Raw genomic sequence first — 57671 nt, forward strand, 5'->3', positions numbered from 1 at the left:
AGTCTGGGCTTTGCGCATAAAAAAAGGCTGTGTCAGCGTTTTGACACAACCTCATTATTTATATCCCTGAATATGTAAATCTCCGGACTTCCGGTTGGCAATTCGGATGGCTCATTACCAAAACATAGGTACCCTGTTGAGGGATTTCCATAGTCAATAAAGGCAAAGCAAATTTATGTTTGCCTTTTAATTCTCCCTGTGAATCGTAAAGGAATACCATTGTACCTGCCAACAAACCTGTCAGGCATAATGTCCCTTTTTCATTGTCCAAACGGACGTTTACTTCTTTATTTGTTATTGTCTCCATACCCTACATCAAAAACCATCTGCTCCCCTAGAAGGCTATTAAAAATAAAAAGCGTGGGAACTTACTACAATTATCCCCCCTTGACGCTTTAGACATCTACTAGCTAAATCATGCAAAACAACTAATGTTCAACCACATATTTACATACATGGCAGAACACGAGCGTTTAAACATTATTCCTAAGTAGTTCAATATTGTCCAGATCTCAAGTCTTGAATAATATCTTTATAACGCTTTTGTTCTCTATTGTTATTCACCGTTCACTACTGCTATTCCCAAGAATAGTGAACAGCGACAAAGATACATAAAAAAGCATCATTATTTACAATATAAGTAGAAGATATTTATTTTAGTAAAAGATTACCCAAATAATACTAATTTTTTTCTGAACATACAAGTGTTTATACGAAAAAACATGATAAGCATTTAAAATGCTTATCATGTTCTCTATTTTTGATTAAATAAACGGTACAGATTATTCTGCAGCTGCTTCTTCCTTAACTTCACCTTCCGGTTTAAATTCTGTGATTCCATTAGAAATCAAAATGTTATACCAAGCTACCAATTTCTTGATATCTGCTACATATACGCGTTCACGATCAAAGTTTGGTAATACTTCAGCCAAGTATTCACGCAATTGTTCAGGAGTAGCCTTTTTCGGGTCGATAGAAGCCTGCGCTGATTTCTCTTTCTCTTTTATAGCTTCCAGCACATCATACAAAGGCACTTCTGCATCGTCCGTATACATTGCTATATCGGCCAAAGAAATAATTTTTTCATTACCATAAGCGGGGAAACGTTTCTTCTCAGCATTGACTGATTCAACAATCAACATATTTTTTCCTTGCGAAATAAGTTTGTATAATCCCGGTTTACCTGAGATAGACAAGATAGTCTTCAACATAGTATATATCCTTTTATTTATTAATTATTTTTTGCGGAGCAAAGGTAATGATTATTTTTAGATAGCAAAGAAATAAGCTCCAAAACCTGCGGAATTAACGATGTTTCATCATCATTGACTATCACGAAATCAGCATGACTTCTCTTAACTTCATCACTCATTTGTGCCTCAATACGCTTCATCACCTGTTCTCTCGATGAACAATCCCGTTTTATGGCGCGCTCCACTCTCACTTCCAGCGGCGCATACACCATAACCAGAAAATCAACTTCACTCCTAAAACCGGCTTCCACAAGTATGGCAGACTCCATACCTACCAATTGTTCACCACCAAACCGGGCAGCCCACCGACGAAAATCTTCTTTCACCTGTGGATGAATAATTTCATTCACTTTCTGCACACGATTCGGATGACCGAACATATAGGATGCCAGCAAAGAACGATTCAACACACCATTTTGAAACACATCCTGACCGACCAGCGCACAAAGTTCCTGACAAATCACCGGATCTGTCTGCGTGATACGCTTTGCTTCTATATCTGAAATATAAACAGGAATTCCCATTATTCCAAATAATCTGGAAACCACACTTTTCCCGCTACCGATACCACCGGTTATACCAATCTTAATCGACATTAGAAGTAATTTGTTCTATCAAGAAGTCTACTTGCTCAGGAACAATACGGATTTGATTGATTCCACTTGGGAACGACTTCAATTTAACCGTATATTTATCAGAACCCAGCTTCAACAACTCTTCATAAGAAATATTGATGATAAAATCGCTTGCTTTTATGCTGCGAAACCGCTTCAACCCCACCTGAAAAGTAATCTGAACTTTGGAAGGGAAGGTACGCAATGCCTTATCGGCTGGGAAATTAACTCCGTGTAATGGCACCTCTACTGTTTTCTCCGTATAAATATCTACCGGAAATATCATTTCTACCGAAGCCGGAACAAACTTCACTCCTCTTTCAGAATTCAGCGGAATTCGTCGCCGGGTTGTATCTGAAATATTCTCCAGATTTATCTTTTGAGTATATGCGGTGGTGATAGTATCCAGAATTCCTTCCGGAGCATAAACTAATACAGAATCCGGATTACAAATCGTATCTGATACATAATATTGAAGTCCGGCTGTCACTTTCCCCTGAAAGCGGACAGGTACTAACTTAGACTTTCCTTCAGAATAGATATACTCTAATGTATCCGGCTTGATTGAAAGAATTTTGGAAGACACATTCAATTGACTCAATATCTTTTTCTCAAAATCAGATGCGTAAATCTTCACATGATTATCTTTTCCTTTATAATCAAGAAAACCTAGATTTACCGGGAAAAAACTTTTCCCCAGCATATAATTGAGCAGCACCGTACCTTTATCTTTCACTCTGACGCGAAGTTCGGAAGGCGGTTCCGAAGTCAGCACTACATTATTGGGAACATCTTTTATTCGTACCGGAATGGAGAACTCGGCTTCATAGTCACTATTCAGAGTCTGAAGCAGCCAAAATCCACCGGCTATCAAGAAGAAAAATAAAAAAATTAAGAACTCTCTGCTCTTATCACTGAGCAGAAAATCCTTAATTTTCTTTGATAGTTTTAAATATGTATATTCTATTTTCCTACGATCAAACATAGGCACTTATTTATCAACTATTATTTAGATTGATTGCTAGCAGCTGAAGCATCAGCGAAAATAGAATTCTTGTCTATTTTAATCTTTACATTAGAAGCAATCTCAAGTACTATGTAATCGTCAGTAATTTCCTTGATTGTTCCGTGGATACCACCTGCAGTAATCACATTCTGATTTACCTGAAGAGATTTACGGAAATTTGCTATTTCTTTTTGCTTCTTATTCTGAGGACGGATCATAAAGAAATACATGATAACAAACATAGCTATCAGCATGATCCACATCATACTTCCACCTCCGGCAGCACCGGCAGGAGCTTGCAATAATACAGTCAATACGTTCATAAATAATCTGTTTTAGTTTCTACTATATGGACAAAGGTATCAGTTTTTAGTCAACTTACCTTCTTTTTTTAATTGATTAACTATTCCATCCAGCGTACCGTTGATAAAGCTACCGCTTTTAGCTGTGCTATACAACTTCGCTATCTCTACATATTCATTTAACGAAACACTGACCGGAATGTTCGGGAAACTAAGAATTTCTGCTAATGCAGTCTGCATAATGATAACATCCATAAATGCAATACGGTCCAGATCCCAATTTTTTGTATTCTCACTAACCAAATGACGGTAATAGTCGGAATTCAAAATAGTACGACGGAACAGACGACGTGCAAACTCTTGATCTTCGTCATCCTTAAATTCCGGAAGCAGTTCCTGGTTGGCACCCTTCTTTTCATCAAAACGTTTGATCGTTTTCAGGACGAATGTATCTACAATTTCTTTGTCATCATTCCAATACAGACTCTGATCTTCCAATACCTGATCGAGAGAATCATTATTAAAGATGTATGTTTTATAGAGTTTTCTCCATAATTCACGATCGGCCTCGTATGAGTGGTCGTCAGAAGCCATATAATCTTTATAGATATCGGTTTCTACAATTTTCTCATAAAGTTCCTTGATGAAGTCCTGGTCGTTTGCCCAGGTTCTTTTTTGATTGGCTATAAACTCTACCAATTGCTTATTGACTTCCAATTGAGCAATAAACTTGTTATCTACGAACTTCCTGTTGGGATACAACTCCTCTTTCGTAGGTGCCAATTTAGCTTTTGCCGCATCAATACGTTTTTGTGCATACTCTGTCAATGCTATCATCAGCATTAGCAAATAATTATAAAGGTCATACGCCTTTGAAAGACTAAAGAATAACTCTTTCTCCGCTGAGTCTAGATTTTTGCTGCCATTTTGATAATAGGCATATACTATCTGTATAATCTTAAGACGAATAAGAACTCTGTTGATCATAATTCAAATTAATACTGTTGTTATCGAACTGCAAAAGTAGATATTTTTAATGAGTTTCCACTAATAAATCACATTTTTTAATGCAGTATTTGATTCTCTGCGCTTTTTCTTTTGACAGTTTAAAAAAAATATCCAATTTTGAGGCCGATTATAAACGGACCGAAAGATATGGAAGATTTAAAAAAGAAAATGAGCGCAGACATGAATGATAAGGAGATTGTATTCTCCAAGTCCATTAAAGCAGGTAAACGCATCTATTACCTTGACGTAAAGAAGAATCGTAAAGATGAAATGTTCCTGGCTATTACAGAGAGTAAGAAAGTGATAACGGGAGAAGGTGACGATTCTCAGGTTAGTTTCGAAAAACACAAAATCTTCCTATATAGGGAGGACTTTCAGAAGTTTATGGCAGGACTCGAAGAAGCAGTCAACTTCATTGAGTGCAGTGATGCGAACGAATACATCGCCCGCCTGAACACCGAAGCGGATGAAGAAAGTGAACAGAAAGCAATCGAAGAAGCCCGGGAAAACAAGTTAGAGAGCGAAATTAAGATCGATATTGACTTTTAAGAAAGTAACTCTTTGATATTTCAAAAAAAAGACGTACTTTTGCACCGCTTTTTTGCAACATCGTGTGATAATCCACATCGTGTGATGGTGAATTAAGCAAGCTAACTTAATTTAGAGTAACACAAATTTTTAAAGAAATGAAATCAATTGAAGTAAAAGGAACTGCAAGAACAATTGCAGAACGCTCTTCTGAACAAGCTAGAGCTTTGAAAGAAATTCGTAGGAACGGTGGTGTACCTTGTGTACTTTACGGAGGTAATGAAGTAGTTCACTTCACAGTGACTAACGAAGGACTTCGTAACTTAGTTTATACTCCGCACATCTACGTTGTAGACTTGGTTATCGATGGCAAAAAAGTAAACGCTATCCTGAAAGATATTCAGTTCCATCCGGTAAAAGATACTATCCTGCACGTTGACTTCTATCAGATTGACGAAGCTAAACCTATCGTAATGGAAGTACCTGTACAGTTGGAAGGTCTTGCAGAAGGTGTGAAAGCCGGTGGTAAACTTGCACTGCAGATGCGTAAGATCAAAGTGAAAGCTTTGTACAATGTAATTCCTGAGAAACTGATCGTTAACGTTTCTCACCTGGGATTGGGCAAGACTGTTAAAGTTGGCGAATTGAGCTTCGAAGGCCTTGAACTGATTAGTGCTAAAGAAGCCGTTGTATGTGCTGTTAAGTTGACTCGTGCAGCAAGAGGTGCAGCAGCAGCCGCTGGCAAGTAATTGAGATTATCCCTGTAAAGAGATATACTTCAAACGCAGATTAATGCAGATTAAAGCAGATGTTCAGTCTGCATTAATTTGTATTAATCTGCGTTTCTCTTTCTATATTAATGAACTGTTTTACGGAAAAACGATGATAAAATATTTAGTTGTCGGACTGGGAAACATTGGTCCCGAGTATCATGAAACCCGACATAATATCGGATTCATGACAGTAGAAGCATTGGCCAGAATTAACAATGCTCCTCCTTTTATGGATGGACGCTATGGATTCACCACCAGCTTTTCCATCAAAGGACGTCAGTTGATCCTGCTCAAGCCATCGACTTTTATGAACCTGAGTGGATTGGCCGTTCGCTATTGGATGCAGAAAGAAAATATTCCATTGGAAAATGTGCTGATCGTAGTAGATGACCTGGCTCTTCCTTTCGGAACGTTACGCCTAAAAGGAAAAGGAAGTGATGCAGGCCATAACGGATTGAAGCATATTGCCGCCATTCTGGGCACTCAAAACTATGCCCGTCTGCGTTTTGGAATCGGGAGTGATTTTCCACGTGGCGGACAAATCGATTACGTACTCGGTCACTTCACTGATGAAGACTGGAAGACAATGGATGAAAGACTGGAGATGGCAGGGGAAATTATCAAAAGTTTCTGTCTTGCCGGCATCGACATCACAATGAACCAGTTCAACAAGAAATGATGAACCTGTTCTATAAAAAATAAAGATAGCAATGAACGGTTAGCGATCAATGATAACGTCCACTAACCGACTAATTATTTATCACTAAATAACTAACTAAAATGGCTGAAGCAAGAATAGATAAATGGATGTGGGCTGTCCGCATCTTCAAGACACGTACGATTGCAGCAGAAGCCTGCAAAAAAGGACGTATTACCATCAACGGTTCGCTGGTCAAAGCTGCCCGTATGATAAAACCGGGTGATGTTATTCAAGTGAAGAAACCACCTATCACATACTCATTCAAAGTATTACAACCGATTGAGAAACGTGTAGGAGCCAAACTGGTATCGGAAATGATGGAAAATGTAACGACTCCCGATCAATATGAATTACTTGAAATGAGCAAAATCAGCGGATTCGTAGACCGGGCACGTGGAACCGGACGCCCGACCAAGAAAGATCGCCGGGAACTGGAAGAATTTACAACTCCAGAGTTTATGGATGATTTTGACTTTGATTTCGATTTTGAAGAATAGGATAAATAGAAAAACGATGAATCGTAAACAATGAACGGTGAACAGACTGCGTTATATCCACAGGCTTGCTCACCGTTCATTGTTTACGATTTGTATAGCTTACCACTTATAGAGTTGCAGTTCGCCCTTTCTTTTTACAGATTCGCTTTAACAGCATCAATCAGTTCCTGATATTCTGCGTCAGTCAGATAAACCTTTCCCGGGTTCATTTGGAATATACCTCCATAATCAGGTCCATCCACATATTTAGGTGCTAAATGAAAATGCAAATGAGACAATTTATCCGAGTAAGCACCATAATTAATCTTTTCCGGCTGGAAAGCTTTTTGCATGGCACGAGTGACACGCGCTACATCTGCCATAAAAGCATTACGGTCTTCATCACTCAATTCATTCAAATCGTTCACATGGTCTTTATAAGAAACAAGACAACGTCCACGGTAGGTTTGTTCCTTAAACAAAAACACACGTGACACACTCAATTGCGCAATCTCAATCATCAGATTATGCAGCGTTTCATTGTTCTGGCAATACAGACATTCTTTCGGATCACTCTTCATGATATTATTATTTTAAGTTTTTATCGTTGCAAAAATAAGTATTCCATTCTTATCCGGCTTGTACTTTTTCGTTTTTTTGATCGACTAATTGGTACACATCCTCTTTTTCGCCTACCACCCAAACAACATCGCCTTCTTCGAGCGGAGCATTTACATCAGGAACCATCAGTGTACCGTCTTCACTTTCAACACCGGCTATCATACAATGATATTTGTCGCGGATACCCGATTCACGAATCGTTTTACCCAGAAAAACAGAATCACTGTCAATGATAAACTGCTTCAAAGCCATCTCGCTCTTTTCATAAACCTCCCAGTCTATCTTCGCTCCGTTTTGCATCGCCTCATTAAACACACTTAATTGTTCATCCGTCCCTATCACCTGTATCTTATCCATTGGAAACAGACGAACAGAACCACCGGGGATATTAATCCTCCTCTTTCCACGAAGAATAGAAGCAACATGAACTCCAAACTTCTTCCCCAAGTTCAGCTCCATCAATGTCTTTCCCGCCCAACTGGATTCACCCGGAATTTCCATATCGGCAAGATGCAAATCATGCGACAACAAACGACCGGCATACTCCGGCTTTTTCTCTCCCAGATACTCTGCACGTACATCTCTGGAACGGAGATTCTGGAAGAAACGACGTTCAATCAATATCGATTGCTTTTTCAAACGGCGAGACCATACCATCAACAATACAATAAGTACAGCCACTCCAATAATCAATCCGATAGACGCCTTAAATAATCCGGAAATAACAAAGATGACAAAAAGTGCCGCTATCATAATACGAATCACGATTGTCGATACCAGCGGCGCGCGGTTGGCACGGCTATCATGCCATAAGGTCATAAACTCAACCGAATGATTTTTCTTCACCATAATGGCACGCAAGAAAGGAGCAATACACAGAATCATAAATACCGCTCCCAACAACGATGCCCAGAAATGAGGCAGATTCTCTTTAAAGAATGGCACAACAAAACGAAAAGAAAGTGCAATAATCGACATACTGACAATTGAATAAACAACTGTTATACGTACCATTGACAAGATTAACTTCTTCCACAAATTCTCGTGATTCAGAGCTGTTTGCGAACCGGAAGAATAACGCATCATTATTTTTTTCCATGATTCCGGAAGATGAGCATCCACAAAAGTAGAAGCCGGCTCGGCAAAACGAATCATATAAGGAGTCAGGAAAGTAGTAATCACAGAAACCGCTACCACTATCGGATACAGAAAATCACTCGTTACATGCAAAGAGACTCCCAAAGAAGCAATAATAAACGCAAATTCGCCGATCTGCGTTAAACTAAAGCCGCATTGCATAGCCGTCTTTAAAGGCTTTCCGGAGAGAATAACACCGAATGTACCAAAAACGGCCTGTCCCAAGATAACAGCCAAAGTAATAACTATAATAGGTACGGCATATTCTACAATCATTGCAGGATCCACCATCATACCGACCGATACGAAAAAGATAGCTCCAAAAAGATCCTTTACCGGTTTCACCAGCCGGTCTATGGATTCCGCCTCGATTGTTTCCGCCAGAATAGATCCCATTATAAATGCACCAAATGCAGCAGAAAATCCTGTATGAGCCGCCATCACTACCATACCGAAACAAAGTGCCAACGACACAATAAGCAGAGTCTCCTCTCCCATCAATTTCCGGCAGCGTTTCAAGAATTCAGGAATCAGATAGATACCGACAACAAACCACAGAATAAGGAAAAACAATAATTTCCCGATACTCTCCAACATCTCGGTACCTTCAAAATGTTGGCTTACCGCCATAGTGGAAAGCATCACCATTAATACAATAGCCAAAATATCTTCCAAAATCAAGATACTCAACACAAGTCCGGTGAACTGCTTCTTCCTTAATCCTAAATCATCAAAAGCTTTATAAATAATAGTAGTAGACGACATCGCAATCATACCGCCCAAGAACAGACTGTCCATCCTGTGCCAGCCGAAACCCATGCCGACTCCTATTCCCAACAAAATCATACAAAAGATGATGGTACAGGCAGCAATGATGGCAGAACCACCCACCTTGACAATCTTCTTAAAACTAAATTCCAAACCAAGAGCAAACAGCAAGAAAATAACACCAATATCCGCCCAAGTCTTAATATTGGCAGTATCCATCACTGAAGGAGTATACGGCATATGCGGACTTGCCAGAAATCCGGCAACTACATATCCCAAGACCAGAGGTTGTTTCAACTTCTTAAACAACAAAGTCATAACACCGGCACAAATCAATATAAGTGCGAGGTCAGCTATAAGAGTAGGTAATTGAGACATTATTTTATCGTATTTGATGACAAAATTATATTATTTCTATGGGATAAACAACATATTTACGAATATGTTTTGCAATAACCATCATAAAATAAGTTAGCCCCGGATAGAGTCGTAACTTATCCGGGGCTATACACAATAACAAGCTTATTTTTTACTTTCTAAAAGGCGGTTTCACTACCACAGCTTTCAATTTCCGACCACGCATATCGATACAGATTTCCGTACCCACCTTACTATATTCCGGTTTCACATATCCCATACCGATACCAATCTTACGGGTAGGCGACATCGTACCGGAGGTCACCACTCCCACTTTCTCGCCTTCATCATTCACCAGTTCATAGCCATGACGGGGAATTCCGCGATCAACCATTTCAAAGCCAACCAGTTTACGGGTAACACCTTCCGCTTTCTGTTTTTCCAGCATCGGACGGTTGACAAAATCCTTGCCCTCCACAAACTTAGTGATCCATCCCAATCCGGCTTCTATCGGAGAAGTCGTATCATCCAGATCATTGCCATACAGACAGAAGCCCATTTCCAACCGGAGCGTATCACGGGCACCCAAACCGATAGGTTTAATGCCATACTCTTCACCAGCTTCAAAAATAGCCTTCCATATAGAATCAGCCGCAGACGGATAGAAATAAAGCTCAAAACCTCCCGCACCGGTATAACCCGTATTGGAGATAATCACATTCTCTTCACTTGCAAACGTTCCAACCTTAAATGTATAATAAGGAATAGTAGCAAGATCAATATCCGTCAACTTTTGCAGAACCGAAATAGCCTTCGGACCCTGTATAGCAAGTTGAGCTATGTTATCCGACGAATTTTCCAACTCGGCTCCCTCCGTATTGTGAGAAACACACCAGTTCCAGTCTTTTTCCATATTGGAAGCATTCACCACCAACATGTATTTTTCCGGTTCATACTGATAAACCAGCAAATCATCTACAATCCCCCCATCCTCATTCGGAAAACAAGTATATTGTATTTTACCCGGAGCCAGTGCCGCCACATTGTTAGATGTTATTTTCTGCAGAAAGGCCAACGCTTGCGGTCCTTTCACCCAAAATTCTCCCATGTGCGATACATCAAATACACCGACACCTTGACAAACAGTTATGTGTTCATCAATGATACCGGAGTATTCAATAGGCATATTATAACCTGCAAACTCGTGCATTTTAGCACCAAGTGCTATATGTTTCTCTGTAAACGGAGTGGTTTTCATTATTTTAAAGTATTAAGTTTTAAGTATCAGGTATTAAGTATTACCGGAGCTTACCGTCTTTTTATTTGGAAGCCACCAGTTCTGCTATTTTTACGATCACTTTCATTGCTTTCTCCATATTCTGGATAGGCACAAATTCGTAACGACCGTGGAAATTCAGACCACCGGCAAAGATATTCGGACAAGGCAATCCCTTAAAAGAAAGCTGCGCACCATCCGTACCTCCACGAATCGGTTTTACATTCGGTTTCACACCCACGGCTTCCATAGCTGCAAAAGCAGTATCGATGATGTGCATTACCGGTTCTATTTTCTCACGCATATTATAATACTGGTCGCGCAGTTCGAGTGTCGCAGTACCAGCTCCATATTCAGCGTTCATTTGAGCTACCAGACGTTCTATCTCTTTTTTACGGTTCTCAAATTTTGCACGGTCATGATCGCGGATGATATAAGACACAGTGCTTTGCTCCACATCCCCCTGAATACCAATCAAATGATAGAATCCTTCATAGCCGGTCGTATGTTCCGGTCTTTCCTGTGAGGGAAGCATCGTAATAAACTGATTGGCAAGATAGATAGAGTTAATCATCTTATCCTTGGCATATCCCGGATGCACATTACGTCCTTTAAAGGTTATTTTTGCGGCAGCAGCATTAAAGTTCTCAAACTCCAACTCCCCTACTTCACCTCCATCCATCGTATATCCCCATTCACAACCGAATTTCTCTACATCGAATTTATGAGCACCTTCACCGATTTCTTCGTCAGGATTGAAGCCGATACGGATTTTACCGTGTTTGATTTCGGGATGTTCCTTCAGATAAACCATCGCTGATACAATTTCCGCGATACCGGCTTTGTCGTCGGCACCGAGCAACGTTTTTCCGTTGGTTACAATCAAGTCTTCTCCCTTATGATCCAGCAATTCCGGGAATTGTGATGGAGAAAGGACTACATTCTCTTCAGCACAAAGCACAATATCCGAACCGTCATACTTTTCCACAATGCGCGGAGTGACATCTTTACCCGTCATATCAGGACTTGTATCCATGTGGGCAATAAACCCGATAGTGGGTACTTCTTTATTTATATTGGCAGGAAGTGTAGCAAAAAGATAGCCATGCTCATCCAAAGTAATATCTTCCAATCCCAAAGATTCCAACTCTTTTTTCAAGTATTCAGCAAAAATCATCTGCTTCGGAGTACTTGGAGTAAGCCCTGTCGATTCATCAGATTGTGTATCGAAGCTTACATACTTTAAAAATCTGTCTACTAAAGTCATATTGTTTTAATTACAAGTTACTAATTACAATTTACAAATTGATAGTTTATAGTGCCGTAAAGGTAAAAAAAGAGCCGTGAATTACAAAGCAATTCACGGCTCTTTTTATTGTATACTTTTATCCGGATACTTAAATATCCTATTTGACTACTTTAAAAATGGCTGCTACCATCAAAGCAATGTGTACAAACCTTGCATTTAGGTAATCCGATAGCCTCAATCAGCGTTTCCAGTGTATTAAACTTCAATGAACTGAGACCGAAACGCTCTGCAATAATACTAACCATCTTATCGTATTCCGGAGAACCGGTAGTAGCATATTTCTCCAGGTTCTTATTCTCATCCCCTTCCAGTTCCTTGATAATACGACGGGTAATCAACTCCAATGCATTTTTAGAAGCCGAAAAACCAACAAACGGACAAGCATAAATCAATGGCGGACAAGCGATACGCATGTGCACCTCCTTTGCTCCGTAATCATACAGAATCTTCACATTGTCACGTAATTGAGTTCCCCGCACGATTGAATCGTCACAGAACAACAAACGTTTATTTTGCAGCATGGCACGGTTGGGAATCAACTTCATCTTAGCAACAAGCGAACGCATCTCCTGATTGCTCGGAGTGAAGCTACGAGGCCATGTCGGTGTATATTTTGAAATAGCACGATGGTAAGGAACCCCCTTTCCTTCGGCATATCCTAAAGCCATACCCACTCCCGAATCAGGAATACCGCAAGCACAATCCACTTCCGATTCATCTGTCTGTCCCATTTTCAATCCGCTGGTGAAACGCACTTCCTCTACATTCTTTCCTTCATAACAAGAAGTCGGGAAACCGTAGTACACCCACAAAAACGAGCAAATCTGCATATCCTCATTGGGCTTGCGAAGCTGGTCAACATGATCGTCATACATACGGACAATCTCACCGGGACCTAAATATCTCTCAATCTCATAATCCAGATTCGGAAAACTGGACGATTCGCTCGTTGCAGCATAAGCACCGTCTTTCCTTCCAATCACCACCGGAGTACGTCCCCATCGGTCACGGGCAGCGATGATACTACCATCTTCCGTCAGAAGCAACATCGAACAAGAGCCCTTAATGTGCTTAAACACATTTTCGATACCTTCCACAAAAGTTCTGCCTTGTATAATAAGTAATGCGATAAGTTCCGTCTGGTTGGTGTTGCTCGAACTAAGTTCGGCGAAGTGCATGTTTTGACTGAGAAGTTCTTCTTCCAATTCCTGGATATTGACTATTTTAGCGACTGTGACAATGGCGAAGCGCCCGAGGTGAGAATTGATGATGATAGGTTGTGCGTCTGTGTCGCTAATGATGCCGATGCCGGCGTTTCCTTTGAATTTGTCCAGTTCTCCTTCAAACTTGGTTCGGAAATAAGTACTTTCCAAATTGTGAATGGAGCGTATAAAACCTTTTTCCTCACTGTATGTTGCGAGTCCTCCTCGCTTGGTACCCAGATGTGAGTTATAATCTGTGCCGTAGAATAAATCAGTCACGCAGCTAGTTTTCGAGACTGTTCCGAAAAAACCTCCCATGTTGTTCTCTTTATTGATGATGTTTTAAAAAAGATGGCGCAAAAGTACAAAAAAGAATTCGTCCTATAAAAAAAGCGCTCCGCAAAGTTTTAGTTTTCTTTGCGAAGCACAACTAATATTTATTAAAAAGCGGGGAATCCGGAAACAATCTTTTTACCGGAATCTTATTTCCATTTCTTGATCGTTTTCAAGTCAGCGGGAGTTGCTTCAATCAAACTTACTGCAAATCCTCCGCTACGTGCCAGCTTCACAGACATCTTATTCTTGTTTGTAACAAGTCCTTTTTTTATCTGGTAAGAAGTAGGATTCTTTTCAAAATCCGCCTCCTTTCCGTCAGCATAAAGAGTAGCTACATATTGTTTTCCCGGTTCGAGAAAATCAAGTGTAAAAGCAGAAGTACGGGGATTCTCATCGGTGATACCACCTACAAACCAGTTATCAGTACCTTTTGCCTTACGTGCTACGGTAATATAATCTCCCGGTTCCGCTTCCAGATACTTGCTGTCATCCCAATCAACGGCTACATCCTTGATAAATTGAAATGCATCCATGTGACGTTCGTAACTCTCCGGAAGGTCGGCTGCCATTTGCAAAGGACTGTACATCGTTACATAAAGTGCCAACTGTTTTGCCAAAGTTGTACGTACAAAACTGTGGTCGCCTGACAGGAAAGAAAGTTTTGTATCAAAGATACCCGGTGTATAATCCATCGGTCCACCAATCTGACGGGTGAAAGGAAGCAAGGTGGTATGGAACGGTTTGTTGCCTGCAAAAGCTTCATATTCCGTGCCACGAGCCGATTCATTACCGATCAGATTCGGATATGTGCGACATAATCCTGTCGGACGGGTTGCTTCGTGAGCATTTACACAGATCTTATATTCGGCCGCTTTTTCCACCGCATATAAATAATGATTGTTCATCCACTGTCCGTAATGATGTTCTCCACGCGGAATAATATTACCTACATACCCGCTCTTCACAGCATTGTATCCGTTATCTATCATAAACTGATAGGCTTTATCAAGATGACGCTCGTAGTTACGTACAGAAGCGGAAGTCTCGTGATGCATCATCAGCTTCACTCCTTTTTCCTTTGCATACGCATTGAGCATCTTCACGTCAAAATCAGGATACGGAGTTACGAAATCAAAGACATAATCCTTCGAATTTCCGAACCAGTCTTCCCAGCCTTCATTCCAGCCTTCCACTAAGATCTGGTCGAATCCATGTTCCGAAGCAAAGTCAATGTAACGCTTCACTTTGTCATTATTGGCCGCATGACGTCCGCTCGGTTTTGTTTGGGAATAATCCGTCTGTCCCAGTTTCACAGAATAAACATCATCCGTGTACGACCAGGAACTTTTTCCGGTAATCATTTCCCACCACACACCGATGTATTTCACCGGCTTAATCCAGGAAACATCTTCGTAGGCACAAGGTTCATTCAAGTTCAAAGTCAATTTGGAAGCCAGAATATCACGAGCATCATCACTGACAATCACCGTGCGCCAGGGTGAACGGCAAGGCGTTTGCATATAACCTTTATCCCCTTTTGCATCAGGAGTCAGCCATGATTCAAAAATCAGGTTCTGATCGTCAAGGTTCAGATGCATACAAGAATAATCAACCAAAGCCGCTTCATGCAGATTGATATACAACCCGTCGGCTGTCTTCATTTGCAAAGATGTCTGCACACCTGTTGGTGAAAAAGGAGTTTGAGAAGCATTTGGAGTAATTGCCCCTTGCAACAATCCGCGAATCTCTGAAAGCTTGGATTCGGTATAGTCATATTCCTGCGTATCATAATCGCCTGGAATCCAGAATGCCGTATGATCGCCGGCCATAGCAAACTGCGAATGTTCTTCTTTTATAACGAAGTAATTCAGATTCTTTTGCTGCGGGAACTCATAGCGGAACCCCAAGCCATCATTATAAAGACGAAAACAAATAATCAGATTACGATCTTGCGCCTTTTGATTCAGGGTAACAGCCATTTCATTATAATGGTTGCGGATCGATTTCACCTCTCCCCACACCGGTTCCCATGTTTCATCAAAAGCAGAAGTTTTAATATCGGCCAGAGTGAATCCATTCATCAGTCCGGGATCATTTTTCAATTCCAGTCCCAGTTTCGAAGGTTTAATCACCTCTTTTCCTTTATAAGAGAGTTCATACACCGGTTCTCCTTGCATGTTGACAGAGAAATTAAGTTTTAATTGTCCGTCTGGAGAAGTGATACTTTCGGCCTTTGCTGATGTGCCGAAGAAAAAAGAGAGCAACAGGCAGACCCATATTGCAGTTCCTATTTTCATGTTCTTCATGATATAAATGAGTTAGTTAATAATCGTATGGCAAAGATAGACAGGAAACAATAGAGGTGTTTTTCTTTATAAAGAAAATATAGAAGGATATAGAAGTTGAAACGGGATAAACATTTAAATATAAAGCAGATAACAAATCCAGAAGCTAGAAAAAATATAGTGTCTATGGTGAAGAAATTAAAAGGATTAAAGACGCATATTACATAATCTTTCTATATTTGCAACGTATTATCCCAACTATATCAATAAACACTTTACTATTTAGAATATGGCACAGCACCTTAAATTGATCGCTCTATTGATTTTCACATTGTCCGCCAGCTGCACTTCCGCGCAGTCTTTACGTAAACTGCTGGAACGTCCATACGGTATCATCGAGTCAAAATGGGAAAAAGATGCTCAGGGAGCTACCGAACTCAATTACTACAATGAAGACTATTGCGACTATTATCTGTATCGTGCCAACGACCGTTCCTACAATTTAAGTAACGGAAAAAACACTATATTTAAAATAGAAAAGAACGCACAAGTAGACAATCCGTTTAAAAGTGCCTCTTCTTATGCGTTCTACCGGGGCAAATTTCCTAAAGATTTCAATATTCAGACTCCTTATGCCTTACCCGTAAAGAACAATCAAAAGACAGCCTGGAAAACCGATCCGCGTGAACCATTCAAGACCTTGAATTTTCACATCAAACAAGGTGATACAATCTACGCCACCCGCAGCGGAATAGCCTGTAAAACCACCAACCCGCAACAGCTGCTCATCTATCATCCCGATCAGACTTTTGCAGCCTATCTGGTGATGAACGAGAATTTTATCGAACCGGGCGAAGAAGTACAAGTTGGACAAGCCATAGGAAAGGCAGGCCCCACAGGTGCTGCCATCTCTTTCTTTTTTCTGGATGAAAATAAGTTCAAAGGAGGATTATCATCCGGATACCCTTACTCCCACTTTATTCCTGTATTCCGCACAACTGAAGGAGATGTGAAACCGGAAGAGAAAACCATCTATCAGGCTGTGACCGACCATGACCTTATCATGCAGGACATGAGTAAACGTGATAAAAAGAAATATATGAAGCTACACAACCTGAAATAATAGATGTATCATGCGCATATTTTTACTTTTCTTCCCGGTATTCTTTTTCTGCGGTTTGCTTCATGCCCAAACCGTAAAAGTGGAATATGGCGGTGACCCGCTTCCCGACAAAGACCGGAAGAAGATAGAACAGTTTCTTCAACATGAGGTTGATTTCTATTCACAATTCGGACTGCCCGATACGCTGAGCCTCCAACTATATGTATTTGAAAATAGAAGAGAAGCAATCGATTACTTAGAAAGTATCAATGTGTCTCTGCCTATCAAGGCAAGTGGTGCATACTCACCTAAGCTACAAAAGGCAGTCATCTTAGGACGGGAGAGAAGTCTTGCCATTATCTATCACGAACTGAGTCATCATTTCGTTTCGCAGATTCTCGGCAAGCGTCCTCCAAGCTGGCTTAACGAAGGACTGTCGGAGTACTTCGAACATTGCACCATTCACAAAAAAGCAGTCCGCCACACATTTACCGAATACGAACAAGGGAGAGTTCGGACGATGTATATGCTGGGAGAAGTAAACCTTCCTACATTTTTAAATAGCAGCCAGGGCAAATTTATGAAACAGCAAATGACGGACGAGCAATACTCTTATATCCTTTCGCATGCGCTTGTCACTTTCTGGATAGAGAGCGTTCCCCGCGAGATATTCAAAAAGTTCATATCCGTTCTGCAAAACAAAAATGATCCGTCAACCGTTTCAAAACAAATCAATCTTGTTTATCCCGGAGGCTTCCAGCAATTCGAAAAAGATTTTGAAGCCGCCTACAAATAATATCAATCTTTCAATCAAATGAGTAAAGAAGTTATCTATATCTTTATCGGTGGAGGAACCGGTAGTGCACTGCGTTATTTCATCCAGTTGTTAATGCACGAACGAATCGTCCCTTATCATTTTCCATGGGCCACTTTCACGGTCAATCTTCTCGGCAGTTTTCTCATCGGCCTGTTCTATGCCCTTTCAGAGCGATTCCACCTTCCGTTCGAGTTCCGTTTGTTTCTGACAACGGGTTTATGTGGAGGTTTCACAACGTTCTCTACTTTCTCCAGTGACGGCGTAGGTCTGCTGAAAGGAGAATTTTACGGAGCATTTGTTCTATATACATTATTAAGTATAGGAATAGGATTAGCCGCAACGTTAGCCGGCGGATATGTGGGAAAACAGATTTAATAATTCGAATATAAATCCTACCTTTACGCCATGATTAAAAGAAGCCCAACCAAACCCGTCCGCGTTGTTCCTCCCATGATGGAAGAACAGGAAGTCAGTACTATTACCCTACAGAAATGGCTCGACAGAGAAGAAACCGTCTCTCATCTTTTATTCTGCAAAGGAAAAGAAGAAGGCATCGACAAATCTTATAAAAGTTTCAAAAACTGCACCTTTCAGCATCAGACATTCAGCGAATGTAAATTCCGTTCCTCCCAACTGACCGATGTCAGGTTCGAGAACTGCGACTTATCCAACATTTCTTTCGCTGAAAGTTCGCTCTACCGGGTAGAATTCATTTCCTGCAAGCTATTGGGTACCAATTTATCGGAAACAACAATGAATCACGTCTTGCTGCATGACTGCAACGCAGGTTATATCAATCTGGCTATGAGTAAAATGAACCAGGTACGTTTTGCACACAGCCAGCTCCGCAACGGAAGTCTGAACGACTGCCGTTTTTCATCCGTCGCATTTGAGAGTTGCGATCTCGTAGAAGCCGATTTTTCACACGCTCCGCTTCGCGGAATAGATTTGCGCACTTCCCGTATCAGCGGAATCACGCTTAACATCAGCGATCTGAAAGGGGCTGTCATCACTTCCCTGCAAGCAATGGATTTGCTTCCACTGTTAGGGGTTATTATCGAAGATTAAAATCCTGCAAATTCACCCCGCCGCACTCAAACAAAAAGCATCGTCCCGTTGTTATAGTATAAGGTCGGACTAACGACATATAGGGAATAGGCACAAAAAGAATACCTATTTATAGTGATTTCTCACTCCCCGTCAAGTCCGTACTTTTGCAGAAATCTTATTCAAAAACAATAGAAACGATGAAAATTGAAAAAATTGTAGCTCGAGAAATTCTCGATTCAAGAGGTAACCCCACAGTAGAAGTTGACGTAGTATTGGAATCCGGCATTATGGGACGTGCATCTGTGCCGTCAGGTGCTTCCACAGGTGAACACGAAGCATTGGAACTTCGCGATGGTGACAAACAGCGCTATGGTGGAAAAGGAGTACAAAAAGCGGTTGATAATGTAAATAAAATCATCGCTCCGAAACTGATTGGTATGTCTTCACTCAATCAGAGAGGTATCGACTACACAATGCTGGCATTGGACGGCACTAAGACTAAATCGAATTTAGGTGCTAACGCTATTCTCGGTGTATCTCTTGCCGTAGCTAAAGCTGCTGCCAACTATCTGGATCTTCCTCTATACCGCTATATCGGTGGAACAAATACGTATGTAATGCCTGTACCGATGATGAACATCATCAACGGTGGTTCACATAGCGATGCTCCGATCGCATTCCAGGAATTTATGATCCGTCCCGTAGGTGCTCCTTCTTTCAGAGAAGGTCTGCGCATGGGTGCTGAAGTATTCCACGCTTTAAAGAAAGTTTTGAAAGACCGTGGCCTTAGCACTGCTGTAGGTGATGAAGGTGGTTTCGCACCTAACCTCGAGGGTACGGAAGATGCTTTGAACTCTATTCTGGCCGCTATCAAAGCTGCAGGATACGAACCGGGCAAAGACGTTATGATCGGTATGGACTGTGCTTCTTCCGAATTCTACCACGATGGTATTTACGATTATACCAAGTTTGAAGGTGAAAAAGGTAAGAAACGCACTTCCGCAGAACAAGTTGACTACCTGGAAGAACTAATCAACAAATTCCCTATCGACTCTATCGAAGACGGTATGAACGAAAACGACTGGGAAGGCTGGAAAAAGCTGACCGAACGCATCGGCAACCGTTGCCAGTTGGTAGGTGACGACCTGTTCGTAACCAACGTAGATTTCCTTGCAATGGGTATCGAAAAAGGCTGTGCCAACTCTATCCTGATTAAAGTAAACCAAATCGGTTCGCTGACAGAAACACTGAACGCTATCGAAATGGCTCACCGTCATGGATACACTACTGTTACTTCTCACCGTTCGGGTGAAACAGAAGATGCTACTATCGCCGATATCGCAGTAGCTACTAACAGCGGACAGATCAAGACAGGTTCTTTAAGCCGCTCAGACCGTATGGCTAAATACAATCAGTTACTCCGCATTGAAGAGGAACTGGGAGATTTGGCTGTATATGGTTACAAGAGAATTAAATAATTCAATATTCTCTTACTTGAATAATTCATCCCCGGACAATTAGATTATCCGGGGATTTTTACATATTAACCATTCACTAAATCTTTTTGCATTGTAAGAAAACTAGCTTCACTAAGCATCAATAAATATCTCCAATATTTTGCGAATTGAATTAATAAGGCTACATTTGCAACGTCTAACATATTAACAGACGGTGGGGAAACCTGCCTACTATCGCAGCGAGCATTTTTATGTTCGTATGTGAACTCTTATATGGGCGGTTTCGTACCCCCATAGAGAGTGTTAATGCACCTCTAAACCTGCCGTCGGTATGTTAGACAATGGGACAGGCGAAACCGCTTTTTTATTAGCACTTCTTCCTCTCCCATCAATCTATTATTCATCTTTTAAATTCTAATGATTATGGAAAACAGTCAATTAAAAGACTTACAGGAAGAGGTTTCAGAAGCTACGAAACAGTATATCCTGACTACATTCAATTCTGAAAATGGAATGAAAACGTATTATTTGCAGATGTCAAACATAATACGCTCTGCGCACATTAATCCTCCCATTGACACCGAATACAACAGTTTAAAAAAGCTAAGCAAAAAGCTCAAGCAATATTGTACTTTCATTCAAACACTTGGCGAACATGAATGGGACAAGGGAATAGCCGATATTCAGAAAGCATTAGGCATTTATCTAATGCAAAATAACATCGAAAGTAAAGAACGCAAACAAACGAACCAAGAAATTGCCTCTCAACTGCAATTCATCGTTTTTCTCTCCGGGAATATAAATATCATCAAGCAACTTCATGGAATATTGCAACGCCATTTATCCAATGTGATGCTTTTACTCAGATCCTATCCTGAGCATAATATACAAGAATGAATAACAATGATGAATCAAAAAGAAACTGTAAATCTTTGCTTTTCTTAAAAATGGAATATTACAACAATTAGGGAACTGTGCATTCCGATAATATGCGAATATATATAAAAAAGCATCCAGACTAATACCTGAATGCTTTTTTCTTGGATTTGTTATATATCCTTTTTTGAGCCTCTTGTCGGATTCGAACCAACGACCCCGAGATTACAAATCACGTGCTCTGGCCAACTGAGCTAAAGAGGCGGGTGGGTAAGCTATCTATATCGCGCCGCTACAACCAACTACCTTTGCTGCGATCAAGCCCTGGAGGATTCGAAGGGAGCTGGCCGTATAGGACTTACCCGTTTTGCGGTTGCAAAGGTAGACATTTTTATGTATTCTGCAATAGCTGCAGACAACTTTTTTACTAACAAAAGACTAACAGGCTACATTTCAGGCAATTAAAATTGCAAAAAAATATTCAGACAGCAACTTCCTCTGCTTTATTAACTTTAACAACCAGATTTCCCCTACCAACCGATATTATTTGTACCTTTGTGCGCAATTTATAAATGAAGATGACAGAGAACAGAAGCTATTTACAAAAATATGCCATGCATTTTGGCACGTATATGGGAATCTACTGGATATTGAAGTTCATATTATTTCCGCTGGGATTCCACATACCTTTCCTTTCGCTCTTATTTGTAATCCTGACATTATCCGTACCTTTCATCGGATATCACTATGCGAAAATGTACCGGGATAAGATTTGCGGAGGAAGTATCCAATTTTCACATGCCATGCTCTTTACCATATTTATGTATATGTTTGCTTCTCTGCTGGTAGCTGTGGCTCACTACGCCTATTTCCAATTCATCGATCATGGATTTATCATCAACTCTTACATCCAGTTGTGGGACGAACTGATGACCAACACCCCGGCTCTGATAGAAAACAAAGAAGTTATAAAAGAAACGATAGATACCGCCCGTTCACTTACTTCCATCAATATCACCATGCAACTATTGTCATGGGATGTATTTTGGGGAAGTATCCTGGCCATTCCCACCGCATTGATGGTAATGAAAAAGGCCAAACCGGAAAATGACGGAGTGTCTCAATCGTAATTTGTAATTCGTAAGTAATTAGTAATTAAAAAATGGATATATCAGTTGTAATCCCATTATTCAATGAAGAAGAGTCACTACCCGAACTCTATGCTTGGATAGAACGGGTAATGCAAGCCAACGGATTCTCATTCGAAGTGATTTTCGTTAACGATGGAAGTACCGACCATTCATGGGAAGTGATCGAAAAGCTTAAAGCTCAATCGGAACATGTAAAAGGTATCAAATTCCGCCGTAACTACGGTAAATCACCTGCACTCTACTGTGGATTCGCTGAAGCGGAAGGAAACGTAGTCATAACGATGGATGCGGACCTACAAGATAGCCCAGACGAAATCCCCGAACTTTACCGGATGATTACAAAGGATGGCTACGACCTGGTATCCGGCTGGAAGCAAAAGAGATATGATCCTATTTCAAAAACACTGCCCACCAAGTTGTTTAATGCTACTGCCCGCAAAGTATCAGGCATCAAAAACCTGCACGACTTCAACTGCGGATTGAAAGCCTATCGCAAAGAGGTCGTAAAACATATCGAAGTGTACGGTGAGATGCATCGTTATATACCTTATCTGGCAAAGAACGCCGGATTCAAGAAAATCGGTGAAAAGGTGGTACACCACCAGGCGCGTAAATACGGCACAACAAAATTCGGACTAAACCGTTTCGTGAACGGGTATCTGGATTTACTCTCTCTTTGGTTCCTTTCCAGATTCGGCATCAAGCCGATGCATTTCTTCGGACTGTTGGGATCATTGATGTTTCTGATAGGAATGATTTCTGTCATCATCGTAGGTGCCAGCAAACTATATGCCATGTACAACGGTCTCCCCTACCGACTGGTGACCGACTCTCCCTATTTCTATTTGTCACTTACGGCAATGATTATAGGTACGCAATTATTCTTAGCCGGATTCCTTGGCGAACTCATCTCGCGCAATGCACCGGAACGGAATAACTATCAGATAGAAAAGAAAATTTGATTCACATTCAATAAACTGACTATGAAGAATTTAATTCGTATCTTTCTCATATTGACTATCATTGGCGGTGCAGTCAGCTTACACAGTGCCTGCTCGGATGAGAACGATTGCTCATTGGCAGGACGTCCGATGATGTACTGCACAATATATACCATTAATCCGGATAACCCTACTATTGCATTAAAAGACACGCTTGATTCATTAACAATCACAGCATTGGGCACCGACTCTATCATCCTGAACAATGAAAAGAATGTGCATACCCTGATGTTGCCACTACGATACACAAGTGACACTACTGTGTTCATATTCAGATACGATCCCAAACGTAGAGAAAAAGATGTTGACACATTATACATTGTACAACAGAATACCCCTTATTTCCAGTCCATGGAATGTGGTTATATGATGAAACAAAATATAATCAGCGCTAAATTTGGAAAACCGGGAAGACCGGGTAATCCTCCTCCCTATGGCAACGGGCAGCCGGATCAGATAGATTCTCTTCATATAAAAAATAAAGAAGCCAATACAAATGAAATCGAGAACTTGCAGATATTCTATAATTATCGGCCAGAACGCACACCTGATGAAACGACTAATTAGTCTGCTTCTGCTCTTTTGCATTGGGCTTCCGTTGCTGGCACAACAGCAACGTCCGGCGCAAACGCCCAAAAGAGATCAGAAGAAAAAAGAGGTTGCCGAGATAGATACCATTCCGCTCTACAATGGTACGTATGTCGGTGTGGATTTATATGGCATTGGAAGCAAGCTGCTGGGAGGCGACTTTATGAGTTCTGAAGTCAGCGTAGCCGTTAACCTCAAGAATAAATTCATCCCTACCATTGAGTTTGGTATGGGAGGAACAGATACCTGGAGTGAAACAGGCATACACTATAAGAGCAAAATGGCCCCATTCTTCCGAATCGGTGTGGACTACAACACCATGGCAAAGAAGAAAGAGAAGAACAGCTACTTGTATGCAGGACTTCGCTATGCATTCAGTTCATTTAAATATGACGTTTCCACAATGCCGGCAGATGATCCTATCTGGGGAGATGTAATAGGTAACCCCAGTTTGGAAGACGGTTATTGGGGAGGAAGTGTGCCATTCAGCCATCTGGGTATGAAAGGATCGGTGCAATGGCTGGAAATCGTTTTAGGCGTCAAAGTACGTATTTACAAAAACTTCAACATGGGGTGGTCAGTACGTATGAAATACAAAACCAAAGCATCTACCGGAGAATATGGAGACCCATGGTACGTGCCCGGTTACGGAAAGTTTAAATCAAATAACATGGGAATCACTTATTCCCTTATTTATAAATTGCCTCTTTAGAATACAATGACAGGACTAGAGATTTGGCTGCTTGCAATAGGTCTGGCGATGGATTGTTTCGCTGTCTCAATTGCAAGCGGTATTATTTTGAAACGTACCCGTTGGAAACCCATGCTAGTCATGGCTTTTGCTTTCGGCTTTTTTCAGGCAATCATGCCATTTATCGGATGGATGTGTGCAAAGACATTCAGTCATCTTATAGAAAGTGTAGACCATTGGATTGCTTTCGCGATCCTTGCCTTCTTAGGCGGACGAATGATTTTAGAATCTTTCAAAGAAGAAGAATGTTGTAAACTGTTCAATCCGGCAAATCCGAAAGTGGTATTAACCATGGCAATAGCCACGAGTATTGATGCATTGGCAATCGGCATTTCCTTTGCCTTTCTGGGAGTTCAGGATTATACCGAAATCCTCCCTCCTATCAGCATTATCGGATTTGTTTCATTTGTCATGTCACTCATCGGTCTGATCTTTGGTATCCAATGTGGCTGCGGCATCGCCCGGAAACTGAAAGCTGAGTTATGGGGAGGTATCATTCTAGTCATTATCGGACTAAAGATATTAATTGAACATTTATTTCTTCAATAAAACGAGTTTTCTCATCAAATAGAAGAGCGTATGAAAACAAAAAAAAGTTTCCTTTGGCTGGCTTTCCTGATTTTGGCAACTATCTGGATATTAGTCAGACATAATCAACAAGTTGGCTATTACAGTGTCAAAGGTTTGGTGTTTGGGACAGTATATAAAATTACTTATCAGCATGACGGTGACTTAAAACCGGAAATAGAAGCTGAGCTAAAACGCTTCGACCAATCTCTATCTCCATTCAATGACAGTTCTGTTATCAGTCGCGTCAACCGCAATGAAGAGCTGGTGACTGATAGTTTTTTCCAGAAATGCTTCCATCGCTCGATGGAAATTTCCCGCGAGACAAAGGGTGCTTTCGACATTACAGTAGCCCCTCTTGCCAATGCTTGGGGATTCGGTTTCAAAAAAGGTGCTTTTCCTAATTCATTAATGATAGACAGTCTGTTACAAATCACCGGATATGAAAAAGTGAAAATGGATAACGGCAAAGTTATCAAACAGGATCCTCGTACCATGTTAAGTTGTAGTGCCGTTGCCAAAGGGTATTCCGTAGACGTAATTGCACAACTGCTCGACCGTAAGGGAATAAAAAACTATATGGTAGATATAGGAGGCGAGGTGGTAGTGAAAGGGAAAAATCCTTCCAAAGGCTTATGGCGCATTGGAATCAATAAGCCCGTCGACGATTCACTGGCTGTAAACCAAGACTTACAGACAATTCTTGAGATAACAGATTTAGGCTTGGCAACTTCCGGAAACTATCGTAATTATTATTATAAGGATGGGAAGAAATACGCCCATACGATTGACCCTAGAACTGGCTATCCGGTACAACACAACATCTTGTCCTCTACGGTAATCGCCAAAGACTGTATGACTGCCGATGCCCTTGCCACCGCCTTCATGGTAATGGGACTGGAAGAAGCGGAAGCTTTCTGCAAAGCGGATACAACGATTGACGCCTACTTTATCTATAGCGGAGAAGACGGAGAATTCAAGACTTATTATACGGAGGGAATGAAAAAATACATAACTACTCCGTAATATATATATATATTATACAAACAGAGGTTCTACTTGAGTAAAACAGAACCTCTATTCAATTGGCAAATATCTATTTCATAAACACGAAATACACTGCTGCAATCAGACAGACAAATGCAGCCAGATGATTCCAATGTAAAGCCTCACCTTTAAAGAAGATTGTAGTAAACACTGTAAAAATGACAAGAGTAATCACTTCCTGAATGACCTTTAACTGCATCAATGAAAACGGGCCACCATTACCTGCAAATCCGATACGATTGGCGGGTATCTGGCAAGAATATTCAAAAAAAGCAATAGCCCAACTGAATGCAATAACACCTATCAATGGAAGAGCAGCAAACCAACTGTATTCCTGTTTCATCTTCAGATGCCCATACCAGGCAAATGTCATAAAGACATTGGATACAATCAATAACAAAATGGTATAGAATCCTTTCATAACAATCAATTCAAATTAATCTATTTTATCCGGTAATAAATCTTCCTGTATATTGGTCATACTTCCCCAAAGACTGTAACGCGCCTCCGGGTTCATCGCTTCCAGTTGCCTCAAAATACCTTTCATATCACTCCGGCTGGACTGCGATTCATAAGGACAATTCTTCACTTGCTTCTGATAATGACGCAAAGCTGCCAATTCTACCAAATCGGCTTCATGAACCAGACACATCGGACGAATAATTGTCATATCAAACTTCTTCATCACCAACCGGGGCGGCATTGTACTGAAAGCTCCCTGATAAGTGATATTCATCAATAAAGTTTCCAAAATATCATCCATATGGTGACCGAGAGCGATTTTATTGCATCCGTGTTCCTTAGCAACTGTGAACAGGGCTTTCCGACGGTTCCATGAACAGAGGAAGCAGGGAGATTTACGTGTGTCGGTAGCAGGATCAAAGGCAGTCTCATACTGCACAAAGGGAACTCCATACGCCTCACAGTGCGCTTTCAAATATTCAGTATCACTCTGATAAGGAATATTCTTCATCACTACATGGACGGCAACGACAGAAAAGCGAGGTTTATAGATACGTGCGCGTCTCCCCAACAGTTCCACAAGCGCCAACGAATCCTTTCCTCCCGACAGTCCGATAAGGATTTTGTCTCCTTCTTCTATCAATCCATATTGCACCACTCCTTTATTAAACCGCCGTTCAATGCGGCGAATGGTTTTCTCTTCTTCCGTAAATTGTGTCATATCTTTGAAAATCGGCTGCAAAAGTAAGCGAAAAGAATGATTTAAAGAAGAATTAACATAATAGAATCACTGAAAAAGGGTTTATTTCTAATAAATTTGTACTTTTGAACAATTGATAAATGGACCGGTGCCCGAAAGCAGCGATGTTTTCAATCTACCCGTCACTCATAAACGCTCAAAACGATGAAAGGAAAATATATTCTATTTTTAATTTGCAGCCTCTTCCTTTGCGAAGTCTCTGCACAAACGTTGGAACAGGCACGCACCTTATTTACCAAAGGTGAGTACGAACAAGCCAAACCAGTTTTTAAGAAGTATACTAAATCACAACCGTCGAACGGGAATTATAATTATTGGTATGGCGTATGTTGCCTGAAAACCGGAGAGGCAGAAGAGGCGGTGAAACCTCTTGAAATAGCGGTAAAGAAACGTATCACCGGTGGACAACTCTATTTGGGACAAGCATATAATGAGACGTACCGCTTTGAAGACGCAGTGAACTGCTTTGAAGAATACATCGCAGACTTAAGTAAACGCAAGAAACCGACGGAAGAAGCTGAGAAACTTCTGGAGAAAAGCAAATCTGACCTTCGTATGTTGAAGGGGGTTGAGGAAGTATGTATCATCGACAGTTTCGTTGTGGACAAAGCAACTTTCCTGAACGCTTACAAGATCAGCGAAGAATCGGGCAAACTGTTTACTTTCAATGAATTCTTCAAGACAGAAGGAGATCATCCGGGAACTGTTTATGAAACAGAAATCGGAAATAAAATTTATTATAGCGAAAAGGGCGAGAAAGGTAATCTTGATATCTTTTCAAAGAACAAGTTGTTGAATGAATGGAGTGACGGACGTCCGTTACCGGGTAGTATCAATGCTTCCGGGAATGCGAATTATCCGTTTGTTCTATCGGATGGAGTCACCGTTTATTACGCCAGCGATGGCGAGGGATTGGGTGGCTATGATATTTTTGTCACTCGCTACAACACGAATACCGACACTTATCTTGTTCCGGAAAATGTGGGTATGCCGTTCAACTCGCCGTACAACGATTATATGTACGTCATCGATGAATACAACAACCTCGGATGGTTTGCTTCCGACCGTTTCCAACCGGAAGGAAAGATATGTATTTATGTATTCATCCCTAACACTTCCAAACAGACTTATAATTATGAAGCAATGGAGCAGCAAGAGATCATTCGTCTGGCACAGATTCATTCGCTGAAAGAAACCTGGAAGGATAAACAAGCGGTTACCGAAGCACTGCAACGATTGAAAGCTGCTATCAGTCATAAGCCCAAAGAACGCCGTGCCATGGACTTTGAGTTTGTCATTGACGACCATACGACTTACTATCTGATGAGCGACTTTAAATCCGCAAAAGCCAAGACACTTTTCCAACGCTATCAGCAGATGGAAAAAGACTATTATCAACAAGAAGAAAAGCTGAACGGCCTTCGTCAACAATATGCCGGTGCCAACCAACAGGGAAAAGCCAAAATGGCTCCTGCCATTCTCGACCTCGAAAAGCGGATACTGCAAATGTCCGAAGAACTCGATGCTCTCGAAGTGAATGTACGTAATGCAGAAAAAACAAAATAAATAATAACTCTGAACTATGGATATACTCATTATCGCCGTTCTCATTATTGCCGCAGTCATACTGTTTCTGGTAGAACTGTTCGTCATCCCGGGCATTAGTCTGGCCGGAATTTCTGCATTGGTTTGCATCCTGTATGCCAACTACTATGCATTCACCAATTTAGGTATGGCAGGAGGATTTGTCACTCTTGGCATATCAGCGGTTGCCTGTATCGGATCACTGATTTGGTTTATGCGATCGAAAATGCTGGACAAACTGGCGTTGAAAAAAGATATCGATTCAAAAGTAGACCGTAGCGCAGAAGATAGCGTCAAAGTGGGTGATATAGGAATCAGTACTACCCGCCTGGCACAAATCGGTTATGCCGAGATTAACGGAAAAATTGTAGAGGTAAAGTCAATAGACGGGTTCCTCAATGAGAAGACTCCGATAATCGTAAGCCGGATCACCGACGGTACAATCATGGTTGAGAAACACAAAGAATAATATTCACTTAATAAAAACATCAATGGAATCATCTTTCTACTTGCCTATCTTTCTGATAGCCGGAGGTATTATCTTCTTGATAATATTTTTCCATTACGTGCCGTTCTTCCTTTGGTTGTCGGCTAAAGTTTCGGGAGTTAACATCTCGCTGATACAACTATTCTTAATGCGTATACGTAACGTTCCGCCGTATATCATCGTTCCGGGAATGATCGAAGCCCACAAAGCCGGTCTGAAAAATATCACCCGCGACGAACTGGAAGCCCATTATCTGGCTGGCGGACACGTAGAAAAGGTAGTTCACGCCTTAGTATCGGCATCGAAAGCCAACATCGAATTGCCTTTCCAGATGGCTACTGCTATCGACCTGGCAGGACGTGACGTATTCGAAGCTGTACAGATGTCTGTAAACCCGAAAGTGATTGATACTCCTCCTGTAACGGCTGTTGCGAAAGACGGTATCCAGTTGATAGCTAAGGCTCGTGTTACAGTACGTGCCAATATCCGCCAGCTGGTCGGTGGTGCAGGTGAAGATACGATCCTTGCCCGTGTAGGTGAAGGTATCGTTTCGTCTATCGGTTCTTCTGAAAACCATAAATCGGTATTGGAGAATCCGGATTCTATCTCTAAACTTGTACTTCGTAAAGGTCTGGACGCAGGAACTGCTTTCGAGATTCTGTCTATTGATATTGCGGACATCGACATAGGTAAGAACATCGGTGCGGCTCTGCAAATCGATCAGGCTAATGCAGATAAGAATATTGCACAGGCAAAAGCTGAAGAGCGCCGTGCTATGGCAGTAGCTTCCGAACAGGAAATGAAAGCAAAAGCACAGGAAGCTCGTGCCAAAGTGATCGAAGCAGAAGCTGAAGTTCCTAAAGCAATGGCTGAAGCTTTCCGCAGTGGAAACTTAGGCATCATGGATTATTATCGCATGAAGAATATCGAAGCTGATACTTCCATGCGTGAGAATATCGCCAAGCCGACAACAGGCAATGCTGGCAATCAGCCATTGAGCAAATAATCGTTCACAAACGCTGGAATCCGATTTCATTTCAGTCGCAAGACGTTCTCTCCTTTTCTATGGAAAAAGAAAGAGACTTCTTCTGAACTTAAATCCGGTTCCGGCGTTTCTATTTATAGATACAATCCTATTATAAAACTAAAACCTTTCAATGACATGAAAAAGTACTTTCCATCCTCTGAATTGATAATCAATGAAGACGGTTCAGTATTCCATCTTCACGTAAAACCCGAATGGTTGGCAGATAAAGTAATCCTAGTAGGTGACCCCGGACGTGTAGCACTCGTAGCTTCTCATTTCGAAAACAAAGAATGTGAAGTGGAAAGCCGCGAATTCAAAACCATCACGGGTACTTACAAAGGTAAACGGATTACGGTAGTCTCTACAGGAATCGGTTGCGATAACATCGACATCGTAATGAATGAATTAGATGCACTCGCCAATATCGACTTTGTCACCCGTGAAGAAAAGGATCAGTTCCGCCAACTGGAATTAGTGCGTATCGGCACATGTGGCGGCCTACAACCCAATACGCCTGTCGGAACTTTTGTATGTTCGCAAAAGTCCATCGGTTTCGACGGGTTACTGAATTTCTATGCCGGACGTAATGCCGTATGCGATTTGCCTTTCGAACGTGCTTTCCTCAATCACATGGGTTGGTCGGGAAATATGTGCGCTCCTGCTCCTTACGTCATTGATGCCAATGAAGAATTGATTGACCGGATCGCCAAAGACGACATGGTACGTGGAGTGACAATCGCTGCCGGAGGTTTCTTCGGTCCTCAAGGACGTGAACTTCGTATCCCGTTAGCAGACCCGAAACAGAATGATAAGATTGAAGCGTTCGAATATAAAGGTTACAAAATTACCAACTTCGAAATGGAAAGTTCGGCTTTGGCAGGACTTAGCCGGTTGATGGGACACAAGGCAATGACCGTCTGCATGGTGATAGCCAACCGACTTATCAAAGAGGCCAACACCGGATATAAGAATACAATCGATACGCTAATTAAGACAGTACTTGACAGGATATAAATCTATATTCAGGAGGATTAAATTGTAATCGAAAGAATAAAATTGCAATTAAAAGAATGTATAATGGCTTGAATCTTTCACTGATAATATGTGTGGATTCAAGCCATTGTTTTTTTATTAATAACCAATCGTAAATCTCTCCTGGTGGTGTTTCGGATATTCCAGTTCATCAATCATGGCGGCGGCATAATCTTCAACAGAGATATGGCTGTTTCCTACAATATCTACAATCATATCATCTTTTCCCAACCGATAACGTCCTGTACGTACTCCCGGACGCATATCCGCTGCCGGAGAGAAAAATACCCAGTCTATTTCCTTTTCTTTCTTTAAAAAGTTCAGATAAAACTCTCCTAGAGCTTTCACTCCCGGCAATATATTTTCGGGTACCTCACCGGAATCCATCAGACGCAAGCCCGGAGCGATAAACAAAGAACCGGCACCGCCCACCATCAAAAAGCGATTAACACCCGCTTTCTTCACTCCATCAATAATGGTCAGATAAACTTTGATTGTTTCATCGTATATATCAGGATTATTCCATCCCGGATTGAATGCACTAATAACCGCATCTGCACCTTTACAAACGGCAGTCACTTCATCAAGCGCGGAGACATCGGCTTTCACCACTTTCAGATTTTCATTCTCTATCTTTATCTTTTCCGGATGACGAACTACTGCCGTAACCTCGAGATCACGATTCAATGCTTCATTCAGAAGGGCAGATCCCACAAAGCCGCTTGCCCCGATAAGGACTATCTTTTTTACTTTCTCCATATTCTAATATATTATAATGTTACTACTATATAATAAATAACACTACAACATTCAGAATGTTAGTTCTCTTTTAGAAAATTAATTATCCGATATAAGATTCTATTGTCTCTTTCAACCTTTCCAAAGAATAGGGCTTTGAGATAACAGCGTTGCATCCTGCCTGAATAGCCTGTTGCTGTTCAGTATAGAAAGCATACGCGGTCACTGCAATAATAGGCACAGTCAGAGAAATAGTACGGATCTTTTCAGTGGCTTGAATACCGTCCATGATCGGCATACGAATATCCATCAGAATCAAATCCGGCTTTTCGCGGATAAAACTATTGATGGCTTCCTGTCCGTTGCGTACCCATGAAATAATATATTCCTTATTCAGAAGAATATTAAGTTGGACAAAGTTCGACTCAATGTCTTCTACCACCAATATCTTTTTACGTTTATCCTCATCGACGTTCTTCTTATGTGAGAGGCTTCTTTCAGCAACTTCTTTCGGTACTTCCTGATAAGGCAAATAGAGTGCAAACGTACTCCCCTGCCCCAATTCTGAAGTTACCTCGATACGGCCGCCCAGTCGTTCTACAATGCTTTTACAAATTGAAAGCCCTAATCCGGTGCCTTGCACAAAATCATTCAGTTTCTCAAACCGGGTGAAAATTTGAGGGAGTTTCTCTTTGGATATACCGCAACCCGTATCGCTGACATACAGTTTCAGCCAGGGTCCTTCATGTTTCAAGCCTAAAGTTATACTTCCCTTTTCCGTATTTTTAATCGCGTTCGACAAGAAATTGAACAATACCTGCATCACACGGTTACGATCAGTAGAAGTCCAGTATTCTCCTTCGGGACGAATCACTTTCAATTCTACATTCGACTTCATCTTCAGCTGGTGCACTTTTTCCACTTCTTCCACTAGTCCTGCAATCTCAACCTGCTGGAAATGCATTTCCGATTTGCCGGATTCAATACGGGAAAGGTCTAAAATATCATTGATTAACTGTAATAACAAGTTACTGTTTTTCTGAATAATTTCCAGATACTCCATTTTCTCTTCTTCACTTTCTGTCACTGCGATAATCTCCGAAAAACCAACAATAGCATTCAACGGAGTACGAATTTCATGGCTCATATTAGCTAAAAAGACCGACTTCATTTTATCAGCATCTTCCGCACGACGTTTAGCTTCGATCAATTCCTGCGAACGCTGAATCCGGTCTCCGATGTCATGTATCAAGGCAAGTACCCTGTTTCCTTCAAAGGGGGCGATACGTGCCTGAAAATAATGCAGACTTCCATCCACTTCAAGCGGATATTCTATTTCCTTCAACTTACCATCACGCAAACATTCCCTAATGTTACAAATAAACAAGTCGCTAACCTCCGGTGAATAAATAGATCGTCCATCTGCTCCGCGTAGCACTTCCACAGGGTGAAGCAATATCGTTCCCGGTGCCATCAGGACATCGGTAATAAAGAAATTATCATCAAAAATAAAAATGAATTCCGGCAATGCTTCAATTATTTTGCGATTATACTCTTCCAGATATTTGATATGTTGCTCCTTTTCGCATTGTGAAGTGACGTTCACCGTATATGCCAGCAGTTTACCCGGATGACTTTCGCAACTCTCTTTGTAAGACAGAAAATGATCTTCCAGCCAAATTACTTTCCCTTGTTCACTTATACAACGAACTCTAATTTGTGAGGTCTTAGAGTCTGATGAAAGCATTTCTGCAAAGGCTTGTTTATAGAATTCAATATCTTCCGGATGAATAAACCGATAGAAATCATCTATATCTTCAAAAATGATCCCGGCATCCTTTAATCCCAGTGTAAAAAAATAATCGTTTGAAAAGGAGCATTTGCCCGTAATGATATCATATTCCCACAAAGCTATTTGATGAGCTGCAAGGACAGAAAGTATTTCTTGTGAGTTCTCCCGTATGAGTTCACTCTTTTCATTGGAAGAATATAAATTAATCGCTGGTTCCATAAGCATTATTGTTTTATTTTGTTTGGTGTACCACTGCACGGCAGCAAATATAAACAAATAAAGCACAAGTTGTGCTCAATTTTCTGTTTTTTACTTAGAAACAATTATCTTTGCTCATCCAAAAAGAAAAAACAATGATTCAAGATACTATCTGTGCCATCGCTACCGCTCAAGGCGGTGCTATCGGAAGCATCCGCGTTTCCGGTCCGGAAGCTATTTCTATTACCGGCAGCATCTTCAAGCCAGCCAAAGCTGGCAAATTATTGAGCGAACAAAAACCATATACTTTGACATTCGGGCGTATTTATGACGAAGACGAGATGATTGATGAAGTGCTCGTCAGCCTTTTCCGTGCTCCTCATTCATATACGGGAGAAGACAGCACGGAAATCACGTGTCATGGTTCCACTTATATTCTTCAACAGGTGATGCAGTTGCTTATTAAAAACGGTTGCCGCATGGCCCAGCCGGGAGAATATACACAACGTGCTTTCCTCAATGGAAAGATGGATTTAAGTCAGGCAGAAGCTGTGGCGGACTTGATTGCTTCTTCATCTGCTGCCACTCACCGATTGGCAATGAGCCAGATGCGGGGTGGATTCAGTAAAGAGCTGACAGATCTACGCAACAAGTTGTTGAATTTCACTTCCATGATTGAATTGGAGTTGGATTTCAGCGAAGAGGATGTGGAATTTGCCGATCGTTCGGCATTAAGGAAACTGGCAGATGAAATTGAACAGGTCATTTCGCGGTTGGCTCATTCATTTAGTGTCGGCAACGCCATTAAGAATGGTGTTCCCGTAGCTATCATCGGTGAAACAAATGCCGGAAAATCGACTTTACTGAATGTATTATTGAATGAGGATAAAGCCATTGTCAGTGATATTCACGGGACAACACGTGATGTAATCGAAGATACTGTCAATATCGGAGGAATCACTTTCCGGTTCATTGATACCGCCGGAATCCGGGAAACCAATGACACGATTGAAAGTTTGGGTATTGAACGTACTTTTCAGAAGTTGGATCAGGCGGAGATTGTTCTTTGGATGGTAGATGCTGTGAATGCCGCTTCTCAAATTGAACAGTTATCGGAGAAAATAATTCCACGTTGTGAAGGAAAACATTTGATTGTTGTATTCAATAAGACTGATTTGATTGAAGATAAACAGAAAGAGAATGTATTATCTTTATTAAAAGACTTCCCCAAAGAATCTACGGAATCTATTTTCATCTCGGCCAAACAACGGAAGAATACAAGTGAGCTACAAAAAATGCTTATTGATGCTGCACACTTGCCTACAGTGACACAGAATGATATTATTGTGACAAACGTAAGACATTACGAAGCTTTAAACAAAGCTTTGGAAGCTATTCATAGAGTACAAAACGGACTTGATTCGCAGATTTCCGGGGATTTTCTTTCGCAAGACATACGAGAGTGTATCTTCTTTATTTCGGACATAGCGGGGGAGGTTACGAATGATATGGTGCTTCAAAATATCTTTCAACATTTTTGCATCGGCAAGTGATGGCTTGGAAACAGCCGTAACTAACCATAATCATTCAGAACAAAGTCGCTGTATATCAGCGACTTTTCTGTTTTAACACTTTCCAGTCCGTATTTGGAAGTAACGGTTTTTATCCATATTTTTCTATCATATTTCTACCGCGACGGAAATTCACGGTTAGCCCGAATGTCACAGTAACGCATTAGTTGACGTGTGTTGACAATGGTTTACATGTGTAGACAAAAAGGGAAATTAAAAAACAGAGAAAATGATATAGAAAATATGGAAGTAAAGAGAATTTGTCAATGGTGCGGCAAACCGTTCATTGCACAGAAAACAACGACCTGTTATTGTAGCCCTCAATGCTCGAAGCGAGGTTACAAACATCGTATCAAGGAGCGCAAAATGGAACTGCGCCACATTCAGGAAATGCAGGAGCTGCGCTCCAGTTTGGAGAAGCAAGAATATTTCACTTTCTCGCAGGCTGCTCGATTGATGGGCGTGAGCCGTCAGTACATTTATAAATTAGTCAAAGAGGATAAACTTAGAGCATCCCGAATTAGCGGAAGAATGGCTTTGGTAAGGCGTGCAGACATAGAGTTAATGCTCAAAAGCAAACCTTACGAACGACTGGTTGCAAAAAACGACTTCGACATCACCGAGTATTACACTGCTGAAGAAATTGCAGAGAAATATAAGGTCAACGCCAAATGGGTGTGGACTTACACACGGCAACATAAAGTGCCGAAAGTGAGAATCCGCCAGTTCAACTATTACAGCAAGAAACATATCAATGCCGCCTTTGCCAAATACGAGGTGGATTCCGACCTTACTGAATGGTACACACCGGAAGAGATTCAAGAGAAGTACGGCATGACACGTGTCGCCATCCGTTCGCAGGTGTATCGGAACAACATTCCATCCAAGAAGGAGCATGGGCAGATATTCTACTCCAAGCTCCACTTCGACCTCTCGAAGAGTTCCGAACAGGAGAGCAAGGCGGAATACTATACCGTCAAGGAGGCAATGGAGAAATTCAAGCTCTCTCGTGATTCGGTTTACGGTATTCTGCAATTCCATCAGATCAACCGTGAGAAGAACGGACGGTTCGTCAGATTCCTGAAAGTGGAGTTTGACCGGGTAATGGGTGTCCGCAAATAGTCTAATTTATGACTATCCGTAAATTATTCAAAAATTAATCCCTGCTGTAGGTAATCTGCATGATTACATTATAGAGTTTCGCCGACGAATTAATAATAACCATAAAAATATAACATTATGCATGAATGCAAGACCGTGACATTAAGGACACGTCCGCTAAAAGGCAGGATGATGTCTTTCTATCTGGATTATTATCCGGGGTATCGAGACAAAGAGACAATGAAAGTTATCCGTCATGAATCGCTTGGTATTTATATCTATGCCAATCCGAGAAACAAACGTGAACAGAATTTCAACGAGGTAATGACCGAGAAAGCCGAAGCCATCCGTTGCCGCAGGTTCGAGTCGGTAGTCAATGAACGGTATGACTTCTTTGACAAGTACAAACTCAAGGCAGACTTTCTGGAGTATTATCGCAAGCAGCTCCGTAAGCATGACCAGAAATGGGAGTTTGTCTATCTGCATTTCAGTAACTTCGTACATGGTAAATGCACCTTTGAAGAGATTGACATCGACCTCTGTAACAAGTTTCGGGAATATCTGCTCACGGCCAAGAAACTGAGACGTAACGGCCCTATCACACGGAACTCCGCATCGGGATATTGGTCGACTTTCAGGGGCTTCCTGAAAATCCTCTACCGCAATGGAATGATAAAGACCAACGTCAATGATTTCTTGGATAAGATTGAAACGGAAGATGTGGTCAAAGAGTATCTGTCTGTAGAAGAACTGTATAAACTGGCTGAAACACCGTGCAAGAAACCCATTCTGAAAATAGCATCGCTGTTTTCATGTATGACCAGTTTACGTATCAGTGATATTCTTGCCTTATGTTGGGAAGATATTGTAGACTATTCAGCCGGAGGGAAATGCGTACACATCATTACACAAAAGAACAAAGCGGAAGACATCATTCCCATCAGCGAGGAGGCATTGGGATTGATAGGCTATAGTTCTGAAAAGAAAGGTTTGGTATTCAAGGGACTTATGCGCAGTTGGACACAAGCACCCATGAAAGAGTGGATTCGCTCTGCCGAAATTACTAAAAACATAACTTTCCACTCGTATCGGAGAACATTCGCCACGCTGCAAGCTGCGGCAGGAACGGACATCCGCACCATACAAAGCATAATGGCTCACAAGAGTATAACCACTACGCAAAGGTATATCAAAGTCGTGGATGCCAACAAACGTGAAGCCAGCAAAAAGATTACTTTGACAAGGAAAGACTGACAGCCGTTTCGTCCTCGATTTCTGCGGTCAGAGTATGATTTTAGGTGAAAAATCATACTCTGACCGTGATATTTAGGATGATACCTGGTAACTATCAGTCTCTTTATTGCAACTATCTGGAATATCGATTATATCTTTAGCGCAAAACGATTCCAAATACTTGCAGACCATGACGAATAAAAAACAAATTCAGACTAAAAAGATAAGTTTTATCCTCGCACTGTCCGTTATCATTTATGCGGCCATAGATACTTATCTTTTCCTTTGCCATGACATCAATATCATGCGTATAACGACTCCTGTCATCCTTGGACTGGTAATAGCTATCATATTGTGCGGGCTCCTGCACAAATTTTTCTATAAATGGCTGACAAAAAATCCTATCAACTTCTCTTTGGGCGAACCATATACCCCTATTGTAAAATCAGAGAACGCCATAGAACCTACGGATGCTACTGAAACACTGCCCATCGAGCAACCGATGGATTTGCTTGAACAGAAATGTCCTCCGTCCCAACAGTCGAATCAAGATACTGTAAACTCTGATTGTCCGCAAGATTCTCATTTGAATAAATATGATTCCATATTGGTGGAACTCAAAAAGAAAGAGATTGAAAGGCAAGCGGAAATCATGGATGTGATTCGGGAATATGTAACCGTCAAGACTGCCCCCTATCTCTCCAAAGAGGATATTGCCACCCTCATTTCCAATATAGAGCATATGGCTTACGATCAATCTGAGTCATATAAACCGATTCGTTCCAATATAGACAATCCGCTGAGGTCGCCGGGACTTCGCCATTTGGCATGGAATGTCGGTGAACGCTTGGGAGTGCCCTTAGCGAAAAGAGCAGTTTTTATCAAGAAATCATTTCCATACGAACTTGTAAATGCGACCCTTGAATATCTCAGGCTCAATTTACGGGATAATGTTCCAAGCCAGATTCCTATTGATGTACCCGATAAAGGCGATTATCGCTTCCATTTAGATGCAGATAATGATGACTCGCAATAAAAAAAGTATGCAGACGAAATAATTAATCCGGTCTGTATTGTTCTGCAAGGTTTCATTGAGTTGGTTCGCAGCATGTTAAATGATTAAAATAGTCATAATATGGAAAAAGACCAACTGACATTCAACGACCTGCCGACTGTGGTAGGCGAACTATGCGACAGAATCGCAAGTATGGAAAACCTGCTTACGGAGAAACTTTCAAAGCAGTACGAAACCAAAGAGAACACACACGTCCCCATGACCGTACAGGAGGCTTGCAACTATCTTAAAATGCCGTTGTCGACCTTTTATTACAAGGTCAAGAAGGACGATATTCCGGTTATAAAACAAGGAAAGCATCTCTACATCTATCGTGACGAACTGGATAGATGGCTGGAATCTTCCCGGAAGAATCCGGCTCCGCAAAGTTTCGAGGACGAGAATGAGTCCTTGCTCGCCTCCCATCGCCGTAAACCGAACCCTAAAAACTGGTAGCGATGGAAAAGACAGACACTATTATTCTTTCTCCGGAAGAATTGGCCGCTTACATGGCGGAGTCTACAATAAGCGTAACAAGTACATACGAACACTCCCCGATGGTTCTGATGGTGGACGATACCATTATCGGAACATTGGGAAACTTCAGTGCTTCCATCGGAAAAGCCAAAAGCAAGAAAACTTTCAACGTTTCAGCCATTGTCGCATCGGCATTGAGTGGCAGCACCGTACTTCATTACCGGTCTATGTTCCCTGAGAACAAGCGGAAGATTCTATACATAGACACAGAGCAGGGGCGGTATCATTGCCAACAAGTATTGAAACGCATATTACGTTTGGCCGACTTGCCGGAATACAAGAATCCGGATAATCTGATTATGCTGGCTCTGCGCAAGTTTTCCCCTAAACTACGTCTAGCGATAGTTGAACAGGCCATTGGCACAATACCGGATTTGGGATTGGTCATCATAGATGGCATTCGTGATTTCCTTTACGACATCAACTCCTCCAGCGAATCCACCGACATCATCTCCAAATTCATGCAGTGGACGGATGACAGGCAAATCCATATCCATACCGTCTTGCATCAGAACAAGAATGATGAACATGCCCGTGGTCACATCGGCACGGAACTAAACAATAAAGCGGAAACCATCATGCAGGTCGAAGTGGACAAAGAGGACAAAGCTGTAAGCGTGGTCGAAGCCGTCCATATCCGTGACCGTGAGTTTGAGCCTTTCGCCTTCCGCATAAACGAGGAAGCCATGCCCGAACCGGTAGAGTCCTATCTGCCCAAAGAGAAGAAGACCGGACGACCAACCAAAGGACCGTTCGATCCAGACAAGGAGATTCCAAAGAATGTACATCGTCCAGCATTGGATACCGTTTTTGCCAATGGCAACATCAGCAATTACGATGATTATATAGAACGCTTGAAAGAGGGTTACGGATTGCAGGGTATAAAACTCGGTTATAACAAGGCGGTAAAGGTCGCAACATTGCTAAGCGACAAACAAATGGTTATAAAAGAAGGGAAAGATTATGCCTTCAATCCAGAATACCATTATTGAGTTCAACTTTACTTTATTGTCGGGGCGTATACATAAGAATAAAGTAAAGTCGGCAGGAAGACATCATGTGAGATATTCATATTCTCCCCTCTTTTAGAGGCTCATTTCATTCTATGTTTCCTATCCGAGTGCCAGTTCACTATACGCATCCGATATGGCTTGCCGTGAAGCATCAACAGGTAACTGTTGCGAGATATGCCAAGGTATAACCTCACTGCGTTACGGTTGTACATTGGCGCTCTCGCCTGCTCAGTTCCCTTGCTGGTGCGGTACTCGCAAGCTCGCACCTATTCAACCATTATAAAATGATTCAGATGAAAGAAGATATTGAAAATACATCGGACTCCTCGAAAGAAACCAGAAGTGTCTTCATCGGAGCAAAAGTCACTCCTACTCAGAAGGAGCATATAAAATCACTGGCCGGACAATGCGGCATGACTGTAAGTGACTACATATTATCACGTGCGTATAACTTCAAGCCAAAAGCAAGGCTCACGAAAGAAGAAGCGGTACTGTTACAGAATCTGGACGATTGTCGGTCAGACCTCGTAAAATACACCTCCGCCCTACACGGAATGTCCACAAAGCAGCGCATGGCAATGTTCAATCAGGTTCCGTTTATGGTGGGCTGGCTGAAAGAATTAGGTAATGTGGCTGAAAATATCTGCCAGTTCCTGAATGCTGTAAAAGAGAAGAACAAAATTCCGTCCACCCCTAAATCCGAAGAAGAATGATTGCGAAAGCCAAAGCCATATCGCACGGCATAAACGACCTCCGTTACATTACCGGCGAATCACAGCATAAGAAGCATCCGGAGAAAATCTATCGGGTATTGGACAATCTGTTGTCCTCAGAACCGGATGCTATGGGGATATGGAACTCCATGCAGTTGACCCTATCCCAGCATCGACCGATAAAGAACTCCGTTATCAGAATCGAGCTGAGTCCATCACCCGAACATACCCGATTCTATGACATCGAGGACTGGCAAAAACTCTGGCACGACTTCGCAGAGGAGTTCGACAAACAAGTGATTACCGGTAAGAACGGAAAAGTCCGTTCTTGCCAAACCAATTTGGCTAATAGCAAATACTCGGTTTGGTTGCATACGGAATCCAAAGGTGAAGTCCCCCACCTCCATGCTGCGGTTTGCCGTTTGGATGAAGATGGAAATATCAACAATGACCACAATATTCATCTCCGGGCGCAACGTGCAGCAGAGCGAGTGGCAAAGAAACGTGGCTGGACGACTGCGGCACAAATCCGAAATCGCAACATCCCACAGGTGAACAAGGACTGTATGGAGGTGTTGAGAGCGATGCCGTCATGGTCATGGGATGAGTATAAGAATGCCCTTGCACAGAAAGGCTATACCGTGCATGAACGAGAGGACAAGCAAGGTATTCTCCGTGGTTATGCACTCGTGCATGGGAATACCAAATACAAGGCTTCAGAATTGGGAGTCGGCAGAAATCTTATGATCTCGAAACTTCCTACAACATGGAAGAAACTGCACCACCAGCCGACCACAACCATTAAGAACAATACTCCCCAAGTCGTCCAACAACCAGCAGAACATAAGGCTGTCCTTATTGACTACACCCAATATCGCGCAGACCGTTCAGACATGATTCCCTATACCCTTAACCATGAAGGCAAGGAATACCGATTCTATATTCCGGGAAAAGTGCTTGACTGTTTCAATGACGAGTTCGATTACAGGTTTGTTGCCAACTGTCAAGAGCTTACTGATATAGCGGTAGCTATTTTTGTTGGGCTACTTGATACGCAGAATGTTGTAACTGGAGGTGGTGGCGGAGGTTCGCAAAGCGACCTTCCGTGGAGAGACAAGGACGAAGACGATTTGCAATGGGCTCGCAGATGCGCTCGTGTTGCCAACCGTTCGTTAGGAAAGAAAACGAAAACAGGATTAAAACGATAAGCCTATGAAGCCGAACATGAAAAAGAAATTCGATTTTTCCGCTGAAATGAATGAAGCGGAATCCATAAAAGCCACTCCAAAGAATGAATATCTGGAGGAAGAGAAACGGCTACTCAAAGAGAACATCAAGGAACTTGCCAGCCTGAATGACAACGTGCATTATATAATTACAAATCTGGACAATCTGCTCGAATTTCTACGAGAGTACAAAGTGGCTATTGCACAAGGGACGCAGGAACAGGCGGAAAAATTCGGGCAAACTGTCCTTGATAAGTTCCTTCACCAAATTCAAGACAAATGTAATGAAACTGAGCGAAAAATCCGTAAGGTTGACAGCCATATTTTCATACCATACACGATATTCTATATCTTGATTATCATACTGGTTGTCCTATTTTCTTTTTTCGCTAGCATCATAGTGGTCAATACGGAGATTTTGCACTCGGCATTGATTTGGAAGGCTGTTTTATGGTGTACAGTATCAGCTGTGATTGGAATGGTAATAACGATTCTGCTATCGAAAATCCTGAAAAGATTAATTGATAGATAGGAATTTACATGAGTAAGAATACAATTGAAGATAATTCTTTATCTTTGTCGAGTACATCTAACATGACATGAAATGAAATTATACAACAAGAAATATCTATCCTTCTTATTATTTATAGGATTACTACTAATAATCCCTATTATTTTGTTCTTCAAATACCTTCTCACTTCCCGATTATTGGCGATTCGCAGACATGGCTTTCCTTTTGGGCTTCTTACATCGGAGCCATTGCATCATTCGCTATGATTGCTGTAACATTTTTAACTCTAAAACAAAATCAAGCCCAACTAAATGAAATCAAACGCCAGTGGGAGGAGGAACATCGACCTCATCTCGTCTGCCGAATCATTGTAAATAAAAAAGCCTTTATTCTGCAAATATCCAATCCGAGCCAATTTGACGCATCTAACGTGATAACAAGCTTTGGAGATGACCTAATCAACAATCTTGATGATAAATTCCGCAACATGTACACCAATACTTCACAGAACCCTGTATATATCTCTTCTGGCAAATCTTGGAACTGCCTTATTGGATGGTGTGAAGATATTAATCAAAAATGGAAAGATAAGGATTTCAATATAATTACGGAAGTTAGCTATAATGACAAATATCGTTTAAACTCCATCATTCCCATCAAAACTTTTGTCAACCGCATTAACATACTCGTACAAAGTCCATTGGAAGATGCAGCTCAAGATTTGGTCGCAGGTCTTGTCAAACCCCATTCTGTCTCTCCACACAAAACAGTTCAAGTTTCTCTTGAAGAAATATCGAAAACCTTGAGTAAAATATCAACTAAACTTGACACTGTAGATGAAACAGATTAAGTAAAATGTGATAATTAAATAGAGCGAAGAAATTGCGATACTAAATTTCCTCGCTCTGTATATAACTCTATTTACCAAGTGACTTGAACACCTTAGCTATGCATCGCTTTTTCTGTTCCATATTGGGGTGAACATATAAGTCCAGTGTAGTCGAAATGTTGGAATGTCCCAGTAATACACTAACGGTCTTATAGTCACAACCGACTTCTATACAGCGAGTCGCGAAGCTATGACGCAGTCCATGATACTTCAGCTTGGGAATATCAAGTTTCTCCATAAGCCTTTTATAGTAGTTGCGATATGTGCGTGGCTCTGTCGGACGCTCATCATTAGTAAGAATGTAATAATCGTCATTAATTACTTTTTTCAAAGGCTTTAACATAGTAAGCAATTCTTTGTTTATCGGGATTTCACGGCAAGAGTTTTTTGTCTTTGGCGTGTTGATGACCAGCTCTGTATGTTTTCTCTCTCCTTCTATGATATAGATGCGTTCTATCGTCCGGTTAACGGTTAGAATCCCGTCATATACATTGATGTCGCTCCATTTCAAAGCACAGATCTCCCCTATACGCAGACCGGTACTAAGGCTGATATAGATACCAAGTCCCGGAAAGGAAAAGTGGCTCTGAATATAGTTCAGAATCTTTTTATGATTTGCCACGGACAAGACCTCCAACTTTTTACCAGCAACGTCTGTTGGGTACTTAATATCCCATTCGTAATAGTTCATCCATTCGTTTTTCACCCCGAATTTCATAACCATCTTTAGGACAACAAGAATGTCCTTAACAGATTTCATGCTCAATCCGCCTTCCAACTTTTCAAGCACAAAGCCTTGTACATCATTTTCATGAAGTTCGTTACTCTCACCAAACTTTGGCAAAATGTGATTTTCAAGAATCAACATGTAGGCTGCCAATGTCGATTGTTTCACATACGGTCGCTTGTTCTCTCGCCATGCGTCCGAAATTTCTCTAATTGTCTTCTGATTCATAATCTTGAATTTAATTGGTTCTAATAATTAGAGAAATATAATAGGTAATGTTCCCCATTTGAGATTCCCGGAGTTTACGGGAGAGTGGAAAAAATCTACAATTGGTAGTCTATCTACAAAAGTGGGCAGTGGAGTAACTCCAAGAGGCGGAGAAACTGTATATAAATCAGAAGGACATTCTTTTGTTCGTAGCCAAAATGTAGGCTGGGGACATCTACAATTGGATGATATTGCTTTTATTGATAAAGAAACACATCTGCGTCAAAAGAATACAGAACTGCAATTAGATGATGTATTGCTTAACATTACAGGTGCATCTATTGGTCGTAGTGCATTAGTGAATAAGCAAATAGCGGGTGGTAATGTAAATCAGCATGTTTGCATTATTCGTACTAAAGATAATCTTGTTCCAGCATTTCTTTGCAACTTCTTATTATCAAATCATGGTCAGAAACAAATTGATAGTTTTCAAGCAGGTGGAAATAGGCAAGGATTAAACTTTGAGCAAATTAGATCTATCAAGATTACTATTCCATCTACTAAAGAACAAACGAAAATAGCCACACTGTTACATTTAATAGACGAACGTATTGCTACCCAAAACAAAATCATTGAGGATTTGAAAAAACTAAAGTCTGCGATTATTGAAAGGCATTATAACCAAGCCGAAAAACAGACAGTCTTTATTGCGGATTTGGGTGAACCTTTTAATGTTGGTAATTTGTCAAAGGATGATTTATCCGAAACAGGTAAGCCCTGTATTATTTATGGAGAACTGTTTACGACCTATGGAGAAACCATATCCCAAGTAGAAAGCCATACCAACAAAAAAGAAGGCATGACATTGAGTAAGAAAGGGGATTTGTTGTTTCCTACTTCAACAACTGTTGATGCAATATCCTTAATTGCTCCATCTTTCATCAACATAGATGGGGTCATATTAGGTGGTGATATGTTTGGAATACATATCAACCCTAACTATAATGCGCAGTATCTAAGTTATTACTTTAATCATATAGCCAATAGGCAATTGGCAAAATATGCAAAGGGCAGCACCATAATTCATTTGCATTATACTGATATTGAAAATGCCAAACTATTGTTGCCTTCTTTGGAAGAACAAAATAGAATGGCTAAGTGTTTAGTGTCTTTGGACGCAAAAATCAATATTGAAAACATTTTCATTAGCTTGTTAAAAAGTCAAAAGATATATTTCCTTTATCAGATGTTCATATAAACATTTGGTGCAATAGATATTGTTTCTCTTTCAACATGGCATTCTGTATTCTTTCTTCAATCTCGGCTTTTCTTTCAAGCGATGACAGAAAAGTTGAGATTGTTATTTGCTGTTCGATTGCTGGCACTTTTATCTTGAACATAGCCAAGTCCTTTTTCTGGATATTGGGTAAGCCTGATCCAATACGCAGTTTCATAATGACATCTTCATTTGATTTAAGATAATGGTACAAGTAAAGATTATTCACATTGTCTGCAATGTTTTGAATGGAGTAACAATGACCACCACTCCAAAATGGTGAGGTATTGAATTGTACATAACCACAAGAATTGCCGCCCTCACTTATTGAAATGGCATTGGCATCTACATTGTAATCGCCATAATAGCCAGATGGCTCTGTGCCTCCATTCATTACATAATAATTACCACTCTCAGAGAGATTCTCCCCATTGATTTGTTTACCTTTAACAATGTCACATATATCGGACAGCAGAACAAATGAGCCCTCTATGCCTTTGAAAAGTCTTTCTGAAATCGCAGACATTAAGGATTTCCCAGCGAAGATTAAAGTCATTCAGTTTGGTGATTCTATTCTGAAAATAGATACAAACCAAAGCAATCAGTCGTTTTTCACCTTAAAACGCCGCGGTTTTTGCGACATTATATAATATCTCTTGGTGATACGACAATAATCTACTATATTTGTCGCAAATATTGCGACGTTATCCGTTACTAAATGACGCATCAGCTATGTATATACACGAAAAAGACAATTGGACTGCGTTCCGTTGGAATGCTACTGAGTTGACGGCTATACTTGAAGAAGTGAACCGTAAACAGGGTTTGTTGTATGGCAGGCTTTCCTCGCTTGGATTTGATAGCAAATTGAAAGCGATGGCGGAGAATCTGACATATGATGTGGTTTATTCATCAGAAATAGAAGGAATACGACTAAATGTAGATGAAGTACGTTCATCCATTGCCCGGAAATTGGGTATCGAAAATGTCAAACAGACAGCACCGTCGCACTATATAGATTCTGTTGTGGCTGTCATGCTTGATGCTGTAAATCATTATGACCAATTATTAACGAAAGAGAAAATATGTGCATGGCAAGCAGCATTCTTTCCGACAGGTTTCAGCGAGGGCTCTCAGATTGAGGTCGGGCAGTATCGCACCAACGAGGAACATATAGTTTCCGGAATGTTCGGTCGTGAGAAAATCCATTATATAGCTCCTTCTCCGGAACGTGTGGACGAAGAAATGGTACATTTTCTTGACTGGTTCAATAGTCAGGAAAATATAAGTTCGGTTATACGCTCAGCCATTGCACATTTCTGGTTTGTCAGTATTCACCCATTTGAAGATGGTAACGGACGCTTGGCACGCATACTTTCTGATATGTTGTTGGCTCGTGCTGATAAGAGCGAGTTCAGATTCTATAATATCTCCTCGCAAATAAATAAAGATAAAAATCACTATTACGACATTTTGGAAAAGGCTCAACACGGCGATGGTGACATTACTGAATGGATATACTGGTATGCTAATACGTTGTCGGTTGCACTTGACGAAGCGGAAAATATCGTCAGTACCATCTTGAACAAAAGTTTCTTTTGGCAAAAGGCTTCTTCCGTACCACTTAGTCAAAGACAGACCGATATGCTGAACCTGTTCCTTGATGGTTATGAAGCAAAGATAACTTCCAAAACTTGGGCATCATTGGCTAAATGTTCCAAAGACACAGCCATACGGGATATCCAAGACCTTGTGGATAAGGATATTCTTCGGGAGGATATTCCCGGTGCCAAACGACCGAGCTATTCCATTATATATGACCCGGAAGACATCACTGTCTTTTTTTCTGATGTTACCATTGAGCAACAAAACGGAAATCATTACATCAAAGCTATTTACAAGGGCAGGTTGAAAGTGTGCGAAAGGATCTTGCCACTTGATGCTGAGCGATTTGAAAAAGGTGAACTTCCATTGGAGAACCTGCTTGCTAAGTATTGCTCATATTTGAGGATAAGCTAAAAATCGTACATTAGCAGTCCTTAATCAGGGGAATTGCACAGAATGTTATTCGCAGCAACAAGCCAAATGTTCTCTTATCAGAATGCTTAGAATGTAGTTCATCCACTCTGCAAGAAAGTGATGTCTGTGAGAATGGAACCTATCCTGTATATGGTGCAAATGGTATCGTTGGCTATCTCGATGATTATAATACAGAAGATGAAGCTGTCCATATTATCAAAGATGGTTCAGGTGTAGGGACAGTCTCTTATGCTACTGGCAGATGTTCTGCAACAGGGACATTGAACACTTTACAAGCTAAAGATGGCTATTTGCTTCAATACCTATATTATATGCTAAAAGTATTCAACTTTGAACCTTATAAAACAGGCATGGCTATACCTCACATATATTTTAAGGATTATGGTAAAGCCAAAATATTTTGCCCATCATATACAGAACAACTTAAATATGTGGAGTTACTGTCGGCAATAGATAACAAACTATCAGCAGAACAGAGTATTTTAACCAATCTTAGTTTGCAGAAGCAATACTTGCTCCGCCAAATGTTTATATAAACATCTGGCGGAGCAGATGCTGCTTTTGATCTTGTAAAAGCGAAATAAAATATCTCTCTGCTTCCAATTTTGTATATAATGTTTGGAACAATTCGCATATTCTGTTCTGGTTCATTAAGTTTGGAATCCGAACAATCGTTTTTCCCAATTCTGTTTGATTTATGCTTGCTTGTGATACCGCTTTGTTACAGACTGTCTTAAAGTGATTGAGTAACCGATTAGTATTCAGTACTAAGTACAGGTAGAATGGCATAACTAACTCTTTTTTAGGTATTAATCTAAGTAAATTCATTCCATGATACAAGTTATAATCTTTATCAATGAATGCAGTATTCCCAATGTATTCAACGCTATTTATATTGCTGAACAAAATGTCTCCAATTTGCAGTCTGTAATTTTCTGAAGATTCAAAAGGAGCGACATATCCTACACGTTCCATGTTGACCTTATGTCCTGAGATTGTTTCAATACGAGATACCTTTAAACCATTTTTTAACGTAAGTTGATTACCTGAGTAGCCGCTTCTAATTTCACAAATTTCACCTAATTTGTAATTGATACCTGTATTTGTGAATGCATATTGATTAATTCCCCTGATTAAGGACTCATATCTCTCAATGATTTTGTTTTGGGTTATGATGCGCTCGTCAAGTAACTTTAAAAAAGTGGCAATTTTATCTTCTTCCTGCAAAGATGTAGTATAAACAGGGAAAGAAGCATATTCCTGTGAATTTATACCGGGCTGTCCAGAACGAGCAGACATTACAGAAATCCATTTCTTATATCGAAGTGTATGCAGTTGGGAAAACACAAAATATGAATTGTGCTTATAAATATTTGCACGTATAAGAAATCCGGCAAAATATAGCTTACCATCACTATTGCGGTAAAGATAGCTTTTTCCTGTACTTGCTCCTGTACGAGCAAGAAGAATATCATTCTCTTTTACGAGATAACGATCCTCCAGTTCTCCATCTGGAGAAACAACATCATCATACAGATATTGAGAAGAAACTTCATCAATATCTGTAATCCGGATATATTTATTATTCCCATCGAAAGATTTGGCTGCAGCATTCATACCATAGTCAAATCCTTTTGCAATATCTCCAAATGTTGCCATTTTCCACTCTCCGCTAAATTCCGGGAATCTCAAATGGGGAACATTATAGCAATTATATCCTCAATTCCCGTAGCTTTACCCTGTTTTGTTTAACTAAAAATATATAAGTATGATTCAAAAAAAAACTATCAAAGAAATTTCCGTACTTTGGAAAGAAGACAAAAAGCAATATGTAAAACAATCGACATTTGCTGCGTATGTACTAATTCTTGAAAATCACATTTATCCGACATTTGGAGAAATGTATGAGTTAGAAGAAAATAAGGTACAGGAATTTGCTCTTCAGAAGATTAATAATGGGTTAAGTAAAAAATCCATTAAGGATATTTTAATTGTATTGAAAATGATATTAAAATTCGGAGTAAAACATGGATACTTAGATTATAAAGAATGGGAAATCAGATTTCCAACGGAAGATGAGAAACAACATTTAGAAGTTCTTAGTATCTCACATCAAAAAAGGATCATGAGTTTTATCCAAGAACATTTCACATTCAAGAATTTAGGAATTTATATTTGCCTTAGTACCGGACTACGAATAGGAGAAGTATGCGCTTTAACATGGGATGATATAAACATAGAATTAGGAATAATTTCTATTAAAAGGACAATTGAACGCATCTATATCATTGATGGAGAGAAAAGACATACAGAACTTATTATCAATACTCCAAAAACTAAAAATTCCATTCGTGAGATCCCAATTACAAAAGAATTAATCAGAATTCTAAAGCCATTAAAAAAGATAGTGAACGGTAACTATTACATTCTAACAAATGAAGAAAAGCCTACAGAGCCTAGAACATATCGCAATTATTACAAGAAACTAATGAAAGATCTAAATATTCCAGAACTAAAATTTCATGGTCTTAGACATAGTTTTGCTACACGTTGCATAGAAAGCAACTGCGACTACAAAACTGTAAGTGTTATTTTAGGCCATTCTAATATAAGTACAACACTTGATCTTTACGTTCATCCCAATATGGAACAAAAGAAAAAATGTATAGATAGAATGATTAAAGGATTAAAATAATCCACGTAAAGGGGAAAAGTCAATTTCTTTTTCCCTTTATAACTTTTTCTTCATATATTTGTACTCAAGCTATCCAAATCGGAAAGCTTATCCTAAAACTACTAATCTTAAAAACAAATTACTATGGCAATCATCAAAATTGGAGAACTATTAAAACTTAGAGGGTTAGATATAAATAAAAGAATCAAGTTAGTAAGGCATAAAGACGCACGCCAGAAACAATTCATAAATGGAGTAGAAGTAGAAGGTAACCCGTATGACTGGTATAGAAATGATAAAGACAAATTTATAGCATATCAAAGTGAGCAGCATAGGGATGTATTTAAAAATGTCGATTATATTGTTTCCTTTATTGGAGAAAACGGCACTATTGCCCGTTTTATCGGTATTTACAAAATTGAAGGTCCTGACAACGAACGCAACACTAACAAATATTGCTATAAAATAACTGAAGTAGAAGGCTTTGATGAACTAAAAGAACGTATCATTATAGACTGGGGGCCTTCAACCATATCTTGGCATCAATGGCTTAATGATAAAAATGATAAAGAGATTATTGAAATTACTCCAGGATTTGACCATATTTTCCCCGGATATGAAAAAATAGCTCTAACCCTCGCACAGCTAAAAAATATAATATTAGAAAAAGAATATCCTGAATGGAAAAAAATGCTTTCTGCCGTAAACTGTATTTATATAATAACAGACAGAAAAACTGGAAAAAATTATATAGGTTCAACATATGGGAAAGAAGGCATTTGGGGTAGATGGAAAGAATATGCCAAAACAGGAGGACACGGAAACAATGTAACCTTACAAAAATTATACGATCAAGACAATAGCTATCCTAATAATTTCTCTTGGTCTATCCTTGAAACACTATCTATTAGCATTAGTAGTTATGAAGCCATAAATATCGAGAAATGCTATAAGCAAAAGTTAGGTACCCTAGCTTTTGGCTTAAATAATAATTAATGATACAAGAAATAGTTAGTTAATCGAAAAATTGTAAGGCTGTCAAAGGTGCATTGACTACCCACGATTAACATATTGTATGAATCCTCAAATGATAGTGTCAATAAGCCATACACTAAAAAATAAAGCACACTTTCATTTGAATTAAACTGTTTCTTGTTATCTTTGCCTAGACGTATTCATTTAAAGAACAATAATATGGATGTTGAAATAAAAGAGAAAGAAAACCGGAGACATGTCGGACGCAATTTACAAAGGATTCGTGTATATTTAGGCATGAAACAGGAAGCACTGGCCGCCGATCTTGGTGTAAATCAGCAGGTCATTTCAAAGATTGAGAAACAAGAGGAAATAGAAGAAGGCTTTCTAAAAAGAATTGCTGAAGTGTTGGGAATATCCGAAGAAGTCATTAAAGACTTTGATGTTGAAAAGACGATTTTCAATATTAATCATCATAATTATAAGGATGCAAATATCTCTGAAGGTGCTACTACATACGCCATCGTTCAACAAATAAATCCACTTGAAAAAATAGTTGAGTTATATGAGCGTTTGTTGAAAAGTGAGCAAGATAAAATTGAGATCCTGAAAAAATATATGAAATAATCACTGCTAGATTCAGCAATCTAATATATAGAAGAATGGAAACAATAGAAAATATAAAAGCAAATCACTATCACCTTGGGAAAAAGATAGAACGTGTACGCAGACTTCGCGGTATGACTCAAACGGAGCTAGGCCAATTATTAGGAATAACCAAGCAAGCTGTTTCAAAAATGGAACAAACCGAGAAAATTGATGATGAACGATTAGAAAAAATAGCCTCTGCATTAGGAGTTACTACCGACGGATTGAAAGAGTATAACGAAGAAACGGTTTTATATAACACAAATAATTTTTACGAGAATTGCGGTGTAAAAAATGCAATTGGTAATAACCAAACATTCAATAATTTTCCCATAGAACAAACGATTGAACTCTTTGAGAAACTGTTAGAGAAACAGAAAGAACAATTTGAGAGCTTAAAAAAAGAGAAATAGATGACCTTTATAAAATACTCAACTTCGTTTATAACAATTATTTCCCTAAGGGAGTTGTAGATGAATTGATTTCCTCAAAGAACAAAGAAATTGATTGGCTAAAAATAGAGATAAAGAACCTTAAACAAGAAAGAGAAACCTTGCTGCAAATAATTAGGGATATGTATTGAGTATCCCTAATTACCAAATGTTGATAAGAAATCCCCATAACATACAAATAAAACAATCCCAACGCTTCCCATTCCCAAAATAAAGTCCTACTTTTGTGAAGAATTCTGTTTGCAATATTTACAACAGTATTTCACAAATAAAATAAACCCTACAAAATGAAAGAAGAACCCGACAGTCTGTCTGTCCCTTACAATTTTGCCCGTTGTTTCAACGCTCAATGTCCACAAGCCTCCAAATGCCTGCGCCACATAGCTACACAACTTGATACAACAGATTACCTTTATATCTCCATCGTTAATCCGGCACGTTATCCTGCGGATGGAAACCAATGCGAATGTTTCAAAACTACAGTAAAAGTCCATGTGGCATGGGGACTTAAACAGTTGCTTAACAGAATCCCCTATGAGGATGCAGTCAGTATCAGAATACAATTAGTAGGACACTATGGAAAAACGGGATATTATCGATTCTATCGTGGAGAACGGGGGCTTATGCCTAAAGACCAAGCCTACATCAGACAACTATTCCGCAATAAAGGGATAAAAGAAGAGCCAACTTACCAACGCTACACAGAAGAATATATTTGGTGAGTTGCTGTCATCTGTCACAGTTTAGGGGTTAATTGTTTAGTAATTAGCCGATAAGACTGTGACAGCAAGGGGTGACGGCAGGGTGATGGCATTTTTGCCGTCACCTGGTTATTAGTCTTACAACATGATAGAGTGTACCGCTACGCGTATGTTTGGAAGGTATTTCTTGCTTTTTCAGTATTCTTCCGAAGGAATTAACCCTCTTGACAGACATCGGGATTGAACTGCCTTTTTGAATATCTTCCATAATCTCCGCTGGAGACAACCACTCCCCTTCTTCAGGCTGTGCGGCACGAAAATAACGGAAGAAAAGTTGCTCTTCCGGCGGGACTTGTTCAAATTCACGGTTGTTTTCCACCATGATCTTTTCTTCCTCCTGGTCGAACCAGTAACGTTCGCCATGTTCCAATTCGTACATAGCTTGTGCGTAAAGCTGCTCATAGTCTATCGGACGGTTGGTGTCAATCACTCCGGTCACTTCGATGCAAATAAAACGACGACTGCCGGAAGGGTCGGTCAACAAGTCTTTTTGGTTGCTTGTGGCTATGAATGAGGCGTAACGACGCATTTCAAGCACGGCACTGCCATGAGGTTTCTTCACATTCAGTACAGGCTTTTGCAGAATATGTTTCAGGAAACCTTGTTGTGTCGAACTTACCTGGTCAAATTCATCGATATTGATAAGCGCAAAACGATTGAGGTAAAGTTCGGCATCTTTCTTCCGGGAAAAATCAATGCTGTCGGTATAGTAGGAACGCTCGGAAGGGGGCATTATGCTCCGGCAAAAGGTAGATTTACGTGTCCCTTGCGGTCCGACAAGTAAGGGCGAAACACTGTTCGCATACTTTTTATCGCTTCCTTTCCAATGAGAAACCATATTGAGGAACCAACGGTGGAACAAATCCATCCAATACGGATTCTTACAAGGAACGGTGGCTGCCAATGCACGAATACGGTCTTTACCGTCCCAAGCAGGAAGCCGGTAGAGAAAATCTTCCAACGGATTGAATACAGGCACGCGGTTAGAGTAAATATAACGACTAATGTCCCTGTCCCACAACGGGATACCTTCCATTTGCGCATCCAAAGCAATGCTGTTCAGCGCACGTTTATCGAGAGGATTGAAACGGAAACGAAAAGAAAGCCTTTCACGATATTCTACCTCACCAATTTGGGTATTATGGCGGAATTCATAGCGGCGTTTCATGAATTCTTCAGTCTGCAAGGCGAGTTGCTGCTCTTTGCTTAGGCTGATATTCTTGCCGAAGCCTTTGCACTCGGTATATATATTGCCAATCATTTGCCGGATAAGTTCTTCCTGTTTATACAGATAGAAGTGGAAAACAGTACGTTTCACGACTTCTTCTTGCGGAAGTCCCGAAGCAAAACAGTTTTTGGCTAGTTGGACAACTAAAGGATGCCATGTGTCTTCGCGCAATTCGAGTCCCGCTTCCCGGAGATCGGCATACGCTTTCCGAAAAGCGGCTTCGAAAAGCATCAAGAAGGCATTTTCCGCATCATATCCCGGTACGGCACGGGTCAATGGAGATTTTTCTGCTTGAACCGATTCCCGGAAAGTGGTTTCTTCGGGCATTGATGACGGTTGGGAGAGATAAAACTGGACTGAATCCGGACGATATATGATGTCCGGGTCGTAGGATAAGCGCGAATATTGTTCCAGAGTCGGTTCTTTGGGAAGTATATCGAACGGGATTTGGGGCTGATAACATTTCACAGCCAGCCGATAAGCGTGGGCGTGGAATAGTTCCGCTTCCTCCTGTGTTTTAGGAAGGGAGTTGTCCGGTCGAGTAAAAGTAGTCCATATTTTCACTGTTTTGCCACTTGAACCCATAAAAACACAACGGGTTTGCGGTTGCTCGCAGGCTTTTTGTTTCACTAAAGCTATTTCCGACTTATTGGATAAGGGACCGACAGTTAGTTCTACAATACCGTTGTAGGTTTTCATCTGTTTCTGACCGTTTACTTTTCGGAATTCGGCGGCAGGAATTATTTGGGGAAGTTTATCGGCAAACATACACCGTTCATCGGAAAGGGTATATCGCAGATGCTCTCTGAATGTAGAAACAGGACGGGATTTTATTTCTGTCTTTATCTTATTTACCAGTATATCAAGATCCATTACGCTAAGCGCTATCGTATCTTCGTTCCTACGAAATTGAGTAATTTTCATTAATTTGATAATAATTTGTTTTGTCAGCGTCTTTGTGATCATTGAGACTGCTAAATTAGTCATAATATCCGAAACCGGCAAAGAAAACAAGTTTTTAATACAGAAAATTATTGACATATCAAGCATCTCTTTAACCGAAAGAAACGGGATTGCCACCGCCGAATTACGGGGCAAATTAGTTTTCCCTGCTTGAAACTACAGTTCCAGCTAAGGGAAACTGTAGTTTCATCGGTGAGAAACCAATGGTTTCAAGCAATTGGAACTATAGTTTCAAGCGTATGAAACTAAAGTTTCGCACATTGAAACTGTTGGTTTCAAGGCAGGACACAACTCATAAGTACGAGGATAATAAATTAAACAACTAATCCATTGATGGCTGATACTATTTATTTTCGAGCAGCGTCTTTATTTTGTCTTTGTTTTCTAGGTGACAGCATTATTGCCATCACACTGCTGTCACACTGTGCTGTCACACTATTAAATACTTATACTCTGCAAGTTAGATTATAATCCGTGACAGATGACAGATATATTTTATTTTTTATTTCATAGAGATGCTGATATGACTAATTTAATACTTTATATATCCTTCTTGTTCATACGCTTTCCCATATTTATGAATCATTGCCACCAATGGCCTTAAACGTTCGTCAGAAACCAACATAGCCCTATAACGCAAATACTGATTATCATAAAGTTGCCGGTTTCCGTCCTTGAGTCGTTTCTTCACATCTGCTGGAATGAAAAATTCCGCACGGTTGCCCAATTTGACATAGAATTCATTTAAAAAGATAGAAATGCCAGCCAAATCTATGTCTCCGAAATGAATATAACGATTGGGAATCATCTTCAGCCAGTTACACAAATCCCTTGATTGCGGATAACGGGACACGAAAAGAACTTTCATTCCTTCAAACAAGTACTTTTGGGCACGGATATGCTGGAAATTTTCTCCATTCTCTATACCCACTACTACGACATCTTCAGGAATACGGAAATATTCGTAATCCTGCATGAAAATAGAAGTGCCTTGCAAGGGAGAAAGCACACATGGTTCGCCATGAAACGTAGCTTCTATAGGCATATAACAATTGAGGAGAAAACCTTTGAACGTACGGGTATATCTCAGTTTAGAGTCCCCCGCCTTCGCCACTTGCTCCGAACGTAACACTTCATCCGGACAGTTCTTCATCTCAATCCAATCTTCCAATTCCATGCCGGAAGTATAATTCTGGGAGATGTAGATACGGCATCCTTCCGGGTCAATCATACGAAAACTACGCTTACTCCCTCGGGGAACAATAGTGATGATTCCCTCATCCATTAATCTATTTGCTATCAGTCCATCAAACTTTGTGTAAGGTATGAGCTCGCCGCCCAGCATTTTCAGAACCAGCCTCGCCATCGCCAATGTAAATAAACTGCCACTCATTTTTCTATCTTATTATAGGTTAACAATGGGACAACCTGGG

General features: G+C 40.5%; 60 protein-coding genes and 1 tRNA gene (1 of these 61 running past the window's edge). 38 read left to right on the forward strand and 23 right to left on the reverse strand.

The window, feature by feature from the left end; genetic code table 11:
- Positions 1-58: 58 nt before the first annotated feature.
- The 6 genes from DWZ47_RS13270 to nusB all read right to left on the reverse strand — a co-directional run bounded on the left by DWZ47_RS13270 (position 59) and on the right by nusB (position 4162).
- Complete coding sequence (locus tag DWZ47_RS13270) at positions 59-307, reverse strand: hypothetical protein (RefSeq protein ID WP_004302068.1); 249 nt, start codon at positions 305-307, stop codon at positions 59-61.
- Positions 308-782: 475 nt separating this feature from the next.
- Positions 783-1211: a DUF5606 domain-containing protein gene (locus DWZ47_RS13275; protein WP_004302066.1), complete on the reverse strand. Its 429-nt coding sequence runs from the start codon at positions 1209-1211 to the stop codon at positions 783-785.
- A gap of 20 nt (positions 1212-1231) precedes the next feature.
- Entirely contained in the window at positions 1232-1849 is a 618-nt protein-coding gene (coaE, locus tag DWZ47_RS13280; protein ID WP_004305634.1) for a dephospho-CoA kinase, read from the reverse strand.
- Positions 1839-2852 (reverse strand): CdaR family protein, encoded by a 1014-nt coding sequence (locus tag DWZ47_RS13285; protein ID WP_004305632.1) that lies wholly within the window; start codon positions 2850-2852, stop codon positions 1839-1841. Before DWZ47_RS13285 ends, coaE begins: the two co-directional genes overlap by 11 nt.
- A gap of 20 nt (positions 2853-2872) precedes the next feature.
- Positions 2873-3196 carry a preprotein translocase subunit YajC gene (gene yajC / locus DWZ47_RS13290; protein ID WP_004302063.1) on the reverse strand — a complete coding sequence of 108 codons (324 nt, stop codon included), beginning with the start codon at positions 3194-3196 and terminating at the stop codon, positions 2873-2875.
- Positions 3197-3235: 39 nt separating this feature from the next.
- A complete protein-coding gene (nusB, locus tag DWZ47_RS13295) occupies positions 3236-4162 on the reverse strand; it encodes a transcription antitermination factor NusB (protein ID WP_004302062.1) in 927 nt (308 codons plus the stop codon).
- A gap of 168 nt (positions 4163-4330) precedes the next feature.
- Between nusB and DWZ47_RS13300 the strand changes: the two genes are divergently transcribed.
- From DWZ47_RS13300 to DWZ47_RS13315, 4 genes are all read left to right on the forward strand, one after another.
- Complete coding sequence (locus DWZ47_RS13300; RefSeq protein ID WP_004302061.1) at positions 4331-4732, forward strand: PUR family DNA/RNA-binding protein; 402 nt, start codon at positions 4331-4333, stop codon at positions 4730-4732.
- A gap of 137 nt (positions 4733-4869) precedes the next feature.
- Positions 4870-5460: a 50S ribosomal protein L25/general stress protein Ctc gene (locus tag DWZ47_RS13305; protein ID WP_117513459.1), complete on the forward strand. Its 591-nt coding sequence runs from the start codon at positions 4870-4872 to the stop codon at positions 5458-5460.
- 136 nt (positions 5461-5596) lie between these two features.
- Positions 5597-6163 (forward strand): aminoacyl-tRNA hydrolase, encoded by a 567-nt coding sequence (pth, locus tag DWZ47_RS13310; protein ID WP_032849357.1) that lies wholly within the window; start codon positions 5597-5599, stop codon positions 6161-6163.
- A 101-nt stretch (positions 6164-6264) separates the two neighbouring features.
- Positions 6265-6681: an RNA-binding S4 domain-containing protein gene (locus DWZ47_RS13315; protein WP_004302058.1), complete on the forward strand. Its 417-nt coding sequence runs from the start codon at positions 6265-6267 to the stop codon at positions 6679-6681.
- Between the two features lie 134 nt (positions 6682-6815).
- On the opposite strand, the gene DWZ47_RS13320 is transcribed toward DWZ47_RS13315, so the two are convergent.
- The 6 genes from DWZ47_RS13320 to DWZ47_RS13345 all read right to left on the reverse strand — a co-directional run bounded on the left by DWZ47_RS13320 (position 6816) and on the right by DWZ47_RS13345 (position 15972).
- Positions 6816-7241, reverse strand: coding sequence for an HIT family protein (locus tag DWZ47_RS13320; RefSeq protein ID WP_004302057.1), 426 nt, complete (start codon positions 7239-7241; stop codon positions 6816-6818).
- A gap of 49 nt (positions 7242-7290) precedes the next feature.
- Positions 7291-9564: a cation:proton antiporter gene (locus DWZ47_RS13325; RefSeq protein WP_004302056.1), complete on the reverse strand. Its 2274-nt coding sequence runs from the start codon at positions 9562-9564 to the stop codon at positions 7291-7293.
- Positions 9565-9715: 151 nt separating this feature from the next.
- Positions 9716-10801 carry a glycine cleavage system aminomethyltransferase GcvT gene (gene gcvT / locus DWZ47_RS13330; protein WP_004302054.1) on the reverse strand — a complete coding sequence of 362 codons (1086 nt, stop codon included), beginning with the start codon at positions 10799-10801 and terminating at the stop codon, positions 9716-9718.
- 61 nt (positions 10802-10862) lie between these two features.
- A complete protein-coding gene (pepT, locus tag DWZ47_RS13335; RefSeq protein ID WP_004302053.1) occupies positions 10863-12086 on the reverse strand; it encodes a peptidase T in 1224 nt (407 codons plus the stop codon).
- Positions 12087-12238: 152 nt separating this feature from the next.
- Positions 12239-13648, reverse strand: coding sequence for an amidophosphoribosyltransferase (locus DWZ47_RS13340; RefSeq protein WP_004302052.1), 1410 nt, complete (start codon positions 13646-13648; stop codon positions 12239-12241).
- Between the two features lie 164 nt (positions 13649-13812).
- Positions 13813-15972: a glycoside hydrolase family 97 protein gene (locus DWZ47_RS13345; RefSeq protein ID WP_004325317.1), complete on the reverse strand. Its 2160-nt coding sequence runs from the start codon at positions 15970-15972 to the stop codon at positions 13813-13815.
- Between the two features lie 268 nt (positions 15973-16240).
- On the opposite strand from DWZ47_RS13345, the gene DWZ47_RS13350 reads away from it, so the two are divergent.
- The 6 genes from DWZ47_RS13350 (at position 16241) to DWZ47_RS13375 (ending at position 21274) form a co-directional block, all read left to right on the forward strand.
- Positions 16241-17074: a M23 family metallopeptidase gene (locus DWZ47_RS13350; RefSeq protein WP_117513460.1), complete on the forward strand. Its 834-nt coding sequence runs from the start codon at positions 16241-16243 to the stop codon at positions 17072-17074.
- 10 nt (positions 17075-17084) lie between these two features.
- Positions 17085-17849 carry a hypothetical protein gene (locus DWZ47_RS13355; protein WP_117513462.1) on the forward strand — a complete coding sequence of 255 codons (765 nt, stop codon included), beginning with the start codon at positions 17085-17087 and terminating at the stop codon, positions 17847-17849.
- A gap of 18 nt (positions 17850-17867) precedes the next feature.
- On the forward strand, positions 17868-18245 hold the full coding sequence (crcB, locus tag DWZ47_RS13360) for a fluoride efflux transporter CrcB (RefSeq protein WP_004302048.1): 378 nt from the start codon (positions 17868-17870) through the stop codon (positions 18243-18245).
- A gap of 30 nt (positions 18246-18275) precedes the next feature.
- Entirely contained in the window at positions 18276-18938 is a 663-nt protein-coding gene (locus tag DWZ47_RS13365; RefSeq protein ID WP_004302047.1) for a pentapeptide repeat-containing protein, read from the forward strand.
- A gap of 179 nt (positions 18939-19117) precedes the next feature.
- Positions 19118-20398: a phosphopyruvate hydratase gene (eno, locus tag DWZ47_RS13370; RefSeq protein WP_004302046.1), complete on the forward strand. Its 1281-nt coding sequence runs from the start codon at positions 19118-19120 to the stop codon at positions 20396-20398.
- A gap of 402 nt (positions 20399-20800) precedes the next feature.
- Positions 20801-21274, forward strand: a complete 474-nt coding sequence (locus DWZ47_RS13375; protein ID WP_004309775.1) for a hypothetical protein — start codon at positions 20801-20803, stop codon at positions 21272-21274.
- Between the two features lie 169 nt (positions 21275-21443).
- Here DWZ47_RS13375 and DWZ47_RS13380 read toward each other — a convergent pair.
- Positions 21444-21517, reverse strand: a tRNA-Thr gene (locus DWZ47_RS13380).
- 308 nt (positions 21518-21825) lie between these two features.
- Between DWZ47_RS13380 and DWZ47_RS13390 the strand changes: the two genes are divergently transcribed.
- Genes DWZ47_RS13390 through DWZ47_RS13415 form a run of 6 tightly spaced genes read left to right on the forward strand, consistent with a single transcriptional unit; the run spans position 21826 to position 26337 of the window.
- Positions 21826-22383 carry a DUF4199 domain-containing protein gene (locus tag DWZ47_RS13390; protein ID WP_015532571.1) on the forward strand — a complete coding sequence of 186 codons (558 nt, stop codon included), beginning with the start codon at positions 21826-21828 and terminating at the stop codon, positions 22381-22383.
- Positions 22384-22415: 32 nt separating this feature from the next.
- A complete protein-coding gene (locus DWZ47_RS13395) occupies positions 22416-23366 on the forward strand; it encodes a glycosyltransferase family 2 protein (RefSeq protein ID WP_004302041.1) in 951 nt (316 codons plus the stop codon).
- 21 nt (positions 23367-23387) lie between these two features.
- Positions 23388-23972 (forward strand): DUF6452 family protein, encoded by a 585-nt coding sequence (locus DWZ47_RS13400; RefSeq protein WP_004302040.1) that lies wholly within the window; start codon positions 23388-23390, stop codon positions 23970-23972.
- Positions 23956-24705: a DUF6048 family protein gene (locus DWZ47_RS13405; protein ID WP_004302039.1), complete on the forward strand. Its 750-nt coding sequence runs from the start codon at positions 23956-23958 to the stop codon at positions 24703-24705. The genes DWZ47_RS13400 and DWZ47_RS13405 overlap by 17 nt, the downstream gene beginning before the upstream one ends.
- A gap of 6 nt (positions 24706-24711) precedes the next feature.
- Positions 24712-25293 (forward strand): manganese efflux pump MntP family protein, encoded by a 582-nt coding sequence (locus tag DWZ47_RS13410; RefSeq protein WP_004325313.1) that lies wholly within the window; start codon positions 24712-24714, stop codon positions 25291-25293.
- Positions 25294-25323: 30 nt separating this feature from the next.
- Positions 25324-26337, forward strand: a complete 1014-nt coding sequence (locus DWZ47_RS13415; RefSeq protein ID WP_117513464.1) for an FAD:protein FMN transferase — start codon at positions 25324-25326, stop codon at positions 26335-26337.
- 70 nt (positions 26338-26407) lie between these two features.
- Here the strand turns inward: DWZ47_RS13415 and DWZ47_RS13420 are convergent, their stop codons facing one another.
- Together DWZ47_RS13420 and DWZ47_RS13425 are read right to left on the reverse strand one after the other, a co-directional pair.
- On the reverse strand, positions 26408-26779 hold the full coding sequence (locus DWZ47_RS13420; protein ID WP_117513466.1) for a DMT family protein: 372 nt from the start codon (positions 26777-26779) through the stop codon (positions 26408-26410).
- Positions 26780-26794: 15 nt separating this feature from the next.
- Positions 26795-27541 (reverse strand): ATP-binding protein, encoded by a 747-nt coding sequence (locus DWZ47_RS13425; RefSeq protein ID WP_117513468.1) that lies wholly within the window; start codon positions 27539-27541, stop codon positions 26795-26797.
- Between the two features lie 183 nt (positions 27542-27724).
- Here DWZ47_RS13425 and DWZ47_RS13430 point away from each other — a divergent pair, with 183 nt between their 5' ends.
- The 4 genes from DWZ47_RS13430 to DWZ47_RS13445 all read left to right on the forward strand — a co-directional run bounded on the left by DWZ47_RS13430 (position 27725) and on the right by DWZ47_RS13445 (position 31692).
- Positions 27725-29146: a tetratricopeptide repeat protein gene (locus tag DWZ47_RS13430; protein WP_009040379.1), complete on the forward strand. Its 1422-nt coding sequence runs from the start codon at positions 27725-27727 to the stop codon at positions 29144-29146.
- A 16-nt stretch (positions 29147-29162) separates the two neighbouring features.
- Positions 29163-29633 carry an NfeD family protein gene (locus DWZ47_RS13435; RefSeq protein ID WP_004304887.1) on the forward strand — a complete coding sequence of 157 codons (471 nt, stop codon included), beginning with the start codon at positions 29163-29165 and terminating at the stop codon, positions 29631-29633.
- 22 nt (positions 29634-29655) lie between these two features.
- Positions 29656-30657 (forward strand): flotillin-like protein FloA, encoded by a 1002-nt coding sequence (gene floA / locus DWZ47_RS13440; protein WP_004304885.1) that lies wholly within the window; start codon positions 29656-29658, stop codon positions 30655-30657.
- 156 nt (positions 30658-30813) lie between these two features.
- The gene (locus DWZ47_RS13445) at positions 30814-31692 is read left to right on the forward strand and encodes a nucleoside phosphorylase (RefSeq protein ID WP_004320316.1); all 879 of its coding nucleotides are present in this window, start codon (positions 30814-30816) and stop codon (positions 31690-31692) included.
- A 117-nt stretch (positions 31693-31809) separates the two neighbouring features.
- On the opposite strand, the gene DWZ47_RS13450 is transcribed toward DWZ47_RS13445, so the two are convergent.
- Both DWZ47_RS13450 and DWZ47_RS13455 read right to left on the reverse strand, forming a co-directional pair.
- Entirely contained in the window at positions 31810-32469 is a 660-nt protein-coding gene (locus tag DWZ47_RS13450; protein WP_117513470.1) for an NAD(P)-dependent oxidoreductase, read from the reverse strand.
- Between the two features lie 82 nt (positions 32470-32551).
- Positions 32552-34459 (reverse strand): PAS domain-containing hybrid sensor histidine kinase/response regulator, encoded by a 1908-nt coding sequence (locus tag DWZ47_RS13455; protein ID WP_117513556.1) that lies wholly within the window; start codon positions 34457-34459, stop codon positions 32552-32554.
- 134 nt (positions 34460-34593) lie between these two features.
- Between DWZ47_RS13455 and mnmE the strand changes: the two genes are divergently transcribed.
- The 10 genes from mnmE to DWZ47_RS13505 all read left to right on the forward strand — a co-directional run bounded on the left by mnmE (position 34594) and on the right by DWZ47_RS13505 (position 44248).
- Positions 34594-35991: a tRNA uridine-5-carboxymethylaminomethyl(34) synthesis GTPase MnmE gene (mnmE, locus tag DWZ47_RS13460; RefSeq protein WP_032846428.1), complete on the forward strand. Its 1398-nt coding sequence runs from the start codon at positions 34594-34596 to the stop codon at positions 35989-35991.
- A 261-nt stretch (positions 35992-36252) separates the two neighbouring features.
- The gene (locus DWZ47_RS13465; protein ID WP_117513472.1) at positions 36253-37131 is read left to right on the forward strand and encodes a helix-turn-helix domain-containing protein; all 879 of its coding nucleotides are present in this window, start codon (positions 36253-36255) and stop codon (positions 37129-37131) included.
- A gap of 117 nt (positions 37132-37248) precedes the next feature.
- The gene (locus DWZ47_RS13470) at positions 37249-38364 is read left to right on the forward strand and encodes a tyrosine-type recombinase/integrase (RefSeq protein WP_117513473.1); all 1116 of its coding nucleotides are present in this window, start codon (positions 37249-37251) and stop codon (positions 38362-38364) included.
- Between the two features lie 169 nt (positions 38365-38533).
- A complete protein-coding gene (locus DWZ47_RS13475; protein ID WP_117513475.1) occupies positions 38534-39379 on the forward strand; it encodes a hypothetical protein in 846 nt (281 codons plus the stop codon).
- A gap of 99 nt (positions 39380-39478) precedes the next feature.
- Positions 39479-39853, forward strand: a complete 375-nt coding sequence (locus tag DWZ47_RS13480) for a helix-turn-helix domain-containing protein (RefSeq protein WP_117513477.1) — start codon at positions 39479-39481, stop codon at positions 39851-39853.
- Between the two features lie 2 nt (positions 39854-39855).
- Positions 39856-40926 (forward strand): AAA family ATPase, encoded by a 1071-nt coding sequence (locus DWZ47_RS13485; RefSeq protein ID WP_117513479.1) that lies wholly within the window; start codon positions 39856-39858, stop codon positions 40924-40926.
- A gap of 314 nt (positions 40927-41240) precedes the next feature.
- Entirely contained in the window at positions 41241-41660 is a 420-nt protein-coding gene (locus DWZ47_RS13490) for a plasmid mobilization protein (RefSeq protein ID WP_060385806.1), read from the forward strand.
- Positions 41657-42868, forward strand: coding sequence for a relaxase/mobilization nuclease domain-containing protein (locus tag DWZ47_RS13495; protein ID WP_117513483.1), 1212 nt, complete (start codon positions 41657-41659; stop codon positions 42866-42868). The genes DWZ47_RS13490 and DWZ47_RS13495 overlap by 4 nt, the downstream gene beginning before the upstream one ends.
- A 4-nt stretch (positions 42869-42872) precedes the next feature.
- Complete coding sequence (locus DWZ47_RS13500) at positions 42873-43418, forward strand: hypothetical protein (protein WP_225550585.1); 546 nt, start codon at positions 42873-42875, stop codon at positions 43416-43418.
- A gap of 242 nt (positions 43419-43660) precedes the next feature.
- On the forward strand, positions 43661-44248 hold the full coding sequence (locus tag DWZ47_RS13505; protein ID WP_117513485.1) for a hypothetical protein: 588 nt from the start codon (positions 43661-43663) through the stop codon (positions 44246-44248).
- 67 nt (positions 44249-44315) lie between these two features.
- Here the strand turns inward: DWZ47_RS13505 and DWZ47_RS13510 are convergent, their stop codons facing one another.
- A complete protein-coding gene (locus tag DWZ47_RS13510) occupies positions 44316-45242 on the reverse strand; it encodes a tyrosine-type recombinase/integrase (RefSeq protein ID WP_117513486.1) in 927 nt (308 codons plus the stop codon).
- A 58-nt stretch (positions 45243-45300) separates the two neighbouring features.
- Between DWZ47_RS13510 and DWZ47_RS30655 the strand changes: the two genes are divergently transcribed.
- Positions 45301-46479 (forward strand): restriction endonuclease subunit S, encoded by a 1179-nt coding sequence (locus DWZ47_RS30655; RefSeq protein ID WP_233525049.1) that lies wholly within the window; start codon positions 45301-45303, stop codon positions 46477-46479.
- On the opposite strand, the gene DWZ47_RS13520 is transcribed toward DWZ47_RS30655, so the two are convergent.
- Complete coding sequence (locus DWZ47_RS13520; protein WP_233525050.1) at positions 46472-47053, reverse strand: restriction endonuclease subunit S; 582 nt, start codon at positions 47051-47053, stop codon at positions 46472-46474. The genes DWZ47_RS30655 and DWZ47_RS13520 overlap by 8 nt on opposite strands.
- A 176-nt stretch (positions 47054-47229) precedes the next feature.
- Between DWZ47_RS13520 and DWZ47_RS13525 the strand changes: the two genes are divergently transcribed.
- Together DWZ47_RS13525 and DWZ47_RS13530 are read left to right on the forward strand one after the other, a co-directional pair.
- Complete coding sequence (locus DWZ47_RS13525) at positions 47230-48516, forward strand: Fic family protein (RefSeq protein WP_117513488.1); 1287 nt, start codon at positions 47230-47232, stop codon at positions 48514-48516.
- 107 nt (positions 48517-48623) lie between these two features.
- Positions 48624-49073, forward strand: coding sequence for a restriction endonuclease subunit S (locus DWZ47_RS13530; RefSeq protein ID WP_410492097.1), 450 nt, complete (start codon positions 48624-48626; stop codon positions 49071-49073).
- Here DWZ47_RS13530 and DWZ47_RS13535 read toward each other — a convergent pair.
- Positions 49066-50196: a restriction endonuclease subunit S gene (locus tag DWZ47_RS13535; protein ID WP_147330785.1), complete on the reverse strand. Its 1131-nt coding sequence runs from the start codon at positions 50194-50196 to the stop codon at positions 49066-49068. The two genes, DWZ47_RS13530 and DWZ47_RS13535, sit on opposite strands and share 8 nt — an antisense overlap.
- Before the next feature lie 109 nt (positions 50197-50305).
- Between DWZ47_RS13535 and DWZ47_RS13540 the strand changes: the two genes are divergently transcribed.
- The 5 genes from DWZ47_RS13540 to DWZ47_RS13560 all read left to right on the forward strand — a co-directional run bounded on the left by DWZ47_RS13540 (position 50306) and on the right by DWZ47_RS13560 (position 54008).
- Complete coding sequence (locus tag DWZ47_RS13540) at positions 50306-51232, forward strand: tyrosine-type recombinase/integrase (protein ID WP_004302002.1); 927 nt, start codon at positions 50306-50308, stop codon at positions 51230-51232.
- 123 nt (positions 51233-51355) lie between these two features.
- Positions 51356-52207 (forward strand): GIY-YIG nuclease family protein, encoded by an 852-nt coding sequence (locus DWZ47_RS13545; protein WP_008644407.1) that lies wholly within the window; start codon positions 51356-51358, stop codon positions 52205-52207.
- A 198-nt stretch (positions 52208-52405) separates the two neighbouring features.
- A complete protein-coding gene (locus tag DWZ47_RS13550) occupies positions 52406-52813 on the forward strand; it encodes a helix-turn-helix domain-containing protein (RefSeq protein WP_004302000.1) in 408 nt (135 codons plus the stop codon).
- 35 nt (positions 52814-52848) lie between these two features.
- A complete protein-coding gene (locus DWZ47_RS13555; protein WP_087318907.1) occupies positions 52849-53247 on the forward strand; it encodes a helix-turn-helix domain-containing protein in 399 nt (132 codons plus the stop codon).
- Between the two features lie 326 nt (positions 53248-53573).
- A complete protein-coding gene (locus tag DWZ47_RS13560) occupies positions 53574-54008 on the forward strand; it encodes a DUF6078 family protein (protein ID WP_004316548.1) in 435 nt (144 codons plus the stop codon).
- Between the two features lie 100 nt (positions 54009-54108).
- On the opposite strand, the gene DWZ47_RS13565 is transcribed toward DWZ47_RS13560, so the two are convergent.
- The 3 genes from DWZ47_RS13565 to DWZ47_RS13575 all read right to left on the reverse strand — a co-directional run.
- Positions 54109-56199 carry a BT4734/BF3469 family protein gene (locus DWZ47_RS13565; RefSeq protein WP_087323537.1) on the reverse strand — a complete coding sequence of 697 codons (2091 nt, stop codon included), beginning with the start codon at positions 56197-56199 and terminating at the stop codon, positions 54109-54111.
- A gap of 571 nt (positions 56200-56770) precedes the next feature.
- The gene (locus DWZ47_RS13570) at positions 56771-57631 is read right to left on the reverse strand and encodes a hypothetical protein (protein ID WP_087323501.1); all 861 of its coding nucleotides are present in this window, start codon (positions 57629-57631) and stop codon (positions 56771-56773) included.
- A protein-coding gene (locus tag DWZ47_RS13575) for an ATP-binding protein (RefSeq protein WP_117513493.1) crosses the window boundary here: on the reverse strand, positions 57628-57671 show its 3' end. The gene runs 3625 nt beyond the window's last position; the window shows 44 of its 3669 coding nt (coding positions 3626-3669); its start codon lies off the right edge, out of view; it ends in the stop codon at positions 57628-57630. The genes DWZ47_RS13570 and DWZ47_RS13575 overlap by 4 nt, the downstream gene beginning before the upstream one ends.

It is taken from the genome of Bacteroides sp. AF32-8BH, assembly GCF_003435205.1.
Taxonomy (GTDB): domain Bacteria; phylum Bacteroidota; class Bacteroidia; order Bacteroidales; family Bacteroidaceae; genus Bacteroides; species Bacteroides ovatus.

Bases quoted from the DNA above. Each gene is read 5' to 3' on its own strand.
- DWZ47_RS13270 (WP_004302068.1), bottom strand. From the start codon at position 307: ATGGAGACAATAACAAATAAAGAAGTAAACGTCCGTTTGGACAATGAA.
- DWZ47_RS13455 (WP_117513556.1), bottom strand. From the start codon at position 34,459: ATGGAACCAGCGATTAATTTATATTCTTCCAATGAAAAGAGTGAACTC.
- DWZ47_RS13340 (WP_004302052.1), bottom strand. From the start codon at position 13,648: ATGGGAGGTTTTTTCGGAACAGTCTCGAAAACTAGCTGCGTGACTGAT.
- DWZ47_RS13565 (WP_087323537.1), bottom strand. From the start codon at position 56,199: ATGAAAATTACTCAATTTCGTAGGAACGAAGATACGATAGCGCTTAGC.
- DWZ47_RS13420 (WP_117513466.1), bottom strand. From the start codon at position 26,779: ATGAAAGGATTCTATACCATTTTGTTATTGATTGTATCCAATGTCTTT.
- DWZ47_RS13555 (WP_087318907.1), top strand. From the start codon at position 52,849: ATGGAAACAATAGAAAATATAAAAGCAAATCACTATCACCTTGGGAAA.
- DWZ47_RS13570 (WP_087323501.1), bottom strand. From the start codon at position 57,631: ATGAGTGGCAGTTTATTTACATTGGCGATGGCGAGGCTGGTTCTGAAA.
- gcvT (WP_004302054.1), bottom strand. From the start codon at position 10,801: ATGAAAACCACTCCGTTTACAGAGAAACATATAGCACTTGGTGCTAAA.
- DWZ47_RS13510 (WP_117513486.1), bottom strand. From the start codon at position 45,242: ATGAATCAGAAGACAATTAGAGAAATTTCGGACGCATGGCGAGAGAAC.
- DWZ47_RS13550 (WP_004302000.1), top strand. From the start codon at position 52,406: ATGGATGTTGAAATAAAAGAGAAAGAAAACCGGAGACATGTCGGACGC.
- DWZ47_RS13400 (WP_004302040.1), top strand. From the start codon at position 23,388: ATGAAGAATTTAATTCGTATCTTTCTCATATTGACTATCATTGGCGGT.
- DWZ47_RS13395 (WP_004302041.1), top strand. From the start codon at position 22,416: ATGGATATATCAGTTGTAATCCCATTATTCAATGAAGAAGAGTCACTA.
- floA (WP_004304885.1), top strand. From the start codon at position 29,656: ATGGAATCATCTTTCTACTTGCCTATCTTTCTGATAGCCGGAGGTATT.
- DWZ47_RS13490 (WP_060385806.1), top strand. From the start codon at position 41,241: ATGAAAGAAGATATTGAAAATACATCGGACTCCTCGAAAGAAACCAGA.
- DWZ47_RS13315 (WP_004302058.1), top strand. From the start codon at position 6,265: ATGGCTGAAGCAAGAATAGATAAATGGATGTGGGCTGTCCGCATCTTC.
- nusB (WP_004302062.1), bottom strand. From the start codon at position 4,162: ATGATCAACAGAGTTCTTATTCGTCTTAAGATTATACAGATAGTATAT.
- DWZ47_RS13465 (WP_117513472.1), top strand. From the start codon at position 36,253: ATGGAAGTAAAGAGAATTTGTCAATGGTGCGGCAAACCGTTCATTGCA.
- DWZ47_RS13365 (WP_004302047.1), top strand. From the start codon at position 18,276: ATGATTAAAAGAAGCCCAACCAAACCCGTCCGCGTTGTTCCTCCCATG.
- DWZ47_RS13500 (WP_225550585.1), top strand. From the start codon at position 42,873: ATGAAGCCGAACATGAAAAAGAAATTCGATTTTTCCGCTGAAATGAAT.
- DWZ47_RS13525 (WP_117513488.1), top strand. From the start codon at position 47,230: ATGTATATACACGAAAAAGACAATTGGACTGCGTTCCGTTGGAATGCT.
- DWZ47_RS13350 (WP_117513460.1), top strand. From the start codon at position 16,241: ATGGCACAGCACCTTAAATTGATCGCTCTATTGATTTTCACATTGTCC.
- yajC (WP_004302063.1), bottom strand. From the start codon at position 3,196: ATGAACGTATTGACTGTATTATTGCAAGCTCCTGCCGGTGCTGCCGGA.
- DWZ47_RS13450 (WP_117513470.1), bottom strand. From the start codon at position 32,469: ATGGAGAAAGTAAAAAAGATAGTCCTTATCGGGGCAAGCGGCTTTGTG.
- DWZ47_RS13435 (WP_004304887.1), top strand. From the start codon at position 29,163: ATGGATATACTCATTATCGCCGTTCTCATTATTGCCGCAGTCATACTG.
- DWZ47_RS13305 (WP_117513459.1), top strand. From the start codon at position 4,870: ATGAAATCAATTGAAGTAAAAGGAACTGCAAGAACAATTGCAGAACGC.
- eno (WP_004302046.1), top strand. From the start codon at position 19,118: ATGAAAATTGAAAAAATTGTAGCTCGAGAAATTCTCGATTCAAGAGGT.
- pepT (WP_004302053.1), bottom strand. From the start codon at position 12,086: ATGACTTTAGTAGACAGATTTTTAAAGTATGTAAGCTTCGATACACAA.
- DWZ47_RS13560 (WP_004316548.1), top strand. From the start codon at position 53,574: ATGAAAGAAGAACCCGACAGTCTGTCTGTCCCTTACAATTTTGCCCGT.
- DWZ47_RS13300 (WP_004302061.1), top strand. From the start codon at position 4,331: ATGGAAGATTTAAAAAAGAAAATGAGCGCAGACATGAATGATAAGGAG.
- DWZ47_RS13320 (WP_004302057.1), bottom strand. From the start codon at position 7,241: ATGAAGAGTGATCCGAAAGAATGTCTGTATTGCCAGAACAATGAAACG.
- DWZ47_RS13325 (WP_004302056.1), bottom strand. From the start codon at position 9,564: ATGTCTCAATTACCTACTCTTATAGCTGACCTCGCACTTATATTGATT.
- DWZ47_RS13535 (WP_147330785.1), bottom strand. From the start codon at position 50,196: ATGGCAACATTTGGAGATATTGCAAAAGGATTTGACTATGGTATGAAT.
- DWZ47_RS13445 (WP_004320316.1), top strand. From the start codon at position 30,814: ATGAAAAAGTACTTTCCATCCTCTGAATTGATAATCAATGAAGACGGT.
- DWZ47_RS13495 (WP_117513483.1), top strand. From the start codon at position 41,657: ATGATTGCGAAAGCCAAAGCCATATCGCACGGCATAAACGACCTCCGT.
- DWZ47_RS13485 (WP_117513479.1), top strand. From the start codon at position 39,856: ATGGAAAAGACAGACACTATTATTCTTTCTCCGGAAGAATTGGCCGCT.
- DWZ47_RS13415 (WP_117513464.1), top strand. From the start codon at position 25,324: ATGAAAACAAAAAAAAGTTTCCTTTGGCTGGCTTTCCTGATTTTGGCA.
- DWZ47_RS13470 (WP_117513473.1), top strand. From the start codon at position 37,249: ATGCATGAATGCAAGACCGTGACATTAAGGACACGTCCGCTAAAAGGC.
- crcB (WP_004302048.1), top strand. From the start codon at position 17,868: ATGAGTAAAGAAGTTATCTATATCTTTATCGGTGGAGGAACCGGTAGT.
- DWZ47_RS13275 (WP_004302066.1), bottom strand. From the start codon at position 1,211: ATGTTGAAGACTATCTTGTCTATCTCAGGTAAACCGGGATTATACAAA.
- DWZ47_RS13285 (WP_004305632.1), bottom strand. From the start codon at position 2,852: ATGTTTGATCGTAGGAAAATAGAATATACATATTTAAAACTATCAAAG.
- DWZ47_RS13520 (WP_233525050.1), bottom strand. From the start codon at position 47,053: ATGACTTTAATCTTCGCTGGGAAATCCTTAATGTCTGCGATTTCAGAA.
- DWZ47_RS13480 (WP_117513477.1), top strand. From the start codon at position 39,479: ATGGAAAAAGACCAACTGACATTCAACGACCTGCCGACTGTGGTAGGC.
- DWZ47_RS13425 (WP_117513468.1), bottom strand. From the start codon at position 27,541: ATGACACAATTTACGGAAGAAGAGAAAACCATTCGCCGCATTGAACGG.
- DWZ47_RS13540 (WP_004302002.1), top strand. From the start codon at position 50,306: ATGATTCAAAAAAAAACTATCAAAGAAATTTCCGTACTTTGGAAAGAA.
- DWZ47_RS13390 (WP_015532571.1), top strand. From the start codon at position 21,826: ATGAAGATGACAGAGAACAGAAGCTATTTACAAAAATATGCCATGCAT.
- DWZ47_RS13475 (WP_117513475.1), top strand. From the start codon at position 38,534: ATGACGAATAAAAAACAAATTCAGACTAAAAAGATAAGTTTTATCCTC.
- mnmE (WP_032846428.1), top strand. From the start codon at position 34,594: ATGATTCAAGATACTATCTGTGCCATCGCTACCGCTCAAGGCGGTGCT.
- DWZ47_RS13345 (WP_004325317.1), bottom strand. From the start codon at position 15,972: ATGAAGAACATGAAAATAGGAACTGCAATATGGGTCTGCCTGTTGCTC.
- DWZ47_RS13405 (WP_004302039.1), top strand. From the start codon at position 23,956: ATGAAACGACTAATTAGTCTGCTTCTGCTCTTTTGCATTGGGCTTCCG.
- coaE (WP_004305634.1), bottom strand. From the start codon at position 1,849: ATGTCGATTAAGATTGGTATAACCGGTGGTATCGGTAGCGGGAAAAGT.
- DWZ47_RS13355 (WP_117513462.1), top strand. From the start codon at position 17,085: ATGCGCATATTTTTACTTTTCTTCCCGGTATTCTTTTTCTGCGGTTTG.
- DWZ47_RS13545 (WP_008644407.1), top strand. From the start codon at position 51,356: ATGGCAATCATCAAAATTGGAGAACTATTAAAACTTAGAGGGTTAGAT.
- DWZ47_RS13375 (WP_004309775.1), top strand. From the start codon at position 20,801: ATGGAAAACAGTCAATTAAAAGACTTACAGGAAGAGGTTTCAGAAGCT.
- DWZ47_RS13410 (WP_004325313.1), top strand. From the start codon at position 24,712: ATGACAGGACTAGAGATTTGGCTGCTTGCAATAGGTCTGGCGATGGAT.
- DWZ47_RS13430 (WP_009040379.1), top strand. From the start codon at position 27,725: ATGAAAGGAAAATATATTCTATTTTTAATTTGCAGCCTCTTCCTTTGC.
- DWZ47_RS13505 (WP_117513485.1), top strand. From the start codon at position 43,661: ATGATTGCTGTAACATTTTTAACTCTAAAACAAAATCAAGCCCAACTA.